This window comes from Variovorax sp. J22P240 (assembly GCF_030316855.1).
Classification (GTDB): Bacteria; Pseudomonadota; Gammaproteobacteria; order Burkholderiales; family Burkholderiaceae_C; genus Variovorax.
Window position 1 is genome coordinate 56,820 of record NZ_JASZYR010000016.1, and the last position, 55,668, is coordinate 112,487.

58 protein-coding genes and 1 tRNA gene (2 of these 59 running past the window's edge) are annotated in these 55,668 nt (G+C 64.3%); 35 read left to right on the top strand and 24 right to left on the bottom strand.

Annotation, left to right across the window (positions count from 1 at the left end; all coding sequences use genetic code 11):
• The 12 genes from QTI24_RS26395 to QTI24_RS26450 form a co-directional block, all read left to right on the top strand.
• Positions 1-989 carry the 3' portion of an EAL and HDOD domain-containing protein gene (locus QTI24_RS26395; protein ID WP_286604396.1) on the top strand. The gene continues 358 nt to the left of window position 1, outside the view, so only the last 989 of its 1,347 coding nucleotides appear in the window; the start codon falls outside the window, past its left edge; it ends in the stop codon at positions 987-989.
• A 96-nt stretch (positions 990-1,085) separates the two neighbouring features.
• Complete coding sequence (locus QTI24_RS26400) at positions 1,086-1,919, top strand: CheR family methyltransferase (RefSeq protein ID WP_286604397.1); 834 nt, start codon at positions 1,086-1,088, stop codon at positions 1,917-1,919.
• The gene (cheD, locus tag QTI24_RS26405) at positions 1,916-2,578 is read left to right on the top strand and encodes a chemoreceptor glutamine deamidase CheD (protein WP_286604399.1); all 663 of its coding nucleotides are present in this window, start codon (positions 1,916-1,918) and stop codon (positions 2,576-2,578) included. Before QTI24_RS26400 ends, cheD begins: the two co-directional genes overlap by 4 nt.
• A complete protein-coding gene (locus QTI24_RS26410) occupies positions 2,575-3,660 on the top strand; it encodes a protein-glutamate methylesterase/protein-glutamine glutaminase (RefSeq protein ID WP_286604401.1) in 1,086 nt (361 codons plus the stop codon). The genes cheD and QTI24_RS26410 overlap by 4 nt, the downstream gene beginning before the upstream one ends.
• 29 nt (positions 3,661-3,689) lie before the next feature.
• A complete protein-coding gene (cheY, locus tag QTI24_RS26415) occupies positions 3,690-4,076 on the top strand; it encodes a chemotaxis response regulator CheY (RefSeq protein WP_286604489.1) in 387 nt (128 codons plus the stop codon).
• 10 nt (positions 4,077-4,086) lie between these two features.
• Positions 4,087-4,728: a protein phosphatase CheZ gene (cheZ, locus tag QTI24_RS26420; RefSeq protein ID WP_286604402.1), complete on the top strand. Its 642-nt coding sequence runs from the start codon at positions 4,087-4,089 to the stop codon at positions 4,726-4,728.
• Between the two features lie 129 nt (positions 4,729-4,857).
• On the top strand, positions 4,858-6,000 hold the full coding sequence (gene flhB / locus QTI24_RS26425) for a flagellar biosynthesis protein FlhB (protein WP_286604404.1): 1,143 nt from the start codon (positions 4,858-4,860) through the stop codon (positions 5,998-6,000).
• Positions 5,997-8,093 (top strand): flagellar biosynthesis protein FlhA, encoded by a 2,097-nt coding sequence (gene flhA, locus QTI24_RS26430; protein WP_286604406.1) that lies wholly within the window; start codon positions 5,997-5,999, stop codon positions 8,091-8,093. Before flhB ends, flhA begins: the two co-directional genes overlap by 4 nt.
• A complete protein-coding gene (gene flhF / locus QTI24_RS26435; RefSeq protein WP_286604407.1) occupies positions 8,090-10,507 on the top strand; it encodes a flagellar biosynthesis GTPase FlhF in 2,418 nt (805 codons plus the stop codon). The genes flhA and flhF overlap by 4 nt, the downstream gene beginning before the upstream one ends.
• 10 nt (positions 10,508-10,517) lie before the next feature.
• Complete coding sequence (locus tag QTI24_RS26440) at positions 10,518-11,393, top strand: MinD/ParA family ATP-binding protein (protein WP_286604409.1); 876 nt, start codon at positions 10,518-10,520, stop codon at positions 11,391-11,393.
• 34 nt (positions 11,394-11,427) lie between these two features.
• On the top strand, positions 11,428-12,162 hold the full coding sequence (locus QTI24_RS26445; protein WP_286604411.1) for an RNA polymerase sigma factor FliA: 735 nt from the start codon (positions 11,428-11,430) through the stop codon (positions 12,160-12,162).
• 386 nt (positions 12,163-12,548) lie between these two features.
• Positions 12,549-13,004, top strand: coding sequence for a hypothetical protein (locus tag QTI24_RS26450; protein ID WP_286604412.1), 456 nt, complete (start codon positions 12,549-12,551; stop codon positions 13,002-13,004).
• 67 nt (positions 13,005-13,071) lie between these two features.
• Here the strand turns inward: QTI24_RS26450 and QTI24_RS26455 are convergent, their stop codons facing one another.
• Together QTI24_RS26455 and QTI24_RS26460 are read right to left on the bottom strand one after the other, a co-directional pair.
• A complete protein-coding gene (locus tag QTI24_RS26455; protein WP_286604413.1) occupies positions 13,072-14,259 on the bottom strand; it encodes a M20 aminoacylase family protein in 1,188 nt (395 codons plus the stop codon).
• An 8-nt stretch (positions 14,260-14,267) separates the two neighbouring features.
• A complete protein-coding gene (locus QTI24_RS26460) occupies positions 14,268-15,248 on the bottom strand; it encodes a tripartite tricarboxylate transporter substrate binding protein (protein ID WP_286604414.1) in 981 nt (326 codons plus the stop codon).
• 167 nt (positions 15,249-15,415) lie between these two features.
• Between QTI24_RS26460 and QTI24_RS26465 the strand changes: the two genes are divergently transcribed.
• Together QTI24_RS26465 and aspA are read left to right on the top strand one after the other, a co-directional pair.
• Complete coding sequence (locus QTI24_RS26465; protein WP_286604416.1) at positions 15,416-16,300, top strand: LysR family transcriptional regulator; 885 nt, start codon at positions 15,416-15,418, stop codon at positions 16,298-16,300.
• 104 nt (positions 16,301-16,404) lie between these two features.
• Positions 16,405-17,826 carry an aspartate ammonia-lyase gene (gene aspA / locus QTI24_RS26470; RefSeq protein ID WP_286604418.1) on the top strand — a complete coding sequence of 474 codons (1,422 nt, stop codon included), beginning with the start codon at positions 16,405-16,407 and terminating at the stop codon, positions 17,824-17,826.
• A 33-nt stretch (positions 17,827-17,859) separates the two neighbouring features.
• Here the strand turns inward: aspA and QTI24_RS26475 are convergent, their stop codons facing one another.
• The 11 genes from QTI24_RS26475 to QTI24_RS26525 form a co-directional block, all read right to left on the bottom strand.
• Entirely contained in the window at positions 17,860-18,837 is a 978-nt protein-coding gene (locus QTI24_RS26475) for a Bug family tripartite tricarboxylate transporter substrate binding protein (protein ID WP_503011319.1), read from the bottom strand.
• Positions 18,838-18,865: 28 nt separating this feature from the next.
• Positions 18,866-20,050 (bottom strand): tricarballylate utilization 4Fe-4S protein TcuB, encoded by a 1,185-nt coding sequence (gene tcuB, locus QTI24_RS26480; RefSeq protein ID WP_286604419.1) that lies wholly within the window; start codon positions 20,048-20,050, stop codon positions 18,866-18,868.
• A complete protein-coding gene (gene tcuA / locus QTI24_RS26485) occupies positions 20,037-21,458 on the bottom strand; it encodes an FAD-dependent tricarballylate dehydrogenase TcuA (RefSeq protein ID WP_286604420.1) in 1,422 nt (473 codons plus the stop codon). Before tcuA ends, tcuB begins: the two co-directional genes overlap by 14 nt.
• Before the next feature lie 77 nt (positions 21,459-21,535).
• Entirely contained in the window at positions 21,536-22,462 is a 927-nt protein-coding gene (locus QTI24_RS26490) for a LysR family transcriptional regulator (RefSeq protein ID WP_286604422.1), read from the bottom strand.
• A gap of 83 nt (positions 22,463-22,545) precedes the next feature.
• The gene (locus tag QTI24_RS26495) at positions 22,546-23,256 is read right to left on the bottom strand and encodes an SGNH/GDSL hydrolase family protein (RefSeq protein WP_286604423.1); all 711 of its coding nucleotides are present in this window, start codon (positions 23,254-23,256) and stop codon (positions 22,546-22,548) included.
• 206 nt (positions 23,257-23,462) lie between these two features.
• Positions 23,463-23,538: transfer RNA gene (locus QTI24_RS26500), tRNA-Thr, on the bottom strand.
• 11 nt (positions 23,539-23,549) lie between these two features.
• Complete coding sequence (locus QTI24_RS26505) at positions 23,550-24,560, bottom strand: class 1 fructose-bisphosphatase (protein ID WP_286604425.1); 1,011 nt, start codon at positions 24,558-24,560, stop codon at positions 23,550-23,552.
• 23 nt (positions 24,561-24,583) lie between these two features.
• Positions 24,584-27,277: an aminopeptidase N gene (pepN, locus tag QTI24_RS26510; protein ID WP_286604427.1), complete on the bottom strand. Its 2,694-nt coding sequence runs from the start codon at positions 27,275-27,277 to the stop codon at positions 24,584-24,586.
• Positions 27,264-27,950: an HAD family hydrolase gene (locus QTI24_RS26515; protein WP_286604428.1), complete on the bottom strand. Its 687-nt coding sequence runs from the start codon at positions 27,948-27,950 to the stop codon at positions 27,264-27,266. Before QTI24_RS26515 ends, pepN begins: the two co-directional genes overlap by 14 nt.
• Positions 27,950-29,054 (bottom strand): peptide chain release factor 2 gene (prfB, locus tag QTI24_RS26520; protein WP_286604429.1). Its coding sequence is split into 2 segments (ribosomal slippage): positions 27,950-28,972 and positions 28,974-29,054, totalling 1,104 coding nucleotides; the frame shifts between segments, so codons are not numbered across the junction. The genes QTI24_RS26515 and prfB overlap by 1 nt, the downstream gene beginning before the upstream one ends.
• A 92-nt stretch (positions 29,055-29,146) precedes the next feature.
• Entirely contained in the window at positions 29,147-30,064 is a 918-nt protein-coding gene (locus tag QTI24_RS26525; RefSeq protein WP_286604431.1) for an alpha/beta fold hydrolase, read from the bottom strand.
• Between the two features lie 90 nt (positions 30,065-30,154).
• Between QTI24_RS26525 and QTI24_RS26530 the strand changes: the two genes are divergently transcribed.
• The 4 genes from QTI24_RS26530 to QTI24_RS26545 are packed head-to-tail and all read left to right on the top strand — an operon-like array spanning position 30,155 to position 32,762.
• On the top strand, positions 30,155-31,216 hold the full coding sequence (locus QTI24_RS26530) for an aldo/keto reductase (protein WP_286604432.1): 1,062 nt from the start codon (positions 30,155-30,157) through the stop codon (positions 31,214-31,216).
• Between the two features lie 10 nt (positions 31,217-31,226).
• A complete protein-coding gene (locus QTI24_RS26535; RefSeq protein ID WP_286604434.1) occupies positions 31,227-31,718 on the top strand; it encodes an aminoacyl-tRNA deacylase in 492 nt (163 codons plus the stop codon).
• Between the two features lie 51 nt (positions 31,719-31,769).
• Entirely contained in the window at positions 31,770-32,399 is a 630-nt protein-coding gene (gene plsY, locus QTI24_RS26540; protein WP_286604435.1) for a glycerol-3-phosphate 1-O-acyltransferase PlsY, read from the top strand.
• Positions 32,400-32,408: 9 nt separating this feature from the next.
• Entirely contained in the window at positions 32,409-32,762 is a 354-nt protein-coding gene (locus QTI24_RS26545) for a RidA family protein (protein WP_286604436.1), read from the top strand.
• Between the two features lie 4 nt (positions 32,763-32,766).
• On the opposite strand, the gene QTI24_RS26550 is transcribed toward QTI24_RS26545, so the two are convergent.
• Complete coding sequence (locus QTI24_RS26550) at positions 32,767-33,405, bottom strand: retropepsin-like aspartic protease family protein (RefSeq protein ID WP_286604438.1); 639 nt, start codon at positions 33,403-33,405, stop codon at positions 32,767-32,769.
• Positions 33,406-33,415: 10 nt separating this feature from the next.
• Positions 33,416-33,901 carry a YajQ family cyclic di-GMP-binding protein gene (locus QTI24_RS26555; protein ID WP_286604439.1) on the bottom strand — a complete coding sequence of 162 codons (486 nt, stop codon included), beginning with the start codon at positions 33,899-33,901 and terminating at the stop codon, positions 33,416-33,418.
• Positions 33,902-33,975: 74 nt separating this feature from the next.
• Between QTI24_RS26555 and murB the strand changes: the two genes are divergently transcribed.
• Positions 33,976-35,028 (top strand): UDP-N-acetylmuramate dehydrogenase, encoded by a 1,053-nt coding sequence (murB, locus tag QTI24_RS26560; RefSeq protein ID WP_286604441.1) that lies wholly within the window; start codon positions 33,976-33,978, stop codon positions 35,026-35,028.
• Positions 35,029-35,141: 113 nt separating this feature from the next.
• Here the strand turns inward: murB and argG are convergent, their stop codons facing one another.
• From argG to QTI24_RS26580, 4 genes are all read right to left on the bottom strand, one after another.
• The gene (gene argG / locus QTI24_RS26565) at positions 35,142-36,479 is read right to left on the bottom strand and encodes an argininosuccinate synthase (RefSeq protein WP_286604444.1); all 1,338 of its coding nucleotides are present in this window, start codon (positions 36,477-36,479) and stop codon (positions 35,142-35,144) included.
• Between the two features lie 15 nt (positions 36,480-36,494).
• On the bottom strand, positions 36,495-36,818 hold the full coding sequence (gene ppnP, locus QTI24_RS26570) for a pyrimidine/purine nucleoside phosphorylase (RefSeq protein ID WP_286604447.1): 324 nt from the start codon (positions 36,816-36,818) through the stop codon (positions 36,495-36,497).
• A 133-nt stretch (positions 36,819-36,951) separates the two neighbouring features.
• The gene (locus tag QTI24_RS26575) at positions 36,952-37,515 is read right to left on the bottom strand and encodes a hypothetical protein (RefSeq protein WP_286604449.1); all 564 of its coding nucleotides are present in this window, start codon (positions 37,513-37,515) and stop codon (positions 36,952-36,954) included.
• Positions 37,516-37,591: 76 nt separating this feature from the next.
• A complete protein-coding gene (locus QTI24_RS26580; RefSeq protein WP_286604450.1) occupies positions 37,592-37,972 on the bottom strand; it encodes an ArsC family reductase in 381 nt (126 codons plus the stop codon).
• A gap of 463 nt (positions 37,973-38,435) precedes the next feature.
• On the opposite strand from QTI24_RS26580, the gene QTI24_RS26585 reads away from it, so the two are divergent.
• The 4 genes from QTI24_RS26585 (at position 38,436) to QTI24_RS26600 (ending at position 42,668) form a co-directional block, all read left to right on the top strand.
• The gene (locus tag QTI24_RS26585; protein ID WP_286604451.1) at positions 38,436-38,894 is read left to right on the top strand and encodes a hypothetical protein; all 459 of its coding nucleotides are present in this window, start codon (positions 38,436-38,438) and stop codon (positions 38,892-38,894) included.
• Positions 38,891-39,199 (top strand): hypothetical protein, encoded by a 309-nt coding sequence (locus tag QTI24_RS26590; protein ID WP_286604452.1) that lies wholly within the window; start codon positions 38,891-38,893, stop codon positions 39,197-39,199. Before QTI24_RS26585 ends, QTI24_RS26590 begins: the two co-directional genes overlap by 4 nt.
• A 280-nt stretch (positions 39,200-39,479) precedes the next feature.
• Positions 39,480-42,023 (top strand): primase-helicase family protein, encoded by a 2,544-nt coding sequence (locus QTI24_RS26595; protein WP_286604454.1) that lies wholly within the window; start codon positions 39,480-39,482, stop codon positions 42,021-42,023.
• Positions 42,024-42,269: 246 nt separating this feature from the next.
• On the top strand, positions 42,270-42,668 hold the full coding sequence (locus QTI24_RS26600) for a hypothetical protein (RefSeq protein WP_286604455.1): 399 nt from the start codon (positions 42,270-42,272) through the stop codon (positions 42,666-42,668).
• Positions 42,669-43,394: 726 nt separating this feature from the next.
• Here the strand turns inward: QTI24_RS26600 and QTI24_RS26605 are convergent.
• Entirely contained in the window at positions 43,395-43,883 is a 489-nt protein-coding gene (locus QTI24_RS26605) for a hypothetical protein (RefSeq protein ID WP_286604458.1), read from the bottom strand.
• Positions 43,880-44,203 (bottom strand): hypothetical protein, encoded by a 324-nt coding sequence (locus QTI24_RS26610; RefSeq protein ID WP_286604459.1) that lies wholly within the window; start codon positions 44,201-44,203, stop codon positions 43,880-43,882. Before QTI24_RS26610 ends, QTI24_RS26605 begins: the two co-directional genes overlap by 4 nt.
• 319 nt (positions 44,204-44,522) lie before the next feature.
• On the opposite strand from QTI24_RS26610, the gene QTI24_RS26615 reads away from it, so the two are divergent.
• The 8 genes from QTI24_RS26615 (at position 44,523) to QTI24_RS26650 (ending at position 49,552) form a co-directional block, all read left to right on the top strand.
• Positions 44,523-44,714, top strand: coding sequence for a hypothetical protein (locus QTI24_RS26615; protein WP_286604461.1), 192 nt, complete (start codon positions 44,523-44,525; stop codon positions 44,712-44,714).
• A 224-nt stretch (positions 44,715-44,938) separates the two neighbouring features.
• Entirely contained in the window at positions 44,939-45,151 is a 213-nt protein-coding gene (locus QTI24_RS26620) for a hypothetical protein (protein WP_286604462.1), read from the top strand.
• 2 nt (positions 45,152-45,153) lie between these two features.
• Positions 45,154-46,491: a hypothetical protein gene (locus tag QTI24_RS26625; protein ID WP_286604465.1), complete on the top strand. Its 1,338-nt coding sequence runs from the start codon at positions 45,154-45,156 to the stop codon at positions 46,489-46,491.
• Positions 46,492-46,494: 3 nt separating this feature from the next.
• Positions 46,495-48,324 (top strand): hypothetical protein, encoded by a 1,830-nt coding sequence (locus tag QTI24_RS26630; protein ID WP_286604467.1) that lies wholly within the window; start codon positions 46,495-46,497, stop codon positions 48,322-48,324.
• Positions 48,321-48,641, top strand: a complete 321-nt coding sequence (locus QTI24_RS26635; RefSeq protein ID WP_286604468.1) for a hypothetical protein — start codon at positions 48,321-48,323, stop codon at positions 48,639-48,641. Before QTI24_RS26630 ends, QTI24_RS26635 begins: the two co-directional genes overlap by 4 nt.
• On the top strand, positions 48,638-48,910 hold the full coding sequence (locus QTI24_RS26640; protein WP_286604469.1) for a hypothetical protein: 273 nt from the start codon (positions 48,638-48,640) through the stop codon (positions 48,908-48,910). Before QTI24_RS26635 ends, QTI24_RS26640 begins: the two co-directional genes overlap by 4 nt.
• Positions 48,907-49,164 (top strand): hypothetical protein, encoded by a 258-nt coding sequence (locus tag QTI24_RS26645; RefSeq protein WP_286604470.1) that lies wholly within the window; start codon positions 48,907-48,909, stop codon positions 49,162-49,164. The genes QTI24_RS26640 and QTI24_RS26645 overlap by 4 nt, the downstream gene beginning before the upstream one ends.
• Complete coding sequence (locus QTI24_RS26650; protein ID WP_286604471.1) at positions 49,151-49,552, top strand: hypothetical protein; 402 nt, start codon at positions 49,151-49,153, stop codon at positions 49,550-49,552. Before QTI24_RS26645 ends, QTI24_RS26650 begins: the two co-directional genes overlap by 14 nt.
• 382 nt (positions 49,553-49,934) lie before the next feature.
• Here the strand turns inward: QTI24_RS26650 and QTI24_RS26655 are convergent, their stop codons facing one another.
• From QTI24_RS26655 to QTI24_RS26665, 3 genes are all read right to left on the bottom strand, one after another.
• Entirely contained in the window at positions 49,935-50,261 is a 327-nt protein-coding gene (locus QTI24_RS26655) for a hypothetical protein (protein WP_286604472.1), read from the bottom strand.
• Positions 50,262-50,363: 102 nt separating this feature from the next.
• Positions 50,364-50,687 (bottom strand): hypothetical protein, encoded by a 324-nt coding sequence (locus QTI24_RS26660; RefSeq protein WP_286604474.1) that lies wholly within the window; start codon positions 50,685-50,687, stop codon positions 50,364-50,366.
• A 21-nt stretch (positions 50,688-50,708) separates the two neighbouring features.
• Positions 50,709-51,854, bottom strand: coding sequence for a tyrosine-type recombinase/integrase (locus QTI24_RS26665; RefSeq protein ID WP_286604475.1), 1,146 nt, complete (start codon positions 51,852-51,854; stop codon positions 50,709-50,711).
• 203 nt (positions 51,855-52,057) lie between these two features.
• Here QTI24_RS26665 and folC point away from each other — a divergent pair, with 203 nt between their 5' ends.
• The 4 genes from folC to purF form a co-directional block, all read left to right on the top strand.
• On the top strand, positions 52,058-53,365 hold the full coding sequence (folC, locus tag QTI24_RS26670) for a bifunctional tetrahydrofolate synthase/dihydrofolate synthase (RefSeq protein ID WP_286604491.1): 1,308 nt from the start codon (positions 52,058-52,060) through the stop codon (positions 53,363-53,365).
• A gap of 62 nt (positions 53,366-53,427) precedes the next feature.
• Positions 53,428-54,300, top strand: a complete 873-nt coding sequence (locus QTI24_RS26675) for an SPOR domain-containing protein (RefSeq protein WP_286604477.1) — start codon at positions 53,428-53,430, stop codon at positions 54,298-54,300.
• Between the two features lie 15 nt (positions 54,301-54,315).
• A complete protein-coding gene (locus QTI24_RS26680; protein ID WP_286604479.1) occupies positions 54,316-54,801 on the top strand; it encodes a CvpA family protein in 486 nt (161 codons plus the stop codon).
• Positions 54,802-54,813: 12 nt separating this feature from the next.
• Positions 54,814-55,668, top strand: partial view of an amidophosphoribosyltransferase gene (gene purF, locus QTI24_RS26685; RefSeq protein WP_286604482.1) — the 5' portion only. The gene runs 645 nt beyond the window's last position; the window shows 855 of its 1,500 coding nt (coding positions 1-855); its start codon is at positions 54,814-54,816; the stop codon falls past the right edge of the window.

Consider the following 55,668-nt stretch of genomic DNA (forward strand, 5'->3'; position numbering starts at 1 on the left):
TTCAGGCGCTGCCGCCGGAGAGCGTCGTGCTGTGCATGGGCCTGGACGACCTGATGGACGCGGACACGCGTTCGATGCTGCTGTTCCTTCGCGAGCAAGGCTTCGGCTTCATGCTGTGCAATGCAGAGGCGCTGCCGCACGACCCGGCCCTGCTGGAGGTCATCACGCACTTCGACGTGGGCAGCGGCGACAGCGACCTCGTGGCCAGCGTGCGCAATGATCGGCTGCCAGAACAGCCGCGCGTGCAGCTGATCGCGACCCGCATGAACGGCTGGGACAACTTCGACGCCTGCGCCGCGCGCCACGTGGATGTGTTCGTCGACGGCGACCACCCGCCACCGCCGGTGGAGAAGGGCGCCGCCATGCTGCAACCCGAGTCCATGCTGATCGTGCGGCTCATGCAGATGATCCAGCGCAACGAGGACGTGCGCTCCATCGAATCGGCACTCAAGCGCGACGCTGCGCTGACCTATCGCCTGCTTCGGCACATCAACTCGCCGGCGATCGGCGCTGGCGTCGAGATCACTTCGCTGCGTCATGCGGTGGCCATGCTGGGCTATTCGCCGCTGTACCGCTGGTTGTCGCTGCTGCTGGCCACGAGCAACAAGACCAGCTCCCCGTTCATGATGAAGAAGGCCATCATGCGCGGCCGCTTCGTCGAGCTGATGGGCCACGGCATGCTGCCCTCCAGCGAGGCCGACAACCTCTTCGTGGTGGGCATGTTCTCGCTCGTCGACCAACTGCTCGGCATCTCCATGCAGGAAGTGTTTGCCAAGGTGCAGCTCGCCGAGTCCGTGCAGCAGGCGATCCTGCATCGCGAGGGTGTCTACGCACCCTTCCTTGCGCTGGTGGAAGCCTGCGAGACGGGCACCGACCAGGCGGGGCGTTTCGCGGAGGCGCTGTTCGTCAGCGCCGAACAAGTGAACGCGGCGCATCTCTCGGCCATGGTCTGGTCGCATGAAGTCAGCGCGGTCGAGATCGGCGACTGAGCACGCTGCGCGATATGCGAGCCTTTAGTCCCGTTGATCGAAGCATTGGCAAAGAGTCTCCCTATGTACATTGAAAGCCATGCTTCGATCTTGGCCGTGAATACCGAATTCCTCTTCACCGACAGCGATTTCTCGAGAATCCGGACGCTCATTCACCGCCGTGCCGGCATCGCGCTGGGCGAGCAGAAGCGGCAGATGGTGTACAGCCGGCTCTCGCGACGTCTGCGCGAACTGCGGCTGCCGGAATTCTCGACCTATCTCGAACTGCTGGAGTCGCGCCATGACGGCGACGAGTGGCAGTCGTTCATCAACTCGCTGACGACCAACCTGACCTCGTTCTTCCGCGAGGCCCACCACTTTCCGGTGCTGGCCGAGCACGTGCGCAAGGCGCAGCAACCGGTCACCGTCTGGTGCGCAGCCGCATCGACGGGCGAGGAGCCCTATTCGATCGCCATGACGCTGATCGAGGCGCTCGGCGATCGCGCCGGTTCCGCCAGGATCATCGCGACCGACATCGACACGGCGGTGCTAGCGAAAGCCTCGGCAGGCGTTTTCACCGCGGAGCAAGTTGGCCGCCTATCCGCCGATCGGCTGCGCCGCTTCTTCAACAAGGGTACGGGCTCGAACGCCGGCAAGGTGCGCATCCGGCCCGAGGTCGCGGCCATGGTGAAGTTCTCGCGGCTCAACCTGCTGGACCCTTCGTGGTCGGTCAAGGAGCCGGTGGACGCGATCTTCTGCCGCAACGTGATGATCTATTTCGACAAGCCGACGCAGAAGAAGGTGCTGGACCGCTTCGCGCCGCTGCTCAAGACCAACGGGCTGCTGTTCGCCGGCCACTCCGAGAACGCGTCGCTCGTGAACCAGACCTTCAAGCCGTTGGGTCATACGGTGTACGAGCTGTCGCGAAGCCCGGGCAAGGGGTTGGCATGAACGCCGCGGTGCCGGGATCGGTCGCGAAGCATCACTACTTCGACCGCGACGTGGGCAGCATGGCGGTCAAGCTGCTGCCGTCGGAGTACTACGTCACGACGACCGACACGGTGCTGACCACGGTGCTGGGCTCGTGCGTCGCCGCCTGCATCGTCGACATCGACAACGGCGTCGCGGGCATGAACCATTTCATGCTGCCCGAGGATGGCGAGGCCGCCCCGCGCGATCAGACCGAGTCGATGCGCTACGGCGCCTACGCAATGGACGTTCTCATCAGCGAAATGATCCGCTCTGGCGCGCGCCGCGAGCGGCTGCAGGCCAAGGTCTTCGGCGGCGCCGCGGTGCTGGCCAACATGACCACGCTCAACATCGGCGACCGCAATGCCGACTTCGTCCTGCGCTACCTGAGCGCCGAGCGCATCAGCGTCGCGGCGCAGGACTTGCGCGGCCAGCATGCGCGCCGCGTGTGCTTCATTCCGGCGAGCGGCAAGGCCGTGGTGCGCAAGCTGAGCGGCCAGGCCGATGTGCAAGTGATTCAGCGCGAGGAGGGCGAGCTGCTGCGCAAGCTCACCACCCGGCGCTCGACCCCCGGGCCCCAGGCGGGCTGCAGCGCCGCCGGCGACGCCATGCCCGCGGCCAGAACCAAAGGAAGCCGGTGAGCGCGAACAAGATCAAGGTGCTGTGCGTCGACGATTCGGCGCTGATACGCAGCGTGATGACCGAAATCATCAACAGCCAGCCCGATATGACGGTGGTCGGCACCGCCGCCGACCCGCTGGTGGCGCGCGACCTCATCAAGGTCACGAATCCCGACGTGCTGACGCTCGACGTCGAGATGCCGCGCATGGACGGCCTCGAGTTCCTCGAGAAGCTCATGCGCCTGCGGCCCATGCCCGTGGTGATGGTGTCCTCGCTGACCGAACGCGGCTCCGAGATCGCATTGCGCGCGCTGGAGCTGGGCGCGATCGACTTCGTGACGAAGCCCCGGCTGGGCGTGCGCGACGGCCTGCTCAACTACACGGAGCTGATCGCCGGCAAGATCCGCACGGCGTTCGGTGCCCGGCTGCTGCCCTCGCGCAGCAATGCCGCAGCAAAGTCATCGGCGAACGCGCCGCCGGAAGCGCTGCTGCGCAGCCCGCTGCTCAGCACCGAGAAGCTCATCATCATCGGCGCGTCCACGGGCGGCACCGAAGCCATCCGCGAGGTTCTGCACCCCTTGCCGCCGGACTGCCCGGCGGTCCTCATCGCGCAGCACATGCCCGCAGGCTTCACGAAGTCATTCGCGCAGCGGCTCGACGGCCTCTGCCGCATCACGGTAAAGGAAGCTGAGCACGGCGAGCGCGTGCTGCCGGGCTATGCGTACATCGCGCCCGGCGCATTCCATCTGTCGCTCGCCCGCAGCGGGGCCAACTATGTCGCGCACCTGGACCAGGAGCCACCGGTCAACCGGCATCGTCCGTCGATCGACGTGCTGTTCGATTCGGCCGCCAGGCATGCCGGCAAGAACGCCATCGGAATGATCCTCACGGGCATGGGCAAGGATGGCGCCGAAGGCTTGCTGCGGATGAAGAAAGCCGGCGCCTTTACGCTCGCGCAGGACGAGGCGAGCTGCGTGGTCTTCGGCATGCCGAAGGAAGCGATTGCATTGGGCGCTGCCGACGAGGTGGCGCCGCTGGGAGAGATGAGCCGGCGCGTGCTGGCCCATCTGCGCACTTTCGGTGCGCGGACGAATCGAGTTTGAACGAACTGTTTGGAGTGAGAGATATCGTGATCGACAAGAGCATCAAGATTTTGGTTGTGGACGACTTCCCGACCATGCGCCGTATCGTGCGCAACCTTCTGAAGGAACTCGAGTTCCTGAACGTCGACGAGGCCGAGGACGGCGCGGCCGGCATCGAGAAGCTGCGCGGCGGCAACTTCGGCTTCGTGGTCTCGGACTGGAACATGCCCAACATGGACGGCCTGAAGATGCTGCAGACCATCCGCGCCGACCCCGAGTTGAGCAAGCTGCCGGTACTGATGGTGACGGCCGAGGCCAAGAAGGAGAACATCGTGGCGGCGGCACAAGCGGGCGCGAACGGCTATGTGGTCAAGCCCTTCACTGCGGCCACGCTCGAAGAGAAGATCACGAAGATCTTCGAGAAACTCAACAAGTAGGGGGCATGCGATGAGCCAACAACCCGCCGAGGCCGAACAGGGGAACACCGCCGAGCAGTTGCTGGGCCGCATCGGGCAGCTGACGCGCCAGTTGCGCGAAGGCATGCGCGAACTGGGCCTGGACAAGCAGGTCGAGAAGGCCGCCCAGGCGATCCCGGGTGCGCGCGACCGGCTGAACTACGTTGCCGAGACCACCGAGCGCGCGGCGCATCGCGCGCTCAACGCCGTCGATGTGGCGCAGCCGCTGCAGGAAGGCCTCGCGAGCGATGCCAAGGGCCTGAGCCGGCGCTGGGATGAATGGTTCGCGAACCCGATCGAGTTGGACCATGCGCGCGAACTGGTGATGGACACGCGCGGCTACCTGAAGGACGTGCCCGAGAAGGCCGGTGCCATCAACACGCAGCTGATGGAGATCCTCATGGCGCAGGATTTCCAGGACCTGACCGGCCAGGTCATCAAGAAGATGATGGAAGTGGTCAACGAGGTCGAGACGCAACTGCTGCAGGTGCTGATCGACAACTCGCCGGCCGAGAGGCGGCAGGAAATCAACAGCAGCAACCTGATGAATGGACCGCAGATCGTTCCGGGCAACCCCGAGGCCGTGACGGATCAATCGCAGGTGGACGACCTGCTCGCCAGCCTGGGTTTCTAGGAAGGCCGAGTCGCTCCTATTGGGTGAGAAGGAGGGCGATCTCGCTCTTGATCGGCCGATTGCTCCGGCTCTCCGAATCCAATAATCAGTCATGAGCAGGCGTCCTTCGCCGATGCTCCTGGAGCATGAATGGCTGAGGAAAGCGATCTCGAGAAAACGGAACCCGCCTCTGAGCGACGGCTTGAAAAGGCGCGCGAAGAAGGCAACGTGGCCCGCTCACGTGAGCTGACCACGCTGGTGATGCTGGGCACCGCCCTCGGCGGTCTGTGGTTCACGGCCCAGTCCCTTGGAAGCACCCTGAGTGCCGCACTGCGACGCGGTCTGCACTTCGAGCGCGCTGCCGCGTTCGAGCCGTCCCACATGCTGGCCCAGACCGGCACCATGGCGCTCCAGACGCTCATGGCCATCGCGCCGTTCTTCGCGATGATGTTGGTGGCCGCGGTGGTCGCGCCGCTGATGCTCGGCGGCTGGCTTTTCTCGGGCAAGGCCGTGTCGCCCAACTTCGGCAAGCTCGAACCCTTCGCGGGCGTCGCGCGCATGTTCTCCACGCAGTCGCTGGCCGAGCTGATCAAGGCGCTGGCCAAGTCCGCGCTCATCGGCGGCGTGGCCTACCTCGTCATCTCGAACAATCTCGAAAGCATCATGCAGCTCATGGCGCTGCCCGTGAGCGCCGCGCTGCCGCAGACCATCATGCTCGTCGGCCGCGACTGCGCGTCGATCGCTGCGGCGCTGTTGCTGGTGGCGCTCGTCGACGTGCCCTGGCAACTGTGGACCTACTACAAGAAGCTGCGCATGTCGCGCGAGGATGTGCGCCAGGAGCACAAGGAAAGCGAAGGCGATCCACACATCAAGGCACAGATCCGCCGCCAGCAGCAGGCGATGGCCAAGCGGCGGATGATGGCCGAGGTCCCCAAGGCCGACATCGTGGTGACGAACCCCACTCACTTCGCGGTGGCGCTCAAGTACGTCGACAGCGACATGCGGGCGCCGCGGGTGGTCGCCAAGGGCACAGACCTGGTGGCGCAGCGCATTCGCGAGATCGCCGAGGCCAACAAGGTTGCCATTCTCGAAGCGCCGCCGCTCACGCGTGCGCTCTACAAGCACACCCGGCTCGGCGACGAGATCCCGTCGGGCCTCTACACGGCGGTGGCAGAGGTACTCGCGTGGGTCTACCAGCTCAAGCGCTGGAAGGACGAAGGCGGTGATGAGCCGCGCACGCCGAAGGACCTGCCCATTCCCGAGGCGCTCGAATATTCCCTGAAGTCCGCATGAACTCCCTTGCAAGCCTGATGCGTCTGCCGACGCAAATGTTCTCCGGCAACCAGTTCAAGGGACTGGCGGGTCCGATCCTCATCATCATGATCCTGAGCATGATGGTGCTGCCGCTGCCGCCCTTCCTGCTGGACCTGCTGTTCACCTTCAACATCGCGATGTCGGTGATGGTGCTGCTGGTGAGCATGTACACCATGAAGGCGCTGGACTTCGCCGCCTTCCCCGCGGTGCTGCTGTTCTCGACCTTGCTGCGCCTCTCGCTCAACGTGGCTTCCACGCGCGTGGTGCTCATGCACGGCCACACCGGTCCGGATGCGGCCGGCAAGGTGATCGAGGCCTTCGGGCACTTCCTCGTCGGCGGCAACTTCGCGGTGGGCGTGATGGTGTTCATCATCCTGGTGCTCATCAACTTCATGGTGATCACCAAGGGTGCGGGCCGCATCGCCGAGGTCGGTGCGCGCTTCATGCTTGACGCGATGCCCGGCAAGCAGATGGCGATCGACGCCGACCTCAACGCCGGCCTGATCGGCGAGGACGTCGCACGCAAGCGCCGCACCGAAGTCGCGCAGGAAGCCGACTTCTACGGCTCCATGGACGGTGCCAGCAAGTTCGTGCGCGGCGACGCGGTCGCGGGCCTGCTGATCATGGTCATCAACATCATCGGCGGCCTGGTGGTCGGCGTGGTGCAGCACGGGCTGGATTTCTCGACAGCGGGCAAGACCTACACGCTGCTCGCCATCGGCGACGGCCTGGTCGCTCAGATCCCGGCGCTGGTGATCTCGACGGCGGCCGGTGTGATCGTCTCGCGCGTGACGACAGACGAGGACGTCGGCCGCCAGCTGACGGGCCAGCTCTTCTCCAACCCGCAGGTCCTGTTCCTGACGGCCGGCATCATCGGCCTGATGGGCATGATCCCGGGCATGCCGAACCTGGCCTTCCTGCTGATCGCAGGCGGCCTCGCGTGGCTGGGACGGGGCCTGCTCAAGCGCAAGCCGCAACAGGCTGCAGCGGCGCAGGCGGCGGCCGCGCAAGCTGCGGCGGTGCCCGCTGCCGAGATGGCCGAGGCGACGTGGGACGACATCGCGCTGGTCGATCCGCTCGGCATGGAAGTCGGCTACCGCCTCATCCCGTTGGTGGACCAGTCGCAGCAGGGCGAACTGCTGGGCCGCATCAAGAGCATCCGCAAGAAGATCGCGCAGGACATCGGCTTCCTGGTGCCAGTGGTGCACATCCGCGACAACCTGGAAATCAAGCCGAACACCTACGTCATCAGCCTGAAGGGCGTGGAGATCGGCCGCGGCGAGGCCTTCCCGAACCAGTGGATGGCCATCAACCCCGGCCAAGTCTCCGGCACCTTGCCCGGCACGCCGACGCAGGACCCGGCTTTCGGCCTGCCGGCCGTCTGGATCGACAGCAACATGCGCCAGCAGGCGCAGATCTACGGCTACACGGTGGTCGATGCCTGCACGGTGATGGCGACACACCTGAATCACTTGATCCAGACGCACGCGGCCGAACTGCTCGGCCGTCAGGAGGTCCAGCAACTGCTCGATCAGATCGCCAAGACCGCGCCGAAGCTGACCGAGGACCTCGTGCCCAAGATCGTGACGCTGAGCACGCTGCACAAGGTGCTGCAGAACCTGCTGGACGAAGAGGTGTCGATCCGCGACATGCGGACCATCCTCGACGTGATGGCCGAGCACGCGCCGACCCTCAAGGACGCCACGGAACTGACCACGCTGACGCGCCTGGCCCTCGGCCGCGCGATCACGCAGCAGCTCTTCCCGGGCGATACCGAATTGCAGGTCATCGGCCTCGACGGCTCGCTCGACAGCGTGCTGCAGCAGGCCATGACCAACAGCAGCGGCATCGAGCCAGGGCTCGCCGACAGCCTGTTGCGCCAGACACAGGCCGCCATTGCGCGACAGGAGCAGATGGGGCTCGCGCCCGTGCTGGTTGTCCAGCACGCGCTGCGCGTGCTGTTGTCGCGCTTCCTGCGGCGCAGCCTGCCGCAACTCAAGGTGCTCTCCCACGCGGAGATCCCTGACTCTCGCAACATCAAGATCACCGCCACCATTGGAGGAAGAGTTTGAGCATTTCTACAGACGTGCGGACCACGGCCCGCAGATTCGTCGCGGCCACCAGCCGCGAAGCCCTTCGCCTCGTTCGGGAAGCCCTGGGAGCGGAAGCCATCGTGCTGACCAACCGCGCTCTCGCCGATGGCGTGGAGATCGTGGCGATGGCCGAAGGCGACGTGACGCAGGCGCTCAAGAGCGCCGAACCTGTCGCACCCCCAGCGCTCGCAGCGCCGGTCGGCCAGGTCGTTCCGGCGAAGCCCCTTGCGACCCCGGCGCAAGAACCGGCAGCCCACACCGACACGGTGCTGAACGAGCTGCATTCGATGCGCGGCATGATCGAGGAACAACTCGCCAGCGTCGTATGGAACGACAAGCAACGCCAGGATCCCGTGCGCGGGCGGCTGTTGCGCACGCTGCTCGGCGCCGGCTTCAGCGCGAAGCTGTCCAAGGCCTTGCTGGAAAAGCTGCCCACCGGCCAGACCTACGCGCAGGGCATGGCCTTCGCGCGCTCGGAGCTGATCCGCGCGGTGCCGGTGCATGAAGACGAAGACGCGTTGCTCGCGCAGGGCGGCGTGTACGCACTGATGGGTCCGACCGGCGTCGGCAAGACCACCACCACCGCCAAGCTCGCCGCCCGCTGCGTGATGCGCTTCGGCGCGGACAAGCTCGCGCTGGTGACGACCGACAGTTACCGGATCGGAGCCTATGAGCAACTGCGCATCTATGGTCAGATCCTCAACGTGCCCGTGTATGCCGTGAAGGACGCGGCCGACCTGCACCTGGTGCTGCAGGACCTGCGCGACAAGCACATGGTGCTCATCGACACCGTGGGCATGAGCCAGCGCGACCGCGCCGTCTCGGACCAGATCGCGATGCTGTGCACCAGCCATCGTCCGGTCAAGCGCCTGCTGTTGCTCAATGCGACCAGCCATGGCGACACGCTCAACGAGGTGGTGCACGCCTACCGCCACGGCGGGGGCGGCAATGAACTCGCGGGCTGCATCTTCACCAAGGTCGACGAGGCCACGCATCCGGGTGCGCTGATCGACACGGTGATTCGCCATCGCCTGCCCGTGCACTACATCTCCAGTGGCCAGAAGGTGCCCGAGAACCTCATGCTCGCCGATCGCGCGCAACTGGTGGACAGTGTCTTCCAGCCGCGCCGGCACAACCCGCTGTTCGTGCCCGCGGAAGCGGACATGCGGGACGAGCCTGCAGGCGCCGCACCGTCGGCGCAGGTCGTCCAGGCGCAGGCCGAGGCCGACCGTCTTCGCGCGCAATACCAGAACCTCATCCGCGCCATGGCGCACGACGCGCAGGAACTGGCGACCGCCGCCGGCGCACTCGCAGGCGCACAGATCGGCTTTGAGAGCGCACGTCGCCTCTGGCGCAGCGCGGGCGACGAGGACATCGGCCACAAGGCGGTGCTGCAGGACCTGATGGTGCATGCCCGCAGCGAGATCGCGGCCGGCTGCGACCACCACGTGCTCGCGCTGTGCGGGCAGGTCGGCCTGCGCTCCAACGAAGGCGGCGACGCATACGAATGCCAGAGCAGCCTGCTGCTGTCCGATCGCAGCGGCTCACCGCTCTGCGCGCCGAACCAGTGGCTTTCCACGGCCGCGACGCGTGGCGGCGGCGATGCCCGGCGCAAGCCCGGCATGCGGCAAGTGCAGTGGCTGCGCCAACAAGATTTCGGCAAATCGGTCGTGCACGTGCTGCCGCGGCTGCCCGCCAGCGAGCTCATGGCCGAGTGGCAGGCGCAAGCGCAGAAGTGGCTGGCCCACGCGCCGGGTTCGACCGGCGTCATCGACCCGCACACCGGCGCATCGGGCGCGCTGGCGCGCAGGGACTTCGAGTTCGGCGAGGCGCATCCCGTCCTGTTCCGCGGCAAGCCTGCGGTGCAATGCGAGGCGCATGCCGAGGTGATCCTTCGTGCCGGTGCCGACAACGCCGTGCTGCCCACGCTGCGCTGCGTGGTGACGCGAGTGATGGACGAACGCAACCGGAAAATCCTCGCGCAAGACTATCTGCTGACCAACGTCGGCATGCAGGTCACCGCGCGGCAGCTGGCGCAATGGCAGGGATGGGCCGCCGAGGCGGACCCGTGCTTCCGCCTGATCCGTCAGGGCGTGCAGCTCGTGGGCGGCATGGGCGAGCTGGGCGATCCGAACATGATGAAGCGCCTGCTGATCGCGGGCCAGGTCACCACCACCGTGTGGCGGCTGTTGCAGGCCAACGGTGAGTGGGCCGACCGCACGCGCATGCTGTTGAACCAGCTGACCGGCCGGCCTGCGCGCTCCAGCCGGCCTCTCACCGGCAATGCCTTGTACGTGGGCGTGGGCAAGCTCTTCCTGCTGCTGGAGGCGCTCGGCACCGAATCGACGGCGCCGACGCAGCGGCAACACACGGTCCTGGAGCAGCAGGATTGAGGAGGCGCCCATGAGCAAGCTCGTTGCAGATCAGGCCGACGGATTGCGGCGCCTGTTGTCACACACGCCAACGCGCGTCGTGGCCGTTGCCGGCATCGCCCGCGGTGACGGCGCGACCACCACGGCGATGAACCTGGGCGCGGCCCTGGTGCATCAAGGAAAGGACGTGCTGCTCCTCGACGAGCATGGCCCGGCGGCGGACTCGGTCTGCGCCGTCTGGGGCCTCGATCCGCTGGGCAGCCTGGCAGACGTCGCCGATCGGCGGCTGACCCGCGACAGCGCGGTGGCGCGTTCAGGCTGCGGTGTCGCCGTGCTGCCGGCGCTTCCCGGCGTGCCGCATGCGGACGCCGATCCGCGCCTGCTGTGCCATGGCGGCGTGATCCTGATCGACGCGGCGTTCGACGGCGAAGGCCGACTGTCGTCGTTGGCCCGGCTCGCGGACGAGCTGGTGCTCGTGCTGCAGCCGAACGCTGCCTCGATCACGTCCGCCTATGCGGGCATCAAGCGCCTGCACTACGCGCATGGCTTGAAGCAATTGCGCTTCCTGGTCAACGCGGTGTCCAGCGTGGAAGAGGCACAGAAGGTCACGGCCAATCTCGCCAACACCGGCAGCCGCTATCTCGCGGTGTCCCTGGAGCCGGCCGGATGGGTTCGCGCCGATCCGCACCTGGCGGACGCGCGGCGACTGGGCGAGACCGTGGTCGAGGCCTTTCCAGCCAGCCCGGCCGCCGTGGATTTCAGGCGCATCGCGGGCGACTTGGGCCGCTGGCCCTGGCGGATCGTCGCGCCCGGCCGTACGAAAAGCATCGAGAACTCGGAGCAGGCGCCGCGCGCAGCGACGGTGCCTGCGCGTTCCGCGCACGCATCGGGCGCAGTCGCCGCCTGACCCGCGGAACGAACAACGAAAAAAAGGACTGAACGTGTACACCGCGCAGGGAACCATTGAAAAGTCCCATCTGCTGGAGCAGCACCAGCCGATGGTGCGCCGTATCGCGCTCCAGATGATCGCCAAGCTGCCCGCCAGCGTGGAACTCGACGACTTGATCCAGGCCGGGATGATCGGCCTGCTCGATGCGTCGAGCCGCTACCAGGACAACAAGGGCGCGCAGTTCGAGACCTTCGTCAGCCAGCGCATTCGTGGCGCGATGCTCGACGAGCTGCGTGCCAGCGACTGGGGCTCGCGCGGCCTGCGCCAGTCGGCACGCGGCGTCGAGAAGGCCATCCAGGCGCTCGAGCACCGGTTCGGCCGACCGCCCACCGAGGGGGAGATCGCCAGGGAGCTGAAGATGGACCTGGAGGCCTACCAGTCGCTGCTGCAGGAGATCCAGGGCTGCCAGCTCCTGTATGTCGAGGACTTCGCGAAGGGCGAGGCCGACAACCCCTTCATCGACATCCATGCGCAGGAAGCGCGCAAGGGGCAGCGCGTGAGCGACGACCCGCTGCAGCAATTGCTGGAGAGCGGCTTTCGCCAGCAACTGGTGGACGCCATCTCGGCGCTGCCCGAGCGCGATCAGCTGCTGTTGAACCTGTACTACGAAGAAGAACTGAACCTGCGCGAGATTGGCGCGATCCTCGAAGTGAGCCAGAGCCGTGTGTGCCAGTTGCACAGCCAAGCCATCAGCCGGTTGCGGGTGAGGTTGAAGGAACTGCTGTAGTCGCTGAAACGGTCGGACTTGCCAAGTATGTGTAGTTATTTCGTGTAACAATAATTGACATTGTTGGAGCCGGCGGCTGGCGTCGGGACCTGTCAGTCGAAGAGGACGCGATGATTTCTGCATACGTGGTCTTGGGAATCCCCGGCAACGCGACGCCTGAGGATGTCGAAGCTGCTTTTCAGCGGGCACGTTCGGCCTATACGCGGGAGCGGATGGCCCAGGACTCGCGCGTTGCGGAACAGTTGACCGAAGTCATCGACGCCTACAACGTATTGCGCGATCCGGATTCGCGTGCGGCGCACGACAGGAAACTGGCGCGTCCGGTCGCTGCGCGGCCGGTGCAACGGCGATTCGAAGTTCATCCCGCAGTCGAGCGGGAGTCCGGCATGCCCAAGGCGTTGATGCTCCTCGGCGTGCTCGTGGTCGCGCTTTTCGCGGTGGGTCTCTTCGTTCAGCACCGCCGACAGGTTGTCCAGCAGGAATTAGCGGCGCAAGCGCTTGAGACGGCTCGACAGCAAGCGGCCGCCGAGGCCGAAAGCCGAAAGGCGAGCGAACTGGAGGCCAGAGAGCGCGCTCGCGCAGACGAGGCTGCACAGGCAAAGGACCGTGCATTCCGCCGCGAGGCCGATGCGGCTCTCGTGCGTGCGCAAAGTGCGGATGCACGCCAGCGCTCGCTCGATTCGCAAAAATGGGCGGCCGAACAGCGAGAACAACAGCGCAAGGAGTCGGAACGCAATGCGGATGAGAGACGCCGGATCAGCGAAGGGCAGCGCAGGGTCGCCACCGACAAGCAGAGAATTCGTGAGCTCTGCTACATCAACTACCGTCGCTACGACTGCTGATCGGGACTTCCGGGCTGGGGCTGCGCCGCGAGTTGCCGCAGTATGAGCGACCCCGCCGAGGTCCGTTTCAGGCGGCCAGGAAGCGCTCCGCCAGCAGCACCCAGTAGGCCGACCCGATCGCGACGTTGTCGTCGTTGAAGTCATAGCCCGGGTTGTGCACCATGCACGCGCCGTGGCCGTCTCCCTCTCCAGCACCGTTGCCGATCAGCAGGTAGCTGCCCGGCACTTTTTCGAGCATGAAGGCGAAGTCTTCGCTGCCGGAGAGCGCCGGGCCTTGCAGCGTGACGCGATTGGCGCCGACCAGTTCGACCGCCACCTCGCGGGCGAAGGCGGTTTCATCGGGCGTGTTGACCAGCACGGCATAGCCCGGCCGCCAGTCGATCCTGGCAGTGACGCCGAAGCTTTCGGCCTGCGCGGTAATCACCGACTTGATGCGCTGCTCCAGCACCGCGCGGACTTCGCGGTCGAGCGCGCGAACACTGAGTTCCATCGTCGCGCTCTGCGGAATCACGTTGTTGGCCTTGCCGGCGTGCAGCGCGCCCACCGTGACGACCGCCATCTGTAGCGGGTCGACGTTGCGGGACACGATGGTCTGCAGTGCCATCACGATGCTCGCCGCCGCCACGACCGGATCGGCTGTACGGTGCGGCAATGCGCCGTGGCCACCGATGCCGGTGAGCGTGACCGTGACGTAGTCGGACGAGGCCATCGCCGCCCCTTCGCGCAGCACCAACTCGCCTTGCGGCACGCCGGGCATGTTGTGCATCGCGAAGATCGCATCGCACGGGTACTTGTCGAAGAGGCCGTCCTGCATCATCCGCAGCGCGCCGCCGCCGCCTTCCTCGGCGGGCTGGAAGATCAGGTTCAGCGTGCCGGTGAAGCGGCCGCGAAGGGCCAGATGGTGCGCCGCCGCGAGCAGCATGGCCGTGTGGCCGTCGTGGCCGCAGGCGTGCATCACGCCCTGGTGGCTGCTGGCGTAGGCCAGTCCGGTGGTCTCGTCGATCGGTAGGGCGTCCATGTCGGCGCGCAGGCCGAGCTGCCGCGCGCCGTTGCCGCGCCGCAGCCGTCCCACGACGCCGGTGCCGCCGAGGCCGCGCTCGACTTCGTAGCCCCATTCCTTGAGTTTCGAGGCCACCAGTTCGGAGGTGCGGTGCTCGTCGAAGGCCAGTTCGGGGTGATGGTGGATGTCGCGTCGCAGGCCGATGAATTCATCCGCCTGCTGGTGCAGCGCGTCTAGCAGGGTCGCAGTCGTCATGGTGTTCCTTACTGGGGCTGCAGGTTGATGGACTTGGCAATGGCGCGGTAGCGCGCAATCTCGGCATCGTAGAACTTCGCTGATTCGGCCAGCGTCATCGGCGGCGAGGCCAACTGCGTCTGGGCCGCCAGTTGCGATCGTACGCCGGGCTCCTGCAGCGTGGCACCGATGGCCTTGTGCAGGCGCTGCACGACATCCTCCGGCGTGTTCTTCGGCACCATGAAGCCGCTCCAGATCTTGTACGAGAAGTCCTTCAGCTCCTTGCCTTCGCTGACCGCCGGCACGTTCTTGAGCAGTTCCGAACGCTGCGCGCCGAGTTGGCCGATCACCTTGAGCCGGCCTTGATCGGCCAGGGCGCCCATGCCGGCGCTGTAGACCAGCACGGCGAAGTCCACCTGCCCGCCGCCGATGTCCTGCAGAAGCGGTGCGTTGCCCTTGTACGGCGCGTGGATCATCTGGGTGCCCGTGCGGTGCTGCACGTCCTCGAGGATCAGGTGATAGAGCGAGCCGATGCCCACGCTGCCGTACGTCAGCGGCTTGTCCTTGGATTTGCGGGCGAGCGCGATGAGTTCGTCGACGTTGTTGGCGGGCAGGTCCTTGCGAGCGACGAAGACCATCACCGCATCCGTCACCGGATGGACGAGCCGGAAGTCCTCCGCCTTGAGCTTGACGGCTGCATTGGCGAGCGGCGACAGGATCACCTCGTTGGGCGAGCCCTGAAAGAGGTAGTAGCCGTCTGCGGGCGCCGCGAGCACCTTCTGGGCCGCCAGCGCGCCGGCGACGCCGCCGAGGTTCTCGACGACCACCTGCTGGCCGAGTTCCTTGCCGAGCGGCACGGTGAAGATGCGCGCCGCCGCGTCGGACGGCCCGCCGGCGGGGTAAGGGACCATCAGGTTGACGGGCTTGGTCGGGTAGCCCTGGGCGAGGGCTGCGCCCGCGGCCAACAGCAACAGGCCGGTGACGATCGAACGCTGGAGGAACGGCTTCATAGGACTCCTGGGTGGCGCTGCGTGGGCGCCTGTGGGATGACTGGCTCGGCGGTGGCGTCCTGATGTGCAGACGCTAAACGCATCGTAGGAGCGCTGCAAAAGAACATCCAATGCATTGTTGTTGGATTTAGCATTACTTCAATGCATACCAGGCGAAAATCGACGCCATGACGCTCGTTCAACTCCGCCACCTGATCGCGCTCGCGGAGAGCGGGTCATTCAGCAAGTCCGCGCAGGCGCTGTACATCACCCAGCCGGCACTCAGCCGTAGCATCCGCGCGCTGGAGGATGAACTGGGCATGCCCCTGTTCGACCGCGTCGGGCGGCGCAGCGAACTCACCTCCTTCGGCAATGAGGTGGTGTCGCGCGCCCGCCAACTGGTGTTCGAGGCCGGCGAACTGCGCGACAGCGGCCGGCGGATGCGCGAAGGGGAGGGCGGCGTGCTTCGCATCGGCATGGGTTCGGGCCCCGGCGCGATGCTGATGACGCCGCTGCTGATGCGCATGGCGAAGCGGCATCCGAAGGTGCGGGTGGTCGTGGCGCGCGGCGGCACCGACCTGCTGGCACAGGCCCTGCGCGCGCGAACGCTCGATGCGCTGGTGGTCGATGCCCGTTCGCTGGATCCCGCCGCCGACCTGGAGGTGAGCGAATTGCGCGAGATGCGAGGCGTCTTCATGTGCCGTCGCGGCCACCCGCTCACGCGCCTGCGCAAGGGCGTGACCTTCGAGGCCGTGCAGCGCTACCCCGTCGCCTCCACGCCGCTGAGCGAGGAGGTGGCGCGCAGCCTGATCGAGACCTACGGCCCCGACGCACACCCCGAGCATTGCGTGACCCTGCAGTGCGAGGAGGTCGCGAGCCTGATCGACGTGGCGCGGCGGAGCGATGCGGTGCTGCTGGCCATTCGCGCGGCCGCCCCCGATCTGGTCGAGCTGAAGATGACGCCGCCGATCGAAAGAGTCGCGCGCTTCGGGCTCGTGACGCTGCGCCGGCGCACCGAGGCGCCGGGGTTGTCGATCGTGCGGGAGTTGATCCAGGAGCTGATGCACGACTGAGACCGTCGGGCACCGGACGCCGGCGCATTTGACCGCGGCGCGGCATTCATGGATAACTCGCCTCGGAGACATCGCTCGAACGCCGGCCACAACGAAAGAATGCCATGAGCCAATTCCGCATCGAACACGATCTGCTTGGCGACCGCGAGGTGCCTGCCGAGGTGTATTACGGCGTGCACACGCTGCGCGCCCAGGAGAACTTCCAGATCTCGGGCACGGTGATCTCCGCCTATCCCGAACTCGTGACCGCGCTGGCGTCGGTGAAGCAGGCCGCTGCCGAGGCCAACGCCGAATTGGGTCTGCTGCCCGAAACGAAGCTCAACGCCATCGTCGCGGCCTGCGAGGAGATCCGCAAAGGCGCGCTGCGCGACCAGTTCGTCGTCGACATGATCCAGGGTGGCGCCGGCACCTCGACCAACATGAACGCCAACGAGGTGATCTGCAACCGGGCGCTGGAGATCCTCGGGCACCAGCGCGGCGAGTACCAGCACCTGCACCCGAACGAAGACGTCAACATGGCGCAGAGCACCAACGATGTCTATCCGACTTCGCTGCGCATCGCGACCTGCTTTGCCATCGACCGCCTGCTCGTGGCGATGGACCGGCTGCGCGGCGATTTCGCCGAGAAGGCGGTCGAGTTCGCGCCGCTGCTGAAGATCGGCCGCACCCAGTTGCAGGACGCCGTGCCAATGACGCTGGGCCAGGAGTTCTCGACCTATGCCGTGATGCTGGAAGAGGACATGGCCCGCTTGCGCGAAGCGTCCTTGCTGATCCGCGAGATCAACCTCGGCGCGACGGCGATCGGCACCGGCATCACCGCGCACCCCGAGTACGCGGCCAAGGCGCTGAAATCATTGGTGCGCATCACGGGCATCGAACTCAGCACCGCGCCGAACCTGATCGAGGCGACGCAGGATTGCGGTGCCTTCGTGCAGTTGTCGGGGGTGCTCAAGCGCATTGCAGTGAAGCTGTCGAAGACCTGCAACGACTTGCGGCTGCTGTCGAGCGGCCCACGCTCGGGGCTGGGCGAGATCAATCTGCCGGCGATGCAGGCGGGTTCTTCCATCATGCCGGGCAAGGTCAATCCGGTGATCCCGGAAGTCGTCAACCAGGTGGCGTTCGAAGTGTTCGGAAACGACCTCACGGTGACTTTCGCCGCTGAGGCCGGGCAACTGCAGCTGAATGCCTTCGAGCCGATCATCGCAACGGCATTGTTCCGCAGCTTCAAGCACCTGACGAATGCCTGCAACACCTTGGGCGAGCGCTGCGTTCGAGGCATCACTGCCAACCCCGATCGACTGAAGGAGAGCATCGAGCGCTCTATCGCGCTCGTGACGGCGCTCAACCCCATCATCGGCTACAAGGAAGCGACCGAGGTCGCGGCCGAGGCCTACGCCAACGGAACCAATGTGCGCGAGGTCGTGTTGCGACGCAAGCTGATGACCGAGGACGAACTGGAGCAGGCGCTGCGCCACGAGGTGTTGACTCAGCCGCGCGTCTACGAGCAGACCCAGCGCAAGCACTGAACGTGCGAGGGAGCGTTCGCGTGCAGTGCGGCCTCAGTTGGCCGTGATCTTCCGCTCGCGGACGATGGCGCTCCACTTGGCGTCCTCGCTCCTCATGAACGCGGTGAGTTCGGCGCGCGAGGTCGGCTGCGGCGTCAGGCCGTGCTTGTTCAACGCGTCCTTGACGCCGGGATCGTTGAGCACCTTGACGATCTCCACGTTCCAGCGGTCGAGGATCGGCGCCGGCGTCTTGCCGGGGGCGACGAATGCATACCAGTTCAGTGCCTCGAAGCCGGGGTAGCCCGATTCGGCCACCGTGGGGATGTTGGGCAGGTAGGCCGGGCGCTTCAACCCCGTCGTCGCGAGCGGGATCAGCTTGCCGGCCTCCACGTAAGGCATCGCGGTCGGTGGCGCCGAGAAGTACGAGGCGATCCGCTGGCCCAGCAGGTCGGTGAGAGCGGGGGCGCCGCCCTTGTACGGCACGTGCACCATGTCGACGCCGGCGCGCTGGTTGAACAACTCGCCCGCCAGGTGCGAGGCAGAGCCGGCGCCGGTGGAGGCGAAGTCCACGCCGCCCTGCTTTTTCTTGGCGAGGGCCACGAACTCGGAGAGGTTCTTCACGCCCAAGCCCTGGTGCACCACGAGCACGTTCGGAAAGTTCACGCCGCCGGACACTGCTGCGAGGTCCTTGAACGGGTCGTAGCCGACCTTCATCACGTGCGGCGCGATGGTCAGGGGGCCGATCGAGCCGAACAACAGCACCGAGCCATCGGCGGGAGCGCTGGCGACCTGCTGGTGCGCGATGTTGCCGCCCGCGCCGGCCTTGTTGTCGACCACCACGCTCTGGCCGATGTTCTCGGCCAGCTTCTTGGCGATCAGGCGCGCTGCCGCATCGGCCGCACCGCCGGGCGCGAAACCGACGACCAGCGTGACGGGCTTCGAAGGAGGGAAGTCCTGGGCATGGCCGACGCCTGCCAGGGGCAAGGCGGCGATGGCCAGCGTCATGGCGCTCAGCAGTTGGCGTTTGTTCATCGTGATCTCCGGGTGGGTTGTCTTGTTGTCAGTCGGCGCCCAGCCCGATCGGGTTGGGTTGGCGTTTCTCGATCGCGTGGCGCAGCAGCGAGGCGGTGCGGAAGACGCCGTGCCCGAACTTGCCATAGGGGAGCGTGGCGAACAGGGCCATCACCGCGCCGAGGTGCAGACACAACAGCACCGCCAGTGCAGGTGTGCCGCGGCCCAGCCACAACGCCAGGCCGGTGGCGCTCGTCAGAAAGAGCAGGGCGATGAATCCGAGGTCCATCGGCTTCTGTGCCACGTCGCCGTGCAATGGATGGCGACGGCGGTTCAGGCGCCACAGGCCTGCGGTGCCCACCATCAGGCTCAGGCCGCCCGCCACGCCCAGCAGCTTGGGAAGGCTGGGCAGGTCGTACGGTGCGATCCAGCCGAACACATAGTGATAGACCGTCGCCAGCGCGGTGGCTGCAAAGCACAGCATGAAGCCGTAGAAGGTGAAGTGGTGATAGCGCCGCCGCGAGAGCGTGTACGCGTCGTCTTCGTTGTTGCAGCCCTGGCCGTGCCCGCCGTCGAGGTACTTGAGCCGCAGGACCGCATCGGTGGCCTCGGCAGCGGCGGGCGCGCTCAGCGGCGCGCCACTCGTCGCCGGTGTCACGTCGCGCCAGAAGCGGCGAACGCCCATGGCCAGGGCCACTGCCGCGAACAGGAAAACCGGCGCGAACAGGCTGACCAGCAGGTTGTGCGGGAACAGCTTGTAGAAGTTGCCTTGGAGGTTGCCGCCCCACAACGTGCCGTTCATCGCAACGGCCATGATCAGGAACAGCGCCAGCCCCGCCGCCACTGCGAGCGACAGGGTGAGCCCGTTGCGCTGATACAGCTTGCCCAGCGCGGGCGGCCACGCATAGTCGACATAGGTCTGCCCGCGCACTTCGGCCATCGCTTTCGGCACGTTGACGGCGAACTCGTGCGGCGGCGCGTACTGGCAGGCGTGCAGGCAGGCGCCGCAGTTGTGGCAGAGGTTGGCGAGAAAGTGAATGTCGGCCATGCCGAACTCGAGCCGGCGCGTCATGGCGGGGAACACCGCGCAGAAGCCTTCGCAGTAGCGGCAGGCATTGCAGATCTGCATTTGCCGTGCGACTTCGGTTTCGTTCGCTGTGAGGATCGGGATCACGGTGCGCCCGCCAGTGGCGAGCGACGCGGCTTCGCGCGTGAGGGCTTCAAGCTGTTGCATGGTGGTCCGTTCTGGTCGACTTGGCGTTGATGGCTGCCTCGGCCGCGCGCGTGCCGGCGATGCGCCCGAATGCGGTGCCGATGGCCATGCCGACGCCAGCCGTGTAGCCCTTGCCGAGCACGTTGCCGGCCATCATTTCGCCGGCAACGAAGAGGTTGTCGCTCGGCACGCCGTCGAAGTGCACCGCTGAGTCCTCGTTGACCCTCAGACCCAGGTAGGTGAAGGTGATGCCGGGCCGCAGCGCATAGCCGTAGAACGGCGCGGTGTCGATGGGGCGCGCCCAGTGCGTCTTGGCGGGCGAGAGTCCTTCGGTGTGGCAGTCATCGAGTTGAGTGTGATCGAAGGTGCCAGTGCGGCAGGCGGCGTTGTAGGCCTCGACCGTGGCCGTGAAGCGGGCTTCATCGAGTCCGAGTTGGCGCGCGAGTTCGGGCAGCGAGTCGGCCCGCGTGCCCGGGAACACCGGCGGCATGAAGCGGCCGACGGCCTTCGCGTCGATGATCGACCACGCGATCTGGTCGGGCTGCTGGGCGACGAGCCGGCCCCAGATGGCGTAGCGCTTGGGCCAGAAATCCTCACCCTCGTCGTAGAAGCGGTCTGCGTTGCGGTTGACCACCACGCCCAGCGATACGCAGTCGATGCGCGTGCAGATGCCGCCGTCGTACAGCGGGGCGCGCGCATCGATCGCCACCATGTGCGCCTGTGTCGGATCGCCGATCGCGTCGGCGCCTGCATCGATCATGTGCTTGAGCAGCACGCCCGTGTTGAAGCGGGTGCCGCGGATCAGGAAGTTGTCGGCCGGCCATTCGCCGCGCTCGTTCTGGCCCCAGGCCTCGCGCAGCCATTCGATGTTCGACTCGAAGCCGCCCGCGGCCAGCACGCAGGCGCGGGCCGCGATGCGTTCGCCGGTGCCGGTGCGGACTGCGATGAAGCGGCCGTCCTGCATTTCCACCGACACCACTGGCGTGTCGTAGCGGACTTCGACGCCCAGCGCCTCCGCGCTGCGGAAGTAGGCATTGACCAGCGCCTTGCCGCCGCCCATGAAGAAGGCATTGGTGCGCGCCACGTGCAGCGCCCCCGACAGCGGTGGCTGGAAATGCACGCCATGGCTTCGCATCCAGTCGCGGCAGTTCGAGGACGCGCGGATCGCCATGCGCGCGAGGTGCTCGTTGGTCTGGCCGCCCGTGACCTTCAGCAGATCCTGCCAGTACTCTTCTTCGGGGTAGGCCTCTACCAGCACGTCCTGCGGCGAGTCGTGCATGCAGCGCAGGTTGCGCGTGTGCTGCGAATTGCCGCCTCGCCATTCGCGCGGCGAGGCTTCGAGCAGCAGGACGCTGGCGCCGGCCTCGCGTGCCATGAGCGCAGCGCACAGCGCAGCGTTGCCGCCGCCGACGACCAGTACATCGATCACGTTGTCTCTCCTTGTGGGGTCAGGAGACTGTAGGGAGTCGGCCCTTCACGCGAAAGGGCGGTTCGGGCAACGGGTGTTCAGTTTTCGAGAAGACTCGCGCCGGCCCAGCGCCCTTCGCGCACCAGCGTGCGCGCCGTGTCAGCCATCACCACGCGGGTGGCCAGTGCGGCGGGAGAGAGTTCGTCGTCCGACAGGCTTACCAGCAGGTTGCGGCGACCGACATGCGCGTCGGTGATCTGGCTGCGGTGTAGGTCTTCCGCGGGATGACGTGCCGTCGCGGCACCGGGCTGGATGGTTGCGCCCTGGCCGGCAAGCACTGCATCCATGAGCAGGGCGAGGCCGTCGATTTCCGCGACGACGGTCGGCTCGACGCGCGCTCGCGCAAAGGCCGCCGCCAGCGTCGCGCGCAGTCCGTGGCCGGCACTGGGCAGGATGAGCGGCACGCCGGCCAGTTGAGACAGGCGAACCTTGGCGCCGGCCGGTCGCTTCGCCAGCGTGGGCGAAGCGATCACGTACAGCTTTTCGTCGAGCAGCGGGGAGACGCTCCAGCGGCGCGGCGTCTCGGTCTGGAACAGCACGGCGAGATCGAGTTGCCGCGACTCGAGCATGGTCGCGAGATGGCCGGAGAGCGATTCCACCAGATGCAGACGCACGTCCGGATAGCGTTCGCGCATCGCTTGCATCAGCGGCACGCCGAGCACCGAAGCCGTGGTCGGTGCGAGGCCCACGCTCACGTGGCCCGAGAGGCGCGCCTGCTGCGCGGCGCGAATCGCATCGTCGGCGTGACGCAGTGTGAGTTGAGCCTGGTGCAGAAAGGCCACGCCCGCGTCGGTCGGCGTCACGCCCGTCGATGCGCGTTGCAGCAGGCGGGTGCTGAGTTCGCTTTCGAGGCGGCTGATCTGCTGGCTCAGGGCCGAGGTGACCACACCCAGTTCGACCGCCGCCCGGCCCATGCTGCGCAGCTCGCAGACCTTGACGAAATAACGTAGCTGTCGCAACTCCATGAGGGGCAGTGTAGGGTCAGCGCGTCAGCGCGTCGGCGCGCGCCGGATCGGGTGCGGCCCGCATGCTCGAGGCGCTGGCGGGATCAGAGGTGGCTGCACTCGGGCGCCACGCGGTCCAGCGCCTCGATCAGCTTGGCCGTCAGGCGCAGGCTGTAGTCCTCGGTCGGGTGGACTTCGTCGATGAGCTCGACCGGGCCTGCCGACCCGAAATCGGCGAACTCGACGTCCATGTCGCGCGCCAGCCTCTTCGCTTCGTCGTCGATGCGGTCGCGGCCCGCGAGCTTGTCCGGCGTCATGAAGTCGTTCGGCGTCTGGCGCGAGTAGCCGGTCAGCACCGGAATCTTGCCCTCGAAGCGGACGGCTTCGATCATCCACGGCAGGTGGGTTAGCACGGTGCCGCCGGACCATCCTTCGGCAATGCCGCTCTCGATCACGACCACGCGGGCGTCCCGAGGATCGTTGTGAAACCCCTTGGCCACTTTCGCCAGGGACTGGCCCGGTACCGTACGGTCGTCGATGCGCCAGGCAGGCCGCTGCGCCTTGAGTTCCGCCGCTGGATGGCGCGCGTGGCGCATCGACAACTCTTCCTTGACGTAGGAGCCGTTGAGGATCGAGTCGCCGTACAGGACCACGGAACAGTCGGGGGAGGCCTTGTCAGGCATCGGCTGGGCGGCTGCGATCACGGCGGGCGCCACCGGGACCGGGCCGGCTGCATCCGTTGTGCCTGCGCTCTTGCCGCCGCAGGCGCTGAGTGCCATCGAGACGGCGAGGAGGGTGGCAGAAGCGGATTTCAAGCTGGTACTGAGGCGGGTGCTCGTGCGGCCTCTGCGCGGGAGCGGATATCTTGTGCAAAACAAGGGAAAAGAATGCGAACGAAATGACACGTGACGCGTAGGACCTGGCGCCATGCCAAGCGACGAGTTCGGACCACGAATGTGGCTGGACGAGACCAACGAAAAAGTCCTGCTACCGGGGAGATAGCAGGACTTCTTGCTTCGATTGGTGCCGGAGAGATGAATCGAACACCCGACCTTCTCATTACGAATGAGCTGCTCTACCGACTGAGCTACACCGGCTAAGCCTTCGATTATAGCGGGTCGTGATAGCGAGTCAGTCGCTCGACCTCATTTTTTGATCCCAACACAACGGCCACGCGTTCGTGGAGCTTCGACGGCTCCAGGTCGAGGATGCGCTTCTTGCCGTTGGTGGAGGCGCCGCCCGCCTGTTCGACGATCCAGCTCATGGGGTTGGCCTCGTACATCAGGCGAAGCTTGCCGGCCTTTTCGGGCTCGCGCTTGTCCCAGGGGTACATGAAGACGCCGCCGCGCATCAGGATCCGGTGCACGTCGGCCACCATGCTGGCGATCCAGCGCATGTTGAAGTCCTTGCCGCGAGGGCCTTCCTTGCCGGCCAGGCATTCGTCGATGTAGCGCTTCACCGGGGCGTCCCAGTGGCGCATGTTGCTCATGTTGATCGCGAATTCTCTGGTGTCGGCAGGGATCTGGATGTCTTCTTGCGTCAGCGTGAAGGAGCCCTGTTCGCGGTCGAGCGTGAACATCGCGACCCCGTTGCCGACGGTCAGCACGAGCGTGGTCTGCGGGCCGTAGATGCAGTAGCCGGCCGCCACTTGCTTGCTGCCGGCCTGCAGGAAATCGGCTTCCTGCACGCCGGGCGTGTCGTCGGGCTTCTTGAGCACGCTGAAGATGGTGCCGATGCTGACGTTCACGTCGATGTTGCTCGAGCCGTCGAGGGGATCGAACAGCAGCAGGTATTCGCCTTGAGGATAGCGGTTGGGAACGACGTAGATGCTGTCCATCTCCTCGCTCGCCATCGCGGCGAGGTGGCCGCCCCATTCGTTGGCTTCGATCAGCACCTCGTTGGCGATGATGTCGAGCTTCTTCTGGATTTCGCCCTGCACGTTCTCGCTCTCGGCGGTGCCGAGCACGCCGCCGAGCGCTCCCTTGTTGACGGCCTGACTGATGCTCTTGCAGGCGCGAGCCACCACTTCGAGCAGCAGCCGCAGCTGGCCGGGGATGAGGCCGTCGGCGCGTTGCTGTTCGACGAGGTAGCGGGTGAGTGAAATCTTCTGTTGAGCCATGTGGTTGGAATTCCTTGATGGGGTCAGGCCGTCAGCGCGCGGGTGACGACCTCGTGCGTGTCCTTGCTGAGGTCCGGGCGAGCGGCGACGCGGGCGATGGCCTCGCGGGCGGCGCTGCGATAGGGTTCCGCCAGCTTGCTCCAGCGGTCGAGAGCACGGGCGAGGCGTGCCGCAACCTGCGGATTGATCGCGTCGAGTTCGATCACGCGGTCGCTCCAGAACACGTAGCCGGCCGCATCGGGGCGGTGCAGTGCGCCAGGGTTGGCGCTGCAGTAACTGAAGATCACGCTGCGTGCGCGGTTCGGGTTCTTGATGGAGAAATCCGGGTGCTTCATCAACTGCTTTACCAGCGGCAGGATGTCGCCGCCGCGGTCGGGTGCGCCGGCCTGCAGCGAGAACCACTTGTCGATCACGAGTGCTTCGTTCTTGAAGATCTCGTGGAAGCGCGCGAGCGCCTGCGCCGCCAATGCGTGGCCGGAGGAGACCAGTGCGTTGAGGGCGTTGAAGCGATCGGTCATGTTGCCCGCATCCTTGAAGCGCTGCAGCGTCCTGCCCGGCCAGACCGCGTCGCCCGTGGCGCGCGCGCCAAGGCACAGGTGGGTCAGCGCAATGGCGGCCAGCGCGCGACGGCCCGAAGACACGGGGTCAGGCGCGTACGCGCCGGTGTCGTGGTTCTGCTCGTACACGTGCTCCCAGTCGGCGAAGAGGGCGGTGGCGAGTTGCGCGCGCATGGCTTCGCGTACGGCGTGCACGCGCTGCGGATCGACCACTTCCAGTTGCTCGGCGATGTACGTTTCCGAAGGGAGCGTGAGTACGAGTTCCTTGAACGCGGCATCGAGCGTCGGATGGCGCAGCACGCCGCGCATCGCATCGACGAAGGCATCGTTCAGCGGCAGCTCGTGGGTGCCGGCCGGTGGCGTCGCAATGGCGCGCACCGCGGCGCGCAGCGCAAGGCGTTGGCTTGCTTCCCAGCGATTGAACGGATCGGGGTCGCTGGCCAGCAGCGTGAGCAACTGGGCGTCGGTGTACTCGTAGTCGAGGATCACCGGCGCGCTGAAGCCGCGCAGGATCGACGGCACGGGCTCGGCGTCGATGTTGACGAACGTGACCTGTTCGCCTGCGCGCGTCAGCACGAGGGTCCGGGTGCCTTCGACGGCGTTCGGTTCGCCTTCGAGTTGCAACGGCAGTTCGCGTCCGTCAGCGCCCAGCAGGCCGATGTTGACCGGGATCACGAACGGATCCTTAGACGGCTGGCCCGGTGTGGGCTGGCAGCTTTGCACGAAGCTCAGTGTGTAGCTGCGCGCGGAGGCGTCGTACACGCCGTGCGCGGCGAGACGCGGAGTGCCCGCCTGGCTGTACCAGCGCTTGAACTGGGGCAGCAGGCGCGCGAGGTCCGATTCGGGATTGGCGTCGGCAATCGCCTGCGCAAAGTCGTCGCAGGTCACGGCCTGCCCGTCGTGGCGCTCGAAGTACAGCGTGATGCCGCGCTCGAAGCCCTTGCGGCCGACCAGCGTCTGCATCATGCGAACGACCTCCGCACCCTTCTCGTAGATCGTGACGGTGTAGAAGTTGCTGATCTCGATGTAGCTGTCGGGCCGCACCGGATGGGCCATGGGGCCCGCGTCTTCGGGGAACTGCGCGGTGCGCAGCACGCGCACGTCCTCGATGCGCTTGACGGCGCGTGCCGAGGCGTCGGCGCACAGGTCCTGGCTGAACTCCTGGTCGCGGAAGACGGTGAGACCTTCCTTGAGCGAGAGCTGGAACCAGTCGCGGCAGGTCACGCGGTCGCCGCTCCAGTTGTGGAAGTACTCGTGGCCGACCACGCTTTCGATGTTGCTGTAGTCGGCGTCGGTAGCGGTGGCCTGGTTGGCAAGAACGTACTTCGTGTTGAAGATGTTCAGGCCCTTGTTTTCCATCGCGCCCATGTTGAAGTCGCTGGTCGCGACGATCATGAAGCGGTCGAGGTCCAGCGGCAGGCCGAAGCGGGCTTCGTCCCACATCACCGAGTTGATCAGCGAGTTCATCGCATGCTCGGTCTTGTCGAGGTCGCCGGCGCGCACGTAGACCTGCAGCAGGTGCTCCTTGCCATTGCGCGCCTTGATGCGTTGCTCGCGCGCGACCAGCTTGCCGGCGACGAGCGCGAACAGGTAGCTCGGCTTGCGGAAGGGGTCGACCCACTTCGCGAAGTGGCGGCCTTCGGGCAGGTCGCCCTGCTCGACGAGGTTGCCGTTGGAGAGCAGCACCGGGTACGCGGCCTTGGCCGCGCGCAGCGTGACGGTGTAGCTCGCCATCACGTCCGGACGGTCGAGGAAATAGGTGATGCGGCGGAAGCCTTCGGCCTCGCACTGCGTGAAGAAGGTGTCCTCGCTCACGAACAGGCCCATGAGCTTGGTGTTCTTCACCGGGCAGCAGGTGGTGAAGATCTCCAGCTCGAAGGCATCGGGAAGGTTGTCGATCACGAGCTGGTCGACATCCATGCGGAAGGACGCGCCCTGGCCGTCGACCAGCACGCGTGCCAGGTTCAGCTCGTCGCCGTCGAGGCGCAGGGGCTCGGGCGCCACGTCGGTATTGCGACGCAGGCGCATGCGATTGAGCACGCGGGTCTTGGCGGGGTCGAGGTCGAAGGTGAGGTCGACGGTGTCGATCCAGTAGGCAGGCGCGCTGTAGTCCTCGCGACGGATCGCGATCGGTTGGCCTTGGGCATCACGCAACAGCATCGAGTGTCTCCAGAAAGTTTGAGTTGGCTAGTTCGTTGTAGTCACGCACGGCCGCAATCACGTGCGGCCCTGCGAGTTCGGAGGCGCTGTGGGTGGTGCATACCGCGACCGCGAGCATGCCGCCGCGGCGCGCGGCCTCGATGCCGAAGGGCGCGTCTTCGAAGACGACGCAGCGCGAAGGCGCCGCGCCGATGCGGCGGGCGGCTTCGAGAAAGATGGCGGGTTGCGGCTTGCCTGGAAGGCCTTCGTCGCCGCCGACGATGGCGAGCGGGGCAGGCGTCATGCACAGGTTCGACATCGTGAACGCGATGTTGTGCTTGTCGCCCGCCGTGCCGACCGCGATCTTGAGGCCGCGCGCGACGGCGCTGCTGGCAAAGGCGCGAAATCCTGCGACCTCGCGGAACTCGGCGCCGAAGAGCTCGCGGTAGATGGATTCCTTCTGGTGCGTGATCTCGGCGCTTTCGGCGTGCGTGACCTCGCGGCCCATCAGCTCGCACGCGCATTCGAATGCCGTGCGCCCGGTGGTGCGGCGCATGAAATGCGGCACGTCGATGTCGAGGCCGTTGCGGCGCCCGTACTCGACCCATGCCTTGGCATGCCAGGGCATGGAGTCGACCATGGTGCCGTCCATGTCGAAGATCAGTGCTTCCACCTTGTGCGTCGCGCCTTGCATCAGACCCCTTGTTTCAAAGAGGCTTCGATGAAGGCGTCCAGATCGCCGTCGAGCACCTTTTGCGTGGCCGAGATTTCGACGTTGGTCCGCAGGTCCTTGATGCGGCTGTTGTCCAGCACGTAACTTCGGATCTGGTGGCCCCAGCCCACGTCGGTCTTGCTGTCCTCGAGCTTCTGCTGCTCTTCCTGGCGCTTGCGCATCTCGTGGTCGTAGAGGCGCGAGCGCAGGCGCTTCCAGGCGACGTCGCGGTTGCTGTGCTGGCTGCGGCCGTCCTGGCACTGCACCACGATGCCGGTCGGTATGTGCGTGAGCCGGACGGCCGAGTCGGTCTTGTTGATGTGCTGGCCGCCGGCGCCGCTGGCGCGGAAGGTGTCGGTGCGCACATCGGAAGGGTTGATCTCGATCTCGATCGAGTCGTCGATTTCCGGGTAGACGAAGATGCTCGCGAAGCTGGTGTGGCGTCCGCCCGAGGAGTCGAAGGGCGACTTGCGCACGAGCCGGTGCACGCCGGTCTCGGTGCGCAGCAGGCCGAAGGCGTAGTCGCCCTCGACCTTGATGGTCGCGCCCTTGATGCCGGCGGTGTCGCCCGGCGTCTCGTCCTCGATCTGCGTCTTGAAGCCCTTGCGCTCGGCGTACTTCAGGTACTGGCGCAGCAGCATGCTGGCCCAGTCGCAGGCTTCGGTGCCGCCGGCGCCGGCCTGGATGTCGACGAAGGCGTTCAGCGGATCGGCCGGGTTGTTGAACATCCGGCGGAATTCGAGCTGCTTGATGTCGGCTTCGAGCTTGGAGGCGTCATCGGCGATGGACTGCAGGCCGTCCATGTCGCCTTCTTCCTTCGACATCTCGAACAGTTCGGTGTTGTCCGAAAGCCCGCTGGTGAGCCGGTCGAGCGTGACGACCACGTCGTCGAGCGACTTCTTTTCGCGGCCCAGTTCCTGGGCCTTCTTCGGGTCGTTCCAGACGTTGGGATCTTCGAGCGATGCGTTGACCGTCCTCAGACGTTCGGCTTTGGCATCGTAGTCAAAGATACCTCCGTAAATCGGCGGTCCGGGCGCTCAGGTCTGCGAGGGTTGCGCCGATTTGGTTGATTTGCTCTGCATCCATGGGGTGTCCTGACGGTGTTCGGGGAAAACCGTGCATTTTCTCATGCCGGGCAATGCCCGGTCCGATGGGGGCGGAGCCGGCGGAAGGGCCTTTCAACTCGCGAAGAAACTCTCGATCAGCGACGCCACGCGCGCGGGCTGGTCGTGGTGCAGCATGTGACCGGCATCCTCGACACGGGCGATGCGGGCGTCGGGCACCTTCTTGAGGCGCTCGTGGTACTCGGCCAGGGTGTAGCGGCCTTTCCACCATTGGCCGAGGCTGTCGTCCGATGCTTCCACCGCCAGAACTGGCGCAGCGATGGCGGCGTACAGCGCCAGCATCTCGTCGCAGCGGAAGATGTGAGCGTTGATGATCTTGTGCGCCGGATCTCCCAGGATTTCCCACCGGTCGCCGCCGTCCGCGTGCGGCCGCGGGGCGGACCAGTGGGCGGCGAGCCAGTCGGCCCTGTCCTGGGAGAGGCGCGGATTCGTCTTCATGAGACGCCGCGCGACGCCGTCGACCGCGGAATAGCTCGCCAGCGCCTTCTCGCCCCGATGCAGGCACTTCTGTTCGTCGATCCATTTGGCGTAGCGCGCGGGCGCCTGGTCGGGCTCGAAGGTGGGCATTCCGAAGCCTTCGAGGTTGACCAGCCGGCGAATTCGCTGCGGGCGGACGCCTGAATATTGCATGGCGACATTGCCCCCCATGCTGTGGCCGACGAGGTCGACGGCGGTGTCGCCCGCATAGTGGTCCAGCAGCCAGTCGAGGTCGGCCAGGTAATCCGGCATCCAGTAGTTGTCGACGTTGCCGCCGGCCGTGAGGCCGAAGCCGCGCCAGTCGGGCGCCAGGACCCAACGCGATTCGGCCAGCGCGTCGACCACGAACTGCCAGGAGGCAGCAACGTCCATCCAGCCATGCAGCAGGACCAGCGGCGGCCGAGCGGGCGCGGGCTCGCCCCACGTGCGCACGTGGTAGCTCAGATTGCGGACGGGAACGAATTCGCTGCGCGAAATGCGGAGGGCTTGGTACATCGGTGTCGATGATAGGGATGCGGCCGCGGCCGCGCAGTCAGGTGCATGACACGGCAACGCGTCTGCGCGCCAGCAGGTAGCATTTCGCCCATGCAAAAAATCCAACTCGGTCAGAGCGACCTCCACGTGACGCCGATCTGCCTCGGCACCATGACCTTCGGTGAGCAGGTCAACGAACCCACCGCCCACGCCATCCTCGATCGCGCACTCGAACGGGGCGTCGACTTCATCGACACGGCCGAGATGTATGCAGTGCCGGCCCGCAAGGAAACCTTCGGCGCCACCGAAACCATCATCGGCAACTGGTTTGCCAAGAACCCGGGCATGCGCCGGAAGATCGTGCTGGCGACCAAGGTGGCCGGGCCGTCGCGAGGCATGCCGTGGGTGCGCGAAGGCGGCGGCATGACGGCTGCCGACATCGCCGCCTCGTGCGAGGCCAGCCTGAAGCGCCTGAAGACGGACGTGATCGACCTCTACCAGATCCATTGGCCGGAACGCAATGTGCCGGCCTTCGGCGCGATCTATTACGACCCGACCAAGGAACGGTCGGAGACATCCATTCATGAGCAGCTCGAAGCGCTTGGCAAGCTGGTGCAGGCCGGCAAGGTCCGCGCAATCGGCCTGTCCAACGAGACGCCGTACGGCGTGCATGAATTCGTGCGCCTCGCCGAGCAGCATGGCCTGCCGCGCGTGGCGACCGTGCAGAACGTCTACTGCCTGATCAGCCGCGCTCTCGAAAACGGCCTGGACGAGACGATGCATCGTCTGGGCGTCTCGCTGCTGGCCTATTCGCCGCTGGCCTTCGGCCTCCTGACCGGCAAGTACGACCAGAGCGGCGTCGAAGGCCCCGAAGCGCCCAAGGGCGCGCGCATTTCCAGCTACGAGTCGGTGCGCAAGCAGCGCTGGGGCCGGCCCGACGCGCTCGCCGCCGCGCGTCGCTACAACGCCCTGGCGAAGGATCACGGCCTCACGCCGGCCCAGCTGGCGCTGGCGTTCTGCTACACCAAATGGCAGGTGGCGAGCACCATCATCGGCGTGACCTCCGTGGCGCAGCTCGACGAAGACCTGGACGCCTGGGGCACCCGGCTGTCGGCTGAACTTCTGGCGGAGATCGACAAGATCCGCTGGGAACTGCGCGACCCAGCCGCTTGACCGTTGCGCCGTGAGCAAGAAGACGCACGTCTCCGAAACGCCCGCAACGCAGTTGTTGCGGGCGAACGGGGTCGCGTTCACCGAGCATCCGTACGAGTACCTCGAGCACGGCGGTGCGCAACACAGCGCCGAAGTGCTAGGCCTCGACCCGTTCACGGTGGTCAAGACGCTGGTGATGCAGGACCAGGACGCCAAGCCGCTCATGGTCCTCATGCACGGCAACCGCTCGGTATCGACCAAGAACCTGGCGCGGCAGATCGGCGCCAAGTCGGTCGAGCCCTGCAAGCCCGAAGTCGCCAACCGGCACAGCGGCTATCTCGTCGGCGGTACGTCGCCTTTCGGGACGCGGCGCGAGATGCCGGTGTACATCGAGTCGTCCATCCTCGAATTGCCGAAGATCGCGATCAACGGCGGGCGACGCGGCTATCTCGTTGGCATCGACCCGCAGGTCTGCGTCAAGCTGCTCGGCGCCAAGACCGTGCAGTGCGCGCTGGCAGAATAGCCGGCTGCCTCGGCCGAGGCGTGCCGCCGGGTTTGCCGGCCCGGAGACACTGTGAGTTCCTATCTTCCCTCGCTGATCGCGATCGTCCTGTCCTACCTCTTGGGTTCGCTGTCCTTTGCGGTGATCGTCAGCAAAGTCCTCGGCATGGCCGACCCCCGCAGCTATGGCAGCAAGAACCCGGGCGCCACCAATGTGCTGCGATCGGGCAACAAGGGCGCTGCGCTGGCGACGCTGCTGCTCGACGCACTCAAGGGCTGGGTGCCGGTGTTCGCGATCCAGCATTTTGGCCAAGGCTTCGGCATGGGACACGGCACCGCGGCGGTGGCCGGTCTCGCGGCGTTTCTCGGGCACCTCTACCCGGTGTTCTTCGGCTTCCAGGGAGGCAAGGGTGTCGCGACCGCGGCCGGTGCGCTGTTCGGCATCGACTGGCTGCTGGGCCTGGCGACCGGCAGCACCTGGCTGATCATCGCCGTCTTCTTCCGGTATTCGTCGCTGGCCTCCATCGTGGCGGCCTTCTTTGCTCCAGCCTACTATCTCATCGGCGGCGAGATCGCCTGGCCGCTGGATCTCACGGTGCTGCTGGCGCTGGTGTCGATCAGCCTGCTGCTGATCTGGCGGCATCGCGAAAACATCCGCCGGCTCGGTGCCGGCACCGAGTCGAAGCTCGGCTCGAAAAAATAGGAACACCTCATGGCATCCATCCAACGCTTCCACGTCGGCCCGCGCCTCAGCGAGACGGCAGTGCACAACGGCACGATCTACCTTGCCGGACAGGTGCCCGACGACACCTCGCAGGACATCCGCGGCCAGACTGCGCAGGTGCTCGCGATGATCGATCGCCTTCTCGCGGAGGTGGGCAGCAACAAGTCTCGCATCCTGATGACGCAGATCTTCCTCGCCGACATCTCCGAGATCGTCGCGATGAACGAGGTGTGGGATGCGTGGATTCCCGCCGGCAACACGCCGCCGCGCGCGACGGTGCAGGCCGCCATGGCCAACCCGGCCTACAAGATTGAGATCGTGGTGACCGCTGCGGCGGCCTGAGTCGTTAGAAGCGCTTTTCCAGGACCATTTGGTCCGCATCGCGCCGCATCGAGAAGCGGCTGATGAAGCTGTTGCCCAGCAGGACGAAGGGCATCGGCTCCTGGGACACGATGGCTTCCACGTCGTAGACCTCCACGTCGCCGACGCGCACCGAATTCAGGCGCACCCGATAGGCCTGCGTGACGCCGTTGGCGGTATTCATTCGAACCGGCTGCCCCTTGGAGAAGTCGAGGCCGATGCGCTGTGCGTCTGCCGCCGACATCGCCACGGTGGTGGCGCCGGTATCGAGCATGAAGCTGACCGACCGTCCATTGATCGCGCCCTGGGCCATGAAATGCCCGCCGCTCGAAACCGGCAGCACGATGCGGCTGCCCCCGCCGCCGGCTGGTCCACTGCCGCCGATGCTCACCGGCGTGTCCATGCGCAAGGCCACGCGCTTGCCGCCGGCCTCGACGGTGGCCTGTTCGCCCTGAAGCGACACGAGCTTCACCCCCTGAAAAGTCTCGCCGACCGCCACGGTCTTCGGCGCGGCGCCGTCGACGATCAGGATCGCGCGACTGCCGATCGTGCCGGTGAGCGTCACCGATTGGGCGTGCGCGAACGTGCAGGCTGCGGCCAGCAGCAGGGGAATGAGCGCCTTCATCTGGCGCCGCTCAGTCTCTGAAATTGTTGAAGGAAAGCGGCATGTCCGGCACGTCCTTCTTGATCAGCGCCATCGCTGCCTGCAGGTCGTCGCGCTTTGCGCCGGTGACGCGCACCGCATCGCCCTGGATCGCCGCCTGCACCTTGAGCTTGCTGTCCTTGATCAGGCGCTGGATCTTCTTGGCGGTCTCGGATTCGATGCCGTTCTTGACCTTGATCACCTGCTTGACCTTGTCGCCGCCGATCTTCTGGACGTCGCCCTTGTCGAGAAAGCGCACGTCGACGCTGCGCTTGGTCAGTTTGGCGCGCAGGATGTCCTCGACCTGCACGAGCTGGAACTCGGCGTCGCCGATCAGGGTGATTTCCTTGTCCTTGAGTTCGACGGCGGCCGCGGTGCCTTTGAAGTCGAAACGCGTGGCGATTTCCTTGGCGGTGTTCTCCACTGCGTTCTTGACCTCGGGCAAGTTGGGTTCACAAACAGTGTCGAAAGACGGCATGAAGGCTCCGGCAGCAACGGAATTGAATGGGCCACGCGCAGTGGCGCGTGGCGTGCGAATGCGACAATTCTCCCATGATCGTGGAGCACAACGTACCGCTGCAGCAGCACAACAGCTTTGGCATCGTCGCACGCGCCCAGCACCTGGCGCGCATCACCGGCGAGGCCGACGTTGCCGCGTTGCTGGCCGACGCGCAGTGGCACGCTGCACCTAAGTTCGTGCTGGGTGGCGGCAGCAATATCGTGCTGACAGGCGACGTCAAGCCGCTGGTGCTGAAAGTCGAAATCAAGGGGCTGAAGCTCGTCGAAGAGACCTCGCGCGCATGGATCGTGGAGGCCGGCGCTGGCGAGGCCTGGCACGACACGGTGCTGTGGGCGCTCGAGCAGGGCTATCCGGGCCTTGAAAACCTGGCGCTGATCCCCGGCACGGTGGGAGGCTCGCCGGTGCAGAACATCGGCGCCTATGGCGTCGAACTGCAGGACCGCTTCGATTCGCTCGATGCGATAGACCTCGAGACCGGCCGCACCTTCACGCTGGACGCGGCCCAATGCGCCTTCGGCTACCGGGATTCGGTCTTCAAGCACGTGGCCAGCGGTGGCAACGATTTCGGACTGGCGGGGCGTGCGCTGATTACGCGCGTGCGTTTTCGCCTGCCCAAGCCATGGAAGCCGGTGCTCGGCTATCTCGACCTGGAACGCAAGATGGCCGAAACCGGCAACTTCACCCCGAGCGCCATGGACATCTTCGACTGGGTCTGCGCGATCCGGCGGGCCAAGCTGCCCGACTGGCGCGTGCTCGGCAACGCCGGCAGCTTCTTCAAGAACCCAACCGTGACGCCGGAACAGTGCGCCGACATCATTGCCCGCGACCCGAAGATCGTTCACTACCCCATGGCCGACGGCAGCATCAAGCTGGCGGCCGGCTGGCTGATCGATGCCTGCGGCTGGAAGGGCAAGTCCGTGGGCAATGCGGGCGTGTACGAGCGGCAGGCGCTGGTGCTGGTCAACCGGGGCGGCAAAGCCAACCCCGTGACCGGCGGCGAGGTGATGACGCTGGCCAAGGCGATCCAGACCAGCGTGTACGAGCGCTTCGGCATCCGGCTCGAGCCGGAACCGGTGGTAGTTTGACTCGCCCCCCAGTCTTCGCGCACTTCGTGTCGCTTCGCCCACCCCCTTCCGGGGGCAATACCGGCGGCCCGGCCAAGCCGGTTCCGCGGTATTCCTGGACGTGGGCGTCGGCGCTACTTGGGCTCGTCGTTCTTTAGTTGGGGCAGGGACGCGCCCTGCGTCGCCGACAACAAGCCCGCCTGCGTATAGATCGCCAGCTTGTCACGCGTATCGACGATGTCGAGGTTGCGCATCGTGAGCTGGCCGATGCGGTCGGCCGGCGAGAAGCTGGATTCGCCCTTTTCCATCGTCAGGCGCTCCGGCTTGTACGTGAGGTTGGGCGACACGGTGTTCAGGATCGAGTAGTCGTTGCCGCGGCGCAGCTCCACGGTGACTTCGCCGGTGATGGCGCGCGCGACCCAGCGTTGCGCCGTCTCGCGCAGCATGATCGCCTGCGGGTCGAACCAGCGGCCCTGGTACAGCAGACGGCCGAGGCGGCGGCCGTGGTCGCGGTATTGCTCGATCGTGTCCTCGTTGTGGATGCCCGTCACCAGGCGTTCGTAGGCGATGAACAGCAGCGCAAGGCCGGGTGCCTCGTAGATGCCGCGGCTCTTGGCCTCGATGATGCGGTTCTCGATCTGGTCGCTCATGCCCAGGCCGTGACGGCCGCCGATGCGGTTGGCTTCGAGGATCAGGTCGACGAGGCTCGCGTATTCGACGCCATTGATCGCGACCGGACGGCCTTCGACGAAGCGCACGGTGACTTCCTCACGCTTGACTTCGACTTCGTCCTTCCAGAATGCGACGCCCATGATCGGCTGCACGATCTTCATGCCGCTGTCCAGGTGCTCGAGATCCTTGGCCTCGTGCGTCGCGCCCAGCATGTTGGAGTCGGTCGAGTAGGCCTTCTCGGCCGACATCTTGTAGGCAAAGCCGGCCTTCTGCATGAACTCCGACATCTCGGCGCGGCCGCCCAGCTCGTCGATGAAGGTCTGGTCCAGCCAGGGCTTGTAGATCTTCAGCGCCGGGTTGGTGAGCAGCCCGTAGCGGTAGAAGCGCTCGATGTCGTTGCCCTTGTAGGTGCTGCCGTCGCCCCAGATGTGGACGTCGTCTTCCTTCATGGCCGAGACCAGCATGGTGCCGGTGACAGCGCGCCCCAGCGGGGTCGTGTTGAAGTAGGTCACGCCGGCCGTGGTGACGTGGAAGGCGCCGGCCTGCAGCGCGGCGATGCCTTCGGCGGCGAGCTGCGTGCGGCAGTCGATCAGGCGCGCCTTCTCGGCACCGTACAACATGGCCTTGCGCGGGATCTCGTCGTAGTCGGGCTCGTCGGGCTGGCCGAGGTTGGCGGTGTAGGCGTAGGGGATCGCGCCCTTGTTGCGCATCCAGTGCAGCGCGGCGCTGGTGTCGAGGCCGCCCGAAAAGGCGATGCCGACCTTCTGGCCGGCGGGAACGTTCTGGAGGATGGTGGACATGCTCGGATTTCCGGTTCAGCCGAAGTGGCAGATGTAGCTGTAGGGCTCGCCGCTCACGCGGATCTGAAACGTGGAGTTGCCCGGCACGCTGAACTTTTCGCCCGCGCCCGAGACCACCCAGTCGTCGCTGCCGGACAGCTTGTATTCGCAACTGCCGGCCGTGCCTTCCATGATTTCCGGCGCGCCGGTATTGAAGGTGAGGGTGGACGGCAGGATCACGCCGACCGATTTCTTGGTGCCGTCAGCGAGCGTGAGGCCGTGGCTCACGCACTTGCCGTCGAAATACACGTTGGCCTTGGTCGATACCGCGGCGCTCTGGAGGAATTCGGTTGTGCTCATTGGATAGGAGGGCCTGGCGCTGGTTGCGGTCGGCAATCAGCCGCGCGTCGTTGCAGGACGCGCCCGTGCAGCAATGGTTGGAAAAGCCCGTGATTTTAGGCTTGCCGGCCGGGCCCCCGGCCCCCGTGGGCGATCAGCGCCAGCGGCCGCCCCAGCCGCGCGAATACCCGAAGCCCAGCGAAATGCCGATCGGCGGGTAGACATAGGGCTGCGGATAGGCATAGACCGGTGCAGGGTAGTACGCAGGCGCCGGGTAGTACACCGGAGCGGCCGGCTGCACGTAGACGGGAGCGGGTTGGGCATAAACGGGAGCGGGGGCGCCGCGGCCGGATACGACGATGCCCTGTTCGGGAACCACGTTGTCCCAGTTTTGCGGGCCGTTGCTGGAGTTGGGGCCCTGTACGAACTGCGACTGTGCGAATTGCGATTGCGGCGCCACCGGGGAGGTGGTCGCGACGCCGTAGTCTCCGACCTCGATCGAAATGCTCGAACCGGGCGGCGTGGGAGTGCGGGTCGTGTACTGGCGACCGGCGTACTCGTAGGTGACGTCGTAGCTGGTGCTGCCGTTGGATTCGGTCGCCGGCGAGGCCGAAATGACCCGGGCCAATACCTGTTCCGCCTGGGCGAGAGTGGCTCCTCCCGCCAACGTTGCCAGCACCGAAAGTGCGGCGATTCTGCGAACTATCTTTGTATTCATCTGAAACTCCTGGGTCGGGGCGCCGAGCCCCACGCAACCGTGGTTGGATGCGCCCGGGCGAATTGGGTTCAACCGTTTACACAACATGGCTTTCCCGGCTTTTCCATTGGGCGGCATCGAACCCTGTTGTAACGCCGGCCTCGGAGCCCCAGTTGACCACGGGGCGCTTGATCAGGCTCGGGTTGGCGAGCAGCACCGAGCGCGCCGATGCGGCGTCGACGACGGCCGCGCGGGTCTCGTCGTCGAGCCGGCGCCAGGTGGTTCCGCGGCGGTTCACCAGCGCCTCCCAGCCCGGGGCCTTGAGCCACTGATCGAGTTCTTTTTCGGGCACGCCTTCCTTCTTGAAGTCGTGGAATCGGTAGGCGACGCCGTGTTCGTCGAGCCAGGCGCGGGCGCGTTTGACGGTGTCGCAGTTCGTTATCCCGTAGAGGACGGGCGTTTCATTGGGGAGAGGCATGGCTAGATGGGTTGGTCAGCTATGAGATGGACTAGTTTCGGTGGTGTAGCGGCACGTAATGTCGATGCGCGCTAGAGTGTTTGTCTTCCCTTACGAGAAGCCCCTTCATTCACTTGAAAGGACTGATCGTGTCTATCGTTCCGCCCCCCGTCTACATCCCAGCCAAGCAAGCAGCGCGGATTCTATGCATGACCCACGAAGCGCTGGCGGTGGCCCGGCACCGATGCAGTCCCGGCTACCCACCCGCCTATCACGTGGGACGCAGGGTGCTTTATCGGCTGGATGAAGTATTAGCCTCCATCAAGCCAATTCCGCGCTGAATGGTCCAATATTCTCAGCTAGGAGAATTGCGCCTAGCGGCGTAAATTAATCGCGCCGGGGAATTGCTTCGTATTCCTATGGTTGACCCGGCATTTAAATGGGTCGGCGTAATTGCTGGCCCATTCTTTCTGGAGAAATCAACATGAGCGCATACGATCCGGACAAGTTGGAATTCTGGGAAGTCTGCAAGCTGGTCAATTACAGCAAGCAGGTTATTTGGGCCGACTTGCGTGACCCAGACTGTCCTCCACTAAAGCCTATCCTGGCCGACGATGGGCGTCCGCTGTTCTTCGCTGGAGTAAAGCTCTACGACAAGTACAAGGCACAGGATTGGGCGCAGAAGTTTCTTGCCTGGAAGGGCGGGGAGGCAGAGCGCAGGAAATTGGGCCGGGAACAAGACCGTCAGAGAATTGCAGAGGCTCAAGCTAAACAGGAGCAGGAGATTGCGGCTGGGAGAGAGATGCGTGCTGGGTTCCGCGCCATGGAAGAGGCGAACCGCAGCAATGCCGAGTTGAACCAAGCGGCAGCTTATGCCAGGTCAGGCACTGACCCGGAAGTCAGGGCCGCTGAACTGGCGCGGTTGAGGTCGATAGGGCTATGAAATCCCATAACGGATTCCTGCCCAACCTGCATACCAGCCTGAAGCTAGTCCGTGCCCGCCTGGAAGGCGAGGGTCAATTCCGCCGTGTTGTGGAAGAGACGTTCAAGGTCGTCGGCTTTGAAGTGCTAGACGGTAAGTGTCTACCTGTCACGCCCACCGGGTCGTTTGCTCCTGAGGATGGCTATTTATATGCCCTATTGGACACGGACGACAAGAACTATTTTGATTTGCTCACCCGCGTGCAATATAGCAGCTATAAAGAATGGGTCGCCCCTCTGTGGGCCGCTCAGTCGAATCAGGACTAGTCTGCTTCCCGGAGTGCTCCCCTCTCGGAGCATTCCCGAAAGCGGTATTGCACCGCCATTCTCGTAACTTGTAGCAAAGTAACAGAAGGTCTCTGGAATGTGACCCTCTTTCGGTCCAGCAATTCCGCAGGACAAAAGACGCCCCTAGTACAGGCAAAGAAATACCCCTGAAGCGTTACCAGCGCGACAGGGGCTAAGGGGTTTTTGCTATGCAGTTCTACTATCGGCCCGATTCGGGCAAAAGTAAAGGACTTTCGTCTGGCCTTATTGGGAGGTCAGCATGACCTCTCCATTTGACAAGCCGCCGTTGGTATCGGTCGACAAATTAGTACCCAAGCGAGGTCTGTTAGAGATACCTGAGCGCCCGCTGATAATTCTCCGGGATATGGTTCAAGTGGAGCAATATCAGAATTGGTATTTCACTGACCGCGGAGCACAGCCCGGTGATTTGGATGCTTTGAAAACGAGATGGGTATTGATCGACCCCGACGACAGAGGGTGGTATTTCAGTCACGGAATTAACGATTTTCTGGTGCGTCACAGGTGGGCAATTGCGGGGACGATCTTGAATGCCTTTGGTCAGCCCATCCGAATGCCCAATGGCTCCCCGATTGTCCAGGTTCGTTTCCTCGACAAGCCTCAGGAGAAAGTCAAAGGCGGAGGTTGGGTAGCTATCACGGACCCGAAAACACTCAAGGAATCGTGCCCCAAAACGTTGTTTCCCAAGGGCTGTCCTCCGTTCGTCCACTTCCCGCTACGGTTGGAAGGCGAGGGTAGTTATGAGCAGATCATGGAGGTGACCAAAGAGAGGGTCGTCACACATAGCCACGTCGAGTCTCCGTTCAAGGCCGACATCCTCTCGCTGCGCTTCTCCAAGGCAAGCTATCGGGGCAACGCCATCCTCTTGCCGGTCACCGCCTGTAGCGGCACCGCCGGGTTTTCCAGCAGTCGGAACGGCATCAACATTGTTCACGCCACGATCCCGCCCGAAGACTACGACTTCCGCCGTGTCCGCAATGTGATTGCTTTCGACTCCGACACCGCCAACCGAAAGAATGACGATGGAGATGACGAGCCGGTGAACGCCAATGTCCAGCGAGACGAGGAGCGATTTGCGGCCGGGCTGAAGTTCAGCATGAACTGTTCCAACGTCCTTCAGATGCGTCTCCCCATGCGCGAGGATGGCGGTAAGCAGGGGCCGGATGACTTCTTGGCGGCGCGGGCTGGCGACCCCACGGACCTGCTCAATTCATTGCTGGCGGACCCTGCGACGGAGCCAGAAAAAATCAAGGTCTACGTGGGTCAAGGCGCGTTAACGCCGTTGGCGATGGAGATCGACCGCCAGTGCGTTTTCATCCGGGATAGCAATCGCATCGCGGAGCAGTCCACCGGCATCCTGCGAACTGACAAAGACGCCCGGTTGCGGTGGCGAGAAGTCAATCTGACGATCAAGATCGGCAAGCTGGAGCGGAAGGTCTACGGCCTGGATCAATGGATGGACTCCAGGCTCAAGACGCAGGCCGACTCCGTGGTCTGGGAGTACGAAGGCGAGACGCTGATAGAGCAGGGTGACCGCGTTTTGTTCAACACGTATCGAAGGGGCGAAGCTCCTTGGCCAGAGGCAGCGGAGAGGCTGAAATACAACCCTCTCGTCGAGTTGTTCGAGTCGGTCATCCCCGAAATCAAGCATCGCAACATCTTTCTGCGCCAGTTCCGACAAGCGAAGTTCACCAATATCCCGCTGGTCACTTACCCGGTCCTCATCTCGTCCCTGCGCGGGGTCGGCAAAGGCACCATAGGACGGGTCGTCAAGCGCGTGATCGGCGCGGCGAACGTCTACGACACCGTCACCGAAGACGACTTCGATGGCCGGTTCAATGCCCAGACGAAGAACAAGCGAGTGCTGATCGCCCCCGATCTGAAGCTGTCTCCGGCGCGGAGGACACGCGTCAGCGGCACGATCAACGTGCGCGTCGGAGATGGCGTGGCCCGTATTGAGCACAAGGGGGTGGATATCGCCAGTTCTACCAAGGTTAACGAGTGGCTCCTGGCGTTTGTTAACAAGGCCAGTGACGCCCCCCAGGACGGCCCTCAAGATCGCCGGAAGGTGCCGATCCCGGTCAACCCACCCCCCGGGCGGGCCATCAACTCCGCGCTGCTTCGCCGGGTGAATCTGATCGTGACCGCCCGGGAGCCAGGCCATGAGGCGTTCGTCAACGACTTCATGTTGTACCTCCGGGATGACGTCGCGGAGGAGATGGAGGACGGCCAGCGGTTCGACTCGTGGCGACCGACCCCCGACACCGTCCCCGGCCTGGAGGTGGATCGGTTCGAGTCCTTGAACCCGATAGAGCAGACGGTCATGGCGGCACTGGACTTTATGTGCGAGGTGGACGAATCCACCGGCAAGCCCCGCTGGGATCAGAAGCGCGTCTGGACCATGGAGCAGTTTATGTTTGCCGCCACCGGAGGCGTGCCCTTTGCGACATGGCGCAGCGCGGCAGACTCTTCTGTAGCCGGAACGCCCCGGCGGGAGCCTGCGAGTCTGCGAGGGGTCTTCAATAATCTGAACGTCATCAATTCGCGGGATGCCTCGTGGACCGATCCCGACGGGGTGGTCCATGTAATTGCGCTCGATCCCAAGTCGGGTCGAGTGGGTATTGCTAACCATTCCGCCAAGCGGTCGAACGGCTTGGTTTACATACCGTGCATGGAGGCTCTTATGGTGCAAGGGAGGCTATTGACCAGCGCGGAGGCGTTCCGCGAATCGCAGAAAGAACCCCCATTTGTAGTGCCGCAGGAGTTCAAGGAGACCAAGTATTGACTGGAGAAAATAGGAGGGATCGCGGGGGGAAGAATATCCCTCCTAGGCGAAGCCTCCTACGGGCGGTCGAGGGAGATAGGAGGGATAGGAGGGATAGGAGGGATAGATAGGGTTTCTCGCGGACGGAAGGGTTTTAGGTTGCCTGGGGGGGTAAATAGACCCCCTATAGCCGGATAAAAGAAGCCTCCTATCCTTCCTACCTCCTATATCCCTCCTATCGGTCACCATAGTTACAGGAGCCATGAAATGGATGTAGTTATCAATGAAAATGACTGGGCTTTCAGTGATTACACTAATCACCGGTGTACGCTGGCAGAGGTAGGCACCCCCAAGCCGCCCGACCGGCAATTCGCCCAGAGATTGGCCCAGGCCCACGCCCCGGCGGCCATCAATAAACTGGTGAAATTGCTTGATAGTGAAGATGGGGCCGTCGCCATCAAAGCGGCCCAAGTTCTCTTGGATAGGGGCTTTGGCCGTCCAGATCAAACAGTTCATCAAGACAACACGAACAGCGTCATTGTCGAGATGCCCTGGATTACCGCCCAGCGACTGGCCTATCGCCTGGAGAATCGCGTGGCGGAGGATATCGTGGAGAACAGCCCCGCCGAATTGGAGCGCCTGAGAATGGACAAGAAGGGCAGCTAACTAGCCTCAATCCTAGTCCAGTCAATGGTAAGTCATTGATCTTCCAGGCTTACTGTGAAACGCCGGGGAACTGCGTGAGCCGAGGCGATACGGCTGGGCCTGTATTCCAGCCGGGCTGTTGCGATCAGGCCTGTAATTCCCAGCCAATCGACCGGATATCAGGTCAACCTTGCCCCGGTCAGGTCGCTGCCAGGCCTCATGCTCACATGCCGTGGCGTCGGCATGCGTGGGCGATCGCAGCATGTGCTTCGGCGGCGGGTGGGTGGCCTGTTGGTGGGTCTGCTGTACAGACTTCGCAAGCGCCCACCCTAAAAACATGGATGGTGGTTCGCGAGTCCATCTTTGCAATCACCCACCCCGCGCAATCTATCTATTTTTTAACTTACTGTTGTTCAGTTCCACGTACAAACTAATTCCTGCTTCGGCCGCGCTTTTAAGCGGATGTTCCCTACAGAATTTGTCCATCCAAAGATAAATCGAGGCCGCATCCACTCCTTGGAGCACATCTACCTTGGATTGTGATGACGCCGCGGCCAGTCCGCTGAGGTAGCCCATCAGCCATGATTCATTGCCATACCCTTGGTATGTACCCTTGTCGCTAACCCACGATCCGCAGGAGCGAATTCCAATGCCTGTCTGAGGGACTTGAGCCTGGACGCTGCCAGACGTCAGGCCTATAGACGTCACAAGCCCGAGCGCAATCAGTCTAGTCTTCATGCCGTTCTTTCATCTGGCGAGGTGAAACGTTTCCTCATTGTTGAGGCTGTAGTCGTCCTCCCACTGGACCTTGAACATGAACAACTTGGTGTGTTCTTCTTCGGCGATGGTCGCACTGATCTCAAATTTCGCCCCTGGCCGCAAGATTGGGTAGGGAAGCAGCTTGTCCGCATACTTCTTTTTGAGAATGTAGCCGTCTGACGATTCTGCCAGGCGCACTTTCCTCGCGGACGCTTGACCGTCGTTGAGGAAGACTAGCTTGTGGATTCCAAGGCCGCGCACGCCGTCGAACCCTAGACTTATCCTGGCCCTCTTGCTCACAACAGCCCGTTCTTCTTGCTCGGCAAGCAACGCCTTGTTCAGCTTGTCCTGAACCTTCGCATAGGTCGCGGTGCGCCAAGCGGACCATGCCGCAACCAACAGCGCGCCCACGGCGATCACGTCGCTGATCGACACTGATGCCTGCGCCCACCACGCTGCGACTTCTGCCCCGGTCATTTCTTGCCTTTGGCAAGCTCCTCAAATAGCACCCATCCGCCCGTGGATACTCTTTTTAATGGATTTGCACGGCAGTAATTGTCCATCCATAGATATATGGATTCTGCATCAATAGAGCTCAGCAAATCCTTTTCCGACTCGACAGCCATTCCGGATAGATATCCCACAAGCCATGCGGAATTGACGGCGTCTTTGAGTTTGAGTTCGGCACGATCTTTGATCCACTCTCCGCAAGACCTCCCACTCATGATTGTCACGGCCGACGCGCTACCACACGCCATTGCCGCTGCCAGCCCCAGTGCAATCAGTTTCGCCTTCATTTCTTCTTTCCTTTGTCTATTCAGATGCGGGGAATTCCTTATTCCCTCGCGCTAGCCTCTAGCGTAGGAACGGGCGATAATTGGAAATGCCCGCCGCCGAATTAAATTCGCCAATTGAGCCATCCGACGAAATGATGGATGGGTCAATTGAGCCCAACCCTCAATTAGACCAGACCCAACCCGGTAGTGCACTCCCACTGGCCCTGAGGTCGCGTCATTTACCGCGCCTTCGTGACGATCTCCACGCTGGGGGCTTCGGTATGTTGACGGCGGTTCCCGCCCCGATTCCCCGCCGGGCTCGTCCACCCAGGAGACCCAAATGACCCCCGATCCAGCCGCTGCCGCTCGCCGTGCCTACAACGACTACCGTGACAGTGAGGACTCACCTCCATTGCCGCCCACCTTCGACCTGCTGGACCCGGCGACGCAGGCCGAGTGGGTGAGCGTCCACGCGCAGGGCGGGGACACCGTCACCTTGTTCGACCGCATCGCTGAGCATTGCGGGGCCTAGCCGTGAGCGCCGAAGACGTAGCCCAATGGCTCTCTACGGCCCACCTCCCGGGGGCGGTGAAGCGTTGGCGATCACTCACGCCGTACGAGCAGGACTTGATCGCGCTGGAGGTTGCCCACTGGGAGCGCGTACGGGAGGGGCACCGGGAGCGACCAGACATACTCCCACCGGCTTTTGGACACACTCCACGTCCCAATGGCCCCGCGACGCATACCGGCCTGCCGATGCCGTTCGCCCCGCCTGAAAAGCACTCCCCGCACGTCACCCCGGAGATGGCCCGTCACGGGGACAAGGTCTATGAAAACCTTGAACGTGAAGTCATGACGGCCGCGTTGCAGGACCGCATGGGGATCGACGCCCAACTACCCTTGGATCCGCCCACGCTCCGCGACAACATCGAGGCGGCCTGGACCGCCCGTGCCCCTGAGGAGACTTGACCATGCCCCCGCTCACTTCCACCGGATACGACGACTTCCTGCCCCAAGCTGGACCGGCCATCCCCGACCCGTCAGAGGGCAATATCGCGTTGGACCTCCAGGCGCGTCGGCTGGCCGCGAGAAAGCAGGCCCTCGTGGATCAGGCTAAGCAAGCTCAAGCGCTCAACCAGAGCCTCCAAGGCCAAACGATCAGCGGCGGGCCAAAGTTCACGGACATTTACGTCCCCGCGCCCAAGCTGGCTGGGTTCCTGCCCATAGCTCAGCAGGCCGTCCAGCAGTACCAACAGAAGCTGCTCGACGAGGACACCAGCGCGTACGACAAGACCATGTCGGCTGCTGCTATTCAGCATCTGAAGAGCAAGCCGTCTGAGGATGCTGATGAAAACACGAAGTTGGCCTGGGCGCAGACCGGCTCCCAGTTGCCTGTCTTGAAGTCGGTGATGGACGCCTACATTGAAGACCAGATCGTCAAGCAGCCGGGGCGGCAAGCTACTCAGGCCTTTGAGCGCAGGAAGCAAAGCGAGACGGAGCGCCATAACAAGGCCATGGAGGGCAAGCCAGCCAATCCGAACTACCTGCCGATCTTCAACAACCAGACCGGCGCGTTGACCGGCAGCTACGACACTCGCACGCGCACGGTCTACGACGCCAACGACCGTCCCATCAGTGGCCCCGGAGTCAGCCTGCCCGCTGGTACCACTACCACCGCCCCTGCCTCCAGCGTGAGCAAGGGTCCTTCGGTGACGCATCAGGTCAGCGAGGGCAAGGCCCAGGAGAAGGTCGCCAACATCGACACGATCCTTGGCTACGTCCGTCAGGCGTCTCCTGCGGTCGATGAAGTTAATCAGGGGGTCAAAGGGGCAGCGAAAGACCTATGGACGTTGGCGAAGGGCGACAGCACGGCAAGCACGCGGGCGAGGGATGCGTTGAACGTGTTCGCAGAAAACCTCAAGCCGTTCTACAACCGTCCACCCGGCGATCCCACGGCACGTGAGGTGGCTGCGTGGGGCAAGGCAATGGGCGACCTCAACCGGGCCATTGCGAACAAGGGCAATACCCAGGCCGCGATCAACGCGCTGGAGTCGATCATGCTCCAGCAGCGCGAGCGCCTGACGGGAGAGGCCACTGAGCCTGAAAGCCTTCGCGGCACCCTAGAGCGCGTCATTGCTCAACGTGGAGGTGAGCCTACCGGCTCATTCGACCCCGGCACCGACCCGTCCAAGTTCGACATTGCGGACCCCCTGGAGCGTGAGATGGCCCGCCGTGCCTACGCCAACCAGCAGAAAGCCAAGAAACCGGCGACTTCCTCTGGCGGCTGGTCCTCTCGCAGACTGGACTGAGCCATGCCTCGCTTTGAAGTGACCGCCCCGGATGGCTCGCGGCATGAGGTGACCGCTCCCGAGGGCGCATCTGAGCAGGACGCCATCAGCTATGTCCAGCGCACTTACACACCTGCCGACGTGCCTCGCATTGAGATCCAGGGCACCTCGGCTGACGAGCCCAAGAGCCTTCGTGACACGATCATTGACGCAGCGTCCACCGTAGGCGAGGGGGCCAAGCGATTCGGCGGGGGCGCTGTCACGGGGGCTCAGAACTTGGGCGCTGGTTTGGTGAAGGGCGCAGGTCACTTGGGTAATGTCGTCGCTGCTCCCTTCCAGCTAGGTCAAGACTACCTACAGGGCAATCCTCTGGGTACGGCGCATCGGGTGGCCTCGGAAACCATTAACGCCGATACGGCTCGGATGGCTGCTGATCCCGAATCGCTCAACTTCGGTGTCGGCAGCGCCACGCCAGAGATGGTCATTAGTGGTGGTCCCATTGCCTCCGTAGGCACTCGCATTGCCACGCAACTTCCTGCCCTCGGTCGATATGCGCCTGCCGTGGGGGACATCCTCGCTAACGCTGGCTATGCCGGGGGTAAGGCGGAGGTTACCGGAGGCGATACGGAGCAGAGCATGTTAGAGGGCGGGGGTGGCGCTGCGGCGGGTCGTGTCCTCGTGCGTACCTTGGGAGGCATTAAGCCGCTGCTCTCCGAAGGTGCTCAGGCGCTGGCTGATCGAGGCATTACCCTGACTCCCGGTCAGATGTTCGGCAAGGTCGGCATGGCCGCTGAGGATTTGGCTGCTAACTTGCCCTTCATTGGCGGGACCATCGACCGTGCTCGGGCCAGAGCCGCCAGCCAATACAGCCGAGCCGAGGTCAATCGCGCCGTCGAGGGCATTCCTGGCTCCACGAAGAAGATGGGCGAGGACGCGGTGGCCGAGGCGAACAAGTTCATTGACGATGCCTATGAGCGCGTCAAGAGCCGCGTGTCTCTGCCGAGCGACGCTGGAGAGCAGGCCATACGCGAGGCGGGGCAGGCCGTGCAAGCTATGCCGATGTTGGATCCTCAGCAGGTTGCTCGGGTCGGGGGCTACGTCGAGCAGCGCATTTGGCCGCATATCCGGCGGGGTACGGTAGACGGTGACACGTTCAAGGTGATCGACAGCGACCTGGGCAAGCTCATTCGCCAATACCGATCTTCATCCAATGCCGCCGACCAGCACATGGGTGATGCCTTCGCGGAGGTTCAGTTTCGATTGCGCCACGCTCTACAAGGCTCAGACGCGACTGCCAAGGCAGAGTTGGCCGCGGTCAACACCGCTTATCGCAACATGATCCCCGTCGAAGATGCTGCTAGGCGGGCTGCTGGAAAAATTGGGGAGTTCACGCCGACTCAAATGGCTCAAGCCTCTCATCGCACCGGCATCAAGTTGGAGGGGGAAGCGGAGGCATTGAACCGAGCAGGTCGTGAACTCATCACGTCCAATCGCCCTCTGGCGCGCACTCTCGCACGTGTCGGTATTGGAACGGGTGGAGGCGCGGCGGCGGGCATAGCTCACATGGCGGGTGTTCCCGGAGCAGGCGCCACCGCCGCTATTGCAGCTGGGGGCATTGCTGCGACCAAGATCGCCGCTGAGTTGGCCTACAACCGGCCCGCTCTGGACTTCGTGATCCACGGTCTGAGCATGAGTCCGAGGGTTCCTCCCAACGTCTCCCGAGACATCGCGAACATGAACCCCGTACAGGCCGCTGAGCATATTCGGCTCATGTCGGAGAAGCTGCCCAGCTTCGCCCAGGTCGTGAGCCAACTCGGCCGAGCCTATGCCTCTCAGCAAGGAGAAACCCAATGACCGCGACCATCGGCAAGACTGTTGACGGATTACCCGTTCGCGCAAGCGTCATCGGTGTGCAAAAGAGATACATGAACCCGCCTAGCAACATGTACGTGCAGGCTAACCGCTACGTCTCCGGCGAACCCATGCCGCAGTACATCACCGGCGACTTCAGCGAGCGCACGTTGCAATCGCTGATTACCAACGTGCTCCCGTACGCCCGCATCCATGGTGTCCCCGGCCCTGACGAGATGCCGCCCGGTCTCTCATCGCCTTTGACTCCGCTGGAACGCCAATGGTTGACCGATATGTTGGCTGCGGAGGCAACACCATGACCGCCACTATTGGCGCCCCCCGCGCTTCCAGTAATCCGTATGACCCCAGCGACCCGCTCTACAACACCGACCCGGGCATGAGCAACGTCACCTATGCGCCACCCATTGGCGATATTGCGCTCTGGAAGCACGTGCGTAGTCATTTGTTGACCTACGCTCGCGAGCAGGATGCGCCCTTCGTCGCCGGTGTCGTTCTTGTCGGCATGAATGAACCCTTGACGCCAGAGCAAGCGGACTTTCTGAACCAACGTTTCGGAGTGCCGACATGAGCGATTTCTACAGGCCCACCCAACTCCCCATCGGCTTTGAGGATTGGTCTCCCAAGGCGAGGCAGCAGCTAGTTGCGGATGAGGTTCACCGTCTGCTCGACGCGGTGGGCTACTTCGACAAGAAACCGGAATCGAAACAGGACCGCCAAGATGCCGTCAAAGATCACGACAAAGCAGAGGCCACCCGGATTGCCGCTGAGATTACGGCTCGACTAGACCGCAGCGACAAGGGGAAGGACGATGGCGAAGAGTAAGCCTGAGGAGCGCACCCTGGTGGCGTACTTGGGTGCTTACATGGCTGCGGGGATCGTCTACACACTTCACCTGTATCGACTCCCCATTGGCCTGTACGAGAGCGAGTTGCGGTTCACCCGTTCGGATGGCTACATGGCCGGAGCTATCGCCCCGCGCTTCTATGACTCCGACCTACAGGCCGCCAATGGCGAGCGCCGTCTGCTGCAAGACTATCTCACGAAGGGCATGGGCTCGCTGCCCGAGGATATCTTGACGCTCCACTACGGCGACTACAAAGTGGACGATCACATCACGGTCGTGGTCGATCCCGAGATGCAGTCATTGGAGCAGTGGTCCAGTGCCGTGGCGGATAAGGTCATTGCAGACGCAGCGAAGCCTGAGCTATGACCAAATGTCCCCGGTGCGGTGAACTGTTCACCTCCCTGCTCGTGTTCGATAAGCATCGAACAGCTCAGCAGCGCTGTCTCACTATCGGAGAGATGCGTGGCATAGGCCTGTACAAGCGGTCGGCTGGGAATTTTTGGATCGACCGTGGCGGGATGATCACGACAAGTGACTACGGTCGGAAAGTCGGCTAGCTCGCGGACGGTAGACCGGCGAGAAGGCGACCGGGCGGGCGACCCTAAACAGGCTCGGGAAGGGGTCTAGCGGCCCCTACGGGACGCGAACGGCGATTTTGGCTCCTACCCTACGTCCCCGCGATTCGATCGCTCTACGGGGCTCTAATCCTACCCGCTGGTAGAAGTCCTACCCATGGGTAGAACAGGGCTCACAGCGGCCTCATCTTGTCGTTACGCGCCATGACGTGGGTAGGCTTTACCCATCCGGTCAGGTCCATCGTGAATTTGCTTCTGATGGAATCCAAGTGGGTCTTGCAAGCGAACGGTACACCGTCCAACTCGAAGTAGGTCCAGTTGCCGGTCGTATGGCTAGTAAGACAAGCCAGTAGGGACCGCCCGTTCAACGAAACTCGACTGTCTTGATAGTTGGATATGGGTTTGTCCCAGTAAATCAGTTCCCAAGTGTCGCCCTGGGCGTTCTTCAGGATACGGTCGGACTTGTGTCCAGCCCACTTATCAGGGATGGGGGTGTTCATATTTGGCTTCAGGGTAGCGTTTCGTCGAAGCCCCGAATTCTCTCGCGGCCCATTTACTGCGGTCTACCGATTTCGTCTGGACCCCACGCGATGCCTAGCTGGTTAGCCGAACGCCTTGGTAAGCAGAAGCAGGACGAGGCCGAAGAACACGGTCCACAGGCCCTTCTTGATTTCAGGCCGGTGCTCTTGCCAGAACTGGCGAGCCCAAGGGGTCCTGAAGGTGATGATGAAGATGCCGCTATTGGGGTCGCCCTTGTACGGCTCGCCGTCCCACAGCTTCGTCTTGACCCGCTTGAACCAAGTTGCCATCGCTACCTCTTGCGTTGTTGTGATGGCTCCAACGATACGAAATAAATCACGTTCAGCAAATTGCTCTTCTTGGTTTTCCGTCAGGACGATTCGTCTCGGCAACGAGACGATTCCCATGTGCTGGACCCCACGCGAAAGTCAAAGCGCCAGCGCAGCCTTCACCGCGTCCACGCTGACGTGTCCGTAGTGCTTCTGCGTCGTCTGGATCGTGCGGTGGCCGAGCGCCTTGGCGACGATGGACAGCGACACGTTCTTATTCACCAGTTCCGACCCAAAGGAACGCCGCAGGTCATGCACGGTCGTGTGCGCCTTGATCTCCGCCATCTCCAGCACCCGGGCGAACGCGAATGACGGCTCCACGAGATGCCCCACGCTGGATTTCTTCGGGCTGGGGAACACCCAGGGGCTACGTTCGGTTACGGTCGCCGGGGCGGCGACGGTATCGAGACGTTTCCGCAGGATATCGACAGCCTCCGGGCGCAGCCCTATCTCCATGGCGTAGCCTGATTTCGACTTGGCGGCGGGGATGATCCACATGCCTTCGTCCAGCGACATCTCGTCCCAGCGGGCGCTACACAGATTGCCCCAGCGAACGCCGGTCAGGAGCAGCAGCCGGAAGAAGTCGCTCACGTAGGTGGTCGTGAACTCCGGGGTGTTGAGCGCATCGAGAAACGCAGCCTTCTCGGCGGCAGTGAGCACTCGTCGCCGGGGTTCGGACTCGACCAGATCGACCAGCTTGGCGGTGTTCTTGCCCGCGTACACCTCGCGTTTCTCCGCGTAGTTGAACAGCGCCCGTAGAGCCTTCAGCGCTCGCGTAGCTGCTGCGAAACCTCTCTCAGCGGTGATCTCCCTCTGTCGGTCCTCGATCATCACCCGCGTCAGGGCGGACAGGGGCCGGTCGAACCAGTCGGAGTACACGCGACCGAAGATGTCCTCAGCCCAGAACCATTGCTTTTTCTTCTCCAACTTCAGCTTCGCCGTGTAGTCGTCGAGCAGCGCCTTGATCTTGGGCTCCTTCTCGGGCTTGGCGCGGCCACCCTCGATGGCCAATTCCTTGCGGTAATCCTCTGCGGCGGTCCGCGCCGCTTCGAGGTCTACATCGGGCAGCTTGCCGAGCGCCTTGCGGATCGGCTGCTTCTTGAGGGGGTCCCAGCGGTAGTAGCCCCAGCTACGGTGGAGGGCGGACACGTACAGGTAAAGGTACTTGGTCGTGGTGTCCTGATAGTCCCCCGGCGGCAGGGTGAAAACGCTGGCGGGAGTGAGCTTTTTCTGGATAGTGGGCATGGCTAGAAATGCAGCTAGGTGTTGACGTTATCGGAATCAATACCATATAACGAACTCAGTCACCTCGTCCCCCCATTTCCCCCTGTAGACGGTTGTGAATGTTAGCTAGGGAAATGTCCAGAAATGTCTACACATTGTCGCAGTTCGGAATGCCATAGAGCGTTGTCATCCGCCGATGATGCCCGCGGCGCGGGTCGGCGACAATTCCGGGCTCCATGAAAACCCTCGCAGACTGGCTCTCGCACGCCGAGCGCCTGCACCCCAAGAACATCGAACTCGGCCTCGACCGGGTCCGCACGGTCGCCCAGCGGCTGGGCCTTTCCTTCGACTGTCCCGTGATCACGGTGGCGGGCACCAATGGCAAGGGCTCGACCTGCGCCATGCTCGAGTCGATCCTCACGCATGCGGGCTACCGCGCCGCCGTGTTCACCTCGCCTCACCTGGTGCGCTTCGAGGAGCGCCTGCGCCTGTCCGGCGAAGCTGTCGACGGGACGGAACTGGCCCGGCATTTCGAAACGGTGGAGCAAGGCCGCGGCGAGGTCGCGCTGACCTACTTCGAGTTCACCACGCTTGCCATCCTGCTTTGCATCGCGGCGAACAAGCCGGATGTCGCCATTCTCGAAGTCGGCCTCGGCGGTCGGTTGGATGCGGTCAACATCGTCGACGCCGACTGCGCCGTGATCACCAGCATCGACCTCGATCACATGGATTACCTCGGCCCGGATCGCGAGAGCATCGGATTCGAAAAGGCAGGCATCATGCGCGCCGGCCGGCCGGCAGTCGTCAGCGACCCAGTCCCGCCGCAGCGCGTGATCGACCACGCCAACGCGATCGGCGCCGATCTCTGGCTGGTGGGGCGCGACTTCAATGTGTCGGGTGACAAGCAGCAATGGGGCTGGAGCGGCCGCGGCCGGCGCTACAGCGGGCTGGCTTACCCGGCATTGCGCGGCGCGAATCAACTGGTCAACGCGGCGGGCGTGCTGGCGGCGCTGGAATCGCTGCGGCAGCGCTTGCCCATCACCGCGCAGGCGGTGCGCAACGGATTGGCGATGGTCGAGCTGCCGGGGCGCTTCCAAATCGTTCCGGGCGAGCCGACCCTGGTGCTCGACGTGGCGCACAACCCGCACGCGGTCGCGGCGCTGGCTGAGAACCTCGACGCGATGGGCTTCTACCCGACCACCCACGCCGTCTTCGGTGTGATGTCGGACAAGGACGTGGCGCCCATGTTCGCGCGCATCGGGCCGATGATCGACCGCTGGTACTTCACCGATCTGCCGACCGAACGCGCCGCGAAGGCCGATGATCTGCTCGCCCGCTGGCAGGCGCAGAACACGCGTTCCGACGTGGCTGGCAGCGTGCACCGCGCGCCCATGGAGGCGCTGCAGGCGGCCATCGATCGCGCCGACCCCACTGATAGAATCGTGGTCTTCGGATCGTTCTTCACCGTGGGTGGTGTGCTCGAGCACGGAACACCCCGTCTGCGAGCCAGGCACTTGTCTCCAGGCTCCTGAAAAAGCCCTGATTTCCGGCGCCCCTCCACCTCACGCTGCACTCCATCAGGAAAACGAATTTCATGGCGTTCTTCAAGTTCCGCGCACGCGGTCCTCAGGGCAACGAAGGGCGAAACAGCACGCTCGCCGCACCACCGGCGGAGAGCGTCGAAGCGATGCGCCGGCGCGCCCGTCATCGCCTCGTCGGCGCCGCCGTGCTCGTGCTGGTCGGCGTGATCGGCTTCCCGCTGCTGTTTGACACCCAGCCGCGTCCCGTCTCGGTCGATATCCCGATCGAAATCCCGGACCGCACGAAGGCCAAGCCCCTTGCATTGCCTTCGTCGTCCGCTCCGGCTGCTGCGAGCGGCGCCAACACCGGTGCAAGCAGCGCGCCTGCCTCCGGCGGGGGCATGATCACCGAGTCCGCGGACGGCACCGAGATCCCGTCGGGCAAGCTGGCGCCGTCCGCACCCAGCGTCGAAGCCAAATCCGAACCGGCGCCCGAAGTGAAGCCTCCGCCGAAGGCGGAGGTCAAGCCGGAACCCAAACCCAAGCCCGAAGCCAAGGCTGAAGCCAAGCCCGAGCCCAAGCCGAAGCCGGAGCCCAAGCCCGCAGCGCCCAAGCCGACGCCCGCCGACGACGGCGACGGCGACCGCGCCCGCGCGCTGCTCGAAGGCAAGGGCGCATCCGCCACCTCTGCCAAGCCGGCCGCCGCAGCTGACGAAAACGGCCGCTTCGTGGTGCAAGTCGGCGCTTTCGCCGATGCCGACAAGGCCAAGGAAGTGCGCCAGAAACTCGAAAAGGCCGGACTCAAGACCTACATGCACGTCGCCAAGACGACCGACGGCGAACGCACGCGTGTGCGTGTCGGACCCTTTGGCACGCGTGCCGAGGCTGACCGTGCTGCCAGCAAGGTCAAGGGCTTGTCCTTGCCGGCGGCCGTCCTCAGCTTGTAGCCAGCGCTGACCGACGTGGCCCTGCTCGACTGGATTGCTGTCGCGCTGCTGGTGGTTTCGATGCTGCTGGGACTGGTGCGGGGCCTGGTGTTCGAGGTGATGCTGCTGGCGGGCTGGGTCGCTGCTTTTCTGTGCGCGCAATGGTTGGCGGAGGACGTGGGCCGGTGGCTCCCGTTCGGCGATCCGGCTGCGACGTGGCGCTATGCGGCAGGCTTCGTTCTGGTGTTCGTGGCGGTGGCGTTCAGCGTGGGGATCGTGGCGTCGCTGACGCGCAAGCTTGTCGCCGCAATCGGGTTGCGGCCGGTGGACCGTGTTCTCGGCGGCGCCTTCGGCGTGGTCCGCGGCGCGGTCGCGTTGCTCGCCACGGCGGTTGTTGTTCATTTGCTGGCGTTGAGCGACAGTGCCTGGTGGCACGAATCGCGAAGCGCCATTGTTCTCGATGCGGCATTGCAGGGCTTGAAACCCGCTTTGCCTGATAAGTTGGCAAGCTACCTGCCCTGAGAGGATCGCTTCATGTGTGGAATCGTCGGCGTTGTCAGTAACGCTCCCGTCAATCAACTTCTTTACGACGCCTTGCTGCTCCTGCAACATCGCGGGCAGGATGCGGCGGGCATCGTCACGCTGCTGGAGCGCAAGTTCTTCATGCACAAGGCCAAAGGCATGGTGCGCGACGTGTTCCGCACGCGCAACATGCGGGGCCTGCCCGGTGACGTCGGACTGGGCCAGGTGCGCTATCCCACCGCCGGCAATGCCTACAGCGAGGAAGAGGCGCAGCCTTTCTATGTGAACGCGCCCTTCGGCATCGTGCTGGTGCACAACGGCAATCTCACCAACGCGCATGCGCTGCGGGCGGAACTGTTCTCCACGGATCACCGCCACACGAACACCGAGAGTGACTCCGAAGTGCTGCTCAACGTGCTCGCGCATGAAATCGACCGCGCGACGCGCGGCGGTGCACTCAATTCCGCCAACCTGTTCGAAGCGGTGCGCAATGTGCACCGGCGCCTGCGCGGCTCCTACGCAGTCGTGGCGCTAATCGCCGGACACGGCCTGCTGGCATTCCGCGACCCCTACGGCATCCGCCCGCTCGCGATGGGACGCGGCGCCGACGGCACCGTGATGGTGGCGAGCGAATCCGTTGCGCTCGAAGGATCGGGCCATGTGTTCGAACGCAACATCGCTCCCGGCGAAGCAGTGTTCATAGACCTCCAGGGCCAGGTGCACGCCGAGCAGTGCGCCGATTCGCCCACGCTCAACCCCTGCATCTTCGAATTCGTCTATCTGGCACGTCCCGATTCCGTGCTCGACGGCATCTCGGTCTACCAGGCGCGCCTGAATCTGGGCGAGACGCTGGCCAAGCGCGTGGTC

What these genes read in the sequence shown, in the direction of transcription:
- QTI24_RS26580 (WP_286604450.1), bottom strand. Translation starts at nt 37,972, where the DNA reads ATGCCTCTCCCCAATGAAACGCCCGTCCTCTACGGGATAACGAACTGC.
- QTI24_RS26490 (WP_286604422.1), bottom strand. Translation starts at nt 22,462, where the DNA reads ATGGAGTTGCGACAGCTACGTTATTTCGTCAAGGTCTGCGAGCTGCGC.
- QTI24_RS26640 (WP_286604469.1), top strand. Translation starts at nt 48,638, where the DNA reads ATGACCGCCACTATTGGCGCCCCCCGCGCTTCCAGTAATCCGTATGAC.
- flhB (WP_286604404.1), top strand. Translation starts at nt 4,858, where the DNA reads ATGGCTGAGGAAAGCGATCTCGAGAAAACGGAACCCGCCTCTGAGCGA.
- argG (WP_286604444.1), bottom strand. Translation starts at nt 36,479, where the DNA reads ATGTCCACCATCCTCCAGAACGTTCCCGCCGGCCAGAAGGTCGGCATC.
- QTI24_RS26665 (WP_286604475.1), bottom strand. Translation starts at nt 51,854, where the DNA reads ATGCCCACTATCCAGAAAAAGCTCACTCCCGCCAGCGTTTTCACCCTG.
- QTI24_RS26525 (WP_286604431.1), bottom strand. Translation starts at nt 30,064, where the DNA reads ATGTACCAAGCCCTCCGCATTTCGCGCAGCGAATTCGTTCCCGTCCGC.
- QTI24_RS26530 (WP_286604432.1), top strand. Translation starts at nt 30,155, where the DNA reads ATGCAAAAAATCCAACTCGGTCAGAGCGACCTCCACGTGACGCCGATC.
- QTI24_RS26440 (WP_286604409.1), top strand. Translation starts at nt 10,518, where the DNA reads ATGAGCAAGCTCGTTGCAGATCAGGCCGACGGATTGCGGCGCCTGTTG.
- QTI24_RS26575 (WP_286604449.1), bottom strand. Translation starts at nt 37,515, where the DNA reads ATGAATACAAAGATAGTTCGCAGAATCGCCGCACTTTCGGTGCTGGCA.
- QTI24_RS26635 (WP_286604468.1), top strand. Translation starts at nt 48,321, where the DNA reads ATGACCGCGACCATCGGCAAGACTGTTGACGGATTACCCGTTCGCGCA.
- QTI24_RS26455 (WP_286604413.1), bottom strand. Translation starts at nt 14,259, where the DNA reads ATGACGACTGCGACCCTGCTAGACGCGCTGCACCAGCAGGCGGATGAA.
- murB (WP_286604441.1), top strand. Translation starts at nt 33,976, where the DNA reads ATGATCGTGGAGCACAACGTACCGCTGCAGCAGCACAACAGCTTTGGC.
- cheZ (WP_286604402.1), top strand. Translation starts at nt 4,087, where the DNA reads ATGAGCCAACAACCCGCCGAGGCCGAACAGGGGAACACCGCCGAGCAG.
- aspA (WP_286604418.1), top strand. Translation starts at nt 16,405, where the DNA reads ATGAGCCAATTCCGCATCGAACACGATCTGCTTGGCGACCGCGAGGTG.
- QTI24_RS26660 (WP_286604474.1), bottom strand. Translation starts at nt 50,687, where the DNA reads ATGGGAATCGTCTCGTTGCCGAGACGAATCGTCCTGACGGAAAACCAA.
- QTI24_RS26465 (WP_286604416.1), top strand. Translation starts at nt 15,416, where the DNA reads ATGACGCTCGTTCAACTCCGCCACCTGATCGCGCTCGCGGAGAGCGGG.
- QTI24_RS26460 (WP_286604414.1), bottom strand. Translation starts at nt 15,248, where the DNA reads ATGAAGCCGTTCCTCCAGCGTTCGATCGTCACCGGCCTGTTGCTGTTG.
- QTI24_RS26620 (WP_286604462.1), top strand. Translation starts at nt 44,939, where the DNA reads ATGCCGTTCGCCCCGCCTGAAAAGCACTCCCCGCACGTCACCCCGGAG.
- QTI24_RS26505 (WP_286604425.1), bottom strand. Translation starts at nt 24,560, where the DNA reads ATGGCTCAACAGAAGATTTCACTCACCCGCTACCTCGTCGAACAGCAA.
- pepN (WP_286604427.1), bottom strand. Translation starts at nt 27,277, where the DNA reads ATGCTGTTGCGTGATGCCCAAGGCCAACCGATCGCGATCCGTCGCGAG.
- QTI24_RS26675 (WP_286604477.1), top strand. Translation starts at nt 53,428, where the DNA reads ATGGCGTTCTTCAAGTTCCGCGCACGCGGTCCTCAGGGCAACGAAGGG.
- QTI24_RS26650 (WP_286604471.1), top strand. Translation starts at nt 49,151, where the DNA reads ATGGCGAAGAGTAAGCCTGAGGAGCGCACCCTGGTGGCGTACTTGGGT.
- QTI24_RS26590 (WP_286604452.1), top strand. Translation starts at nt 38,891, where the DNA reads ATGAAATCCCATAACGGATTCCTGCCCAACCTGCATACCAGCCTGAAG.
- QTI24_RS26630 (WP_286604467.1), top strand. Translation starts at nt 46,495, where the DNA reads ATGCCTCGCTTTGAAGTGACCGCCCCGGATGGCTCGCGGCATGAGGTG.
- QTI24_RS26515 (WP_286604428.1), bottom strand. Translation starts at nt 27,950, where the DNA reads ATGCAAGGCGCGACGCACAAGGTGGAAGCACTGATCTTCGACATGGAC.
- QTI24_RS26655 (WP_286604472.1), bottom strand. Translation starts at nt 50,261, where the DNA reads ATGAACACCCCCATCCCTGATAAGTGGGCTGGACACAAGTCCGACCGT.
- tcuB (WP_286604419.1), bottom strand. Translation starts at nt 20,050, where the DNA reads ATGCAACAGCTTGAAGCCCTCACGCGCGAAGCCGCGTCGCTCGCCACT.
- flhA (WP_286604406.1), top strand. Translation starts at nt 5,997, where the DNA reads ATGAACTCCCTTGCAAGCCTGATGCGTCTGCCGACGCAAATGTTCTCC.
- QTI24_RS26625 (WP_286604465.1), top strand. Translation starts at nt 45,154, where the DNA reads ATGCCCCCGCTCACTTCCACCGGATACGACGACTTCCTGCCCCAAGCT.
- cheD (WP_286604399.1), top strand. Translation starts at nt 1,916, where the DNA reads ATGAACGCCGCGGTGCCGGGATCGGTCGCGAAGCATCACTACTTCGAC.
- QTI24_RS26545 (WP_286604436.1), top strand. Translation starts at nt 32,409, where the DNA reads ATGGCATCCATCCAACGCTTCCACGTCGGCCCGCGCCTCAGCGAGACG.
- QTI24_RS26605 (WP_286604458.1), bottom strand. Translation starts at nt 43,883, where the DNA reads ATGACCGGGGCAGAAGTCGCAGCGTGGTGGGCGCAGGCATCAGTGTCG.
- QTI24_RS26475 (WP_503011319.1), bottom strand. Translation starts at nt 18,837, where the DNA reads ATGAACAAACGCCAACTGCTGAGCGCCATGACGCTGGCCATCGCCGCC.
- QTI24_RS26595 (WP_286604454.1), top strand. Translation starts at nt 39,480, where the DNA reads ATGACCTCTCCATTTGACAAGCCGCCGTTGGTATCGGTCGACAAATTA.
- QTI24_RS26610 (WP_286604459.1), bottom strand. Translation starts at nt 44,203, where the DNA reads ATGAAGGCGAAACTGATTGCACTGGGGCTGGCAGCGGCAATGGCGTGT.
- QTI24_RS26550 (WP_286604438.1), bottom strand. Translation starts at nt 33,405, where the DNA reads ATGAAGGCGCTCATTCCCCTGCTGCTGGCCGCAGCCTGCACGTTCGCG.
- QTI24_RS26600 (WP_286604455.1), top strand. Translation starts at nt 42,270, where the DNA reads ATGGATGTAGTTATCAATGAAAATGACTGGGCTTTCAGTGATTACACT.
- QTI24_RS26555 (WP_286604439.1), bottom strand. Translation starts at nt 33,901, where the DNA reads ATGCCGTCTTTCGACACTGTTTGTGAACCCAACTTGCCCGAGGTCAAG.
- QTI24_RS26615 (WP_286604461.1), top strand. Translation starts at nt 44,523, where the DNA reads ATGACCCCCGATCCAGCCGCTGCCGCTCGCCGTGCCTACAACGACTAC.
- QTI24_RS26585 (WP_286604451.1), top strand. Translation starts at nt 38,436, where the DNA reads ATGAGCGCATACGATCCGGACAAGTTGGAATTCTGGGAAGTCTGCAAG.
- QTI24_RS26645 (WP_286604470.1), top strand. Translation starts at nt 48,907, where the DNA reads ATGAGCGATTTCTACAGGCCCACCCAACTCCCCATCGGCTTTGAGGAT.
- QTI24_RS26450 (WP_286604412.1), top strand. Translation starts at nt 12,549, where the DNA reads ATGCCCAAGGCGTTGATGCTCCTCGGCGTGCTCGTGGTCGCGCTTTTC.
- ppnP (WP_286604447.1), bottom strand. Translation starts at nt 36,818, where the DNA reads ATGAGCACAACCGAATTCCTCCAGAGCGCCGCGGTATCGACCAAGGCC.